Raw genomic sequence first — 55641 nt, 5'->3', positions numbered from 1 at the left:
CACCGTGACGACGTCCAGCTCGCCCTCGGCGTACTGGGCGCGCAGGCGCTTCTTGTCGAACTTGCCGACGCTGGTCTTGGGCACCTCGGCGATGAAGGTCCAGCGCTCGGGCAGCTGCCACTTGGCGAACTTGTCGGCCAGGTAGTCGCGCAGCTCGGCTGCCTCGGCGGCAGCGCCCTCGGCGAGCACGATGGCGACCAGCGGGCGCTCGTCCCACTTCTCGTCGGGCACACCGATGACCGCGGCCTCGGCGACGGCCGCGTGGCCCATCACCGCGTTCTCGAGATCCACCGAGGAGATCCACTCACCACCGGACTTGATCACGTCCTTGGAGCGGTCGACCAGGGTGAGGTAGCCGTTGGCGCTGATCTTGCCGACATCACCGGTACGCAGCCAGCCGTCGTCGAACTTGTCCGGGTCGATCTCCGCGCCGGTGGGCGAGTAGTAGGAGCCGGTGATCCACGCGCCGCGGACCTCGAGCTCGCCGAGCGACTCACCGTCGTTCGGGACGACCTTGCCGTCGTCGCCGACCAGCCGGGCCTCGACGTTGGCCGGGAAACGACCCTGCGTGTAGCGGTACTCCCAGGCATCGTCGTCGCTGACGCCCGCGGGCGCGTGCGCGACGCTGCCCAGCGGGGAGGTCTCGGTCATGCCCCACGCGTGCAGGATGCGCACGCCGTGCTTCTCCTCGAATGCGCGCATCATCGCGGGCGGCACCGCGGAGCCACCGACGACCGCGGTACGCAGGTGCGAGATGTCCTGCGGCGCGGCGGCCAGCGCGGCCAGCACGCCGCCCCAGATGGTGGGCACCGCGGCGGCGAAGGTCGGCTTCTCGGCCGCCATCATCTCCAGCAGCGGGCCGGGCTGCAGGAAGCGGTCCGGCATCAGGACGTTGGCGCCCGACATCAGCGCCGCGTACGGCAGGCCCCACGCGTTGGCGTGGAACAGCGGCACGATCGCCAGCACGTAGTCCGAGCCCTGGAAACCCATGCCGTTGGGCGAGTTCACCTGCATCGCGTGCAGCCAGTTGGAGCGGTGCGAGTAGACGACGCCCTTCGGGTCGCCGGTGGTGCCGGAGGTGTAACACATCGCGGCGGCCGAACGCTCGTCGACGACCGGGAAGTCGAAGTCGGCGGACTGGGCGTCGAGCAGCTCGCGGTAGGAGTGCACGGTGACGCCTTCGGGCGCGGTGAGCGCGGCCGGATCGCCGTTGACGACGATCACGTGCTGCACGGTCTTCAGGTTCGGTAGGTACTGCGCGAACAGCGGCACCAGCGTGCCGTCGACGAGCACGACCTTGTCCTCGGCGTGGTTGGCGACGAAGACCAACTGCTCGGGGAACAGCCGGATGTTGAGCGCGTGCAGCACCGAGCCCATCGCGGGCACCGCGATGTAAGCGACCATGTGCTCGTTGTTGTTCCACATGAAGGTGCCGACGCGGTCGCCCTCTTCGATGCCGAGACCCCGCAGCGCGTTGGCCAGCCGGGCCGAATCGGCGCCGAGCTCACGGTAGGTCATGGTGCGAACACCGTCACCGGTCCATGTGGACACAGTCGAATCGCCCTGGAAAGTTGCGGCATAGTTGAGCAGTTTGGCCAGCGAGAGCTGGTCGTCCTGCATGGTGCTCAGCATCGGTGCTCCTTCAAGTCCCTGCCGTGGCATGAGCCACGTCACAACGGATGCTACCGAAAGGTTTGGGGCTCGCAATCGTTTCCTCCGACAACATTCCTGCAGGTCGGCTCGTCATCACACACCGGGCGGCCGCGCGTGCGGCGGCTGACCATCGGGCCCTCTATGGTGCGATGGCACCCCGGGACCGGCATGTTCGGCGTTGTGGACCGCGTCGACGACCAGGCTGCGGACATGGTCGTTGTCGAGGCTGTAGTAGATGGTGGTCCCCTCGCGACGAGTACGCACGAGCCTGGCCATCCGCAGTTTCGCCAGATGCTGGGACACCGAGGGGCCCGGCTTGCCCACCCGGCTCGCCAATTCGTTCACCGAGAGTTCTTGATCGGCCAGCGCCCAGAGGACTTGAACCCTCGTCGGATCGGCCAGCATTCGGAACACCTCGACCACCAACCCCACCTGATCCTCGGCCAGAGGCGAGCGGGCATCTGCATTCATGCGCAGATAATAGATCGCCGATGCCGGTTCCCCCCGTAGCCGCCGCTCCGGACGTTGGTCAGGCCGACATGCCGAGTGCCGAGGCGAGCGCCGGACCGGGGGCCGGAATCCGCTCAGCGCAACGCGATCTCGGCGAGCGCGGTCCAGTCGGCCAGCACCTTTTTGCGACGAACGCGGTCACGGCCGACCATCTCGTCGAGAGTGGCGCCACGGACCAGGTTTATGGTGAGCCAGAAGGTGCTCTCCAAGCGCTCACCGGTGATGGCGGGATCGATCAGCCCGGCACAGCGGTCGAGCAGCTCGACGGTGAGTTCGTGCTGCACCCGCAACATTTCACGGCGTAGCGCCGCGTCGTTGGCGATTCCCACATACAGCTCCACCGCGGCACGACCGAGCTTGCCCGCGAAGGTAGCGGTGACCAACTCGACCAGTACAGCGCCCGCCGACCTACCGTCCGGCACCGCTTTCGCCTTACGCAGCATGGCTTCTCGCTGACGATCGGTGAGATGGCCGATCGCCTGAGCTAGAAGTTCACCGCGCGTGTGGAACTGATGCAGCTGCGCGCCACGCGTCACCCCCGCCCTGGCCGTGATATCGGCGATGGAGGCACCCGCATAGCCGACCTCGGCCAGGCTCTCGATGGCGGCATCAAGCAGCAGCGTCCGGGTCCGCAGACTCTTCTCCTGATGCTTGTTCGGTGGGAGCGCAGGCATCACTCCAGTATAGGGCTACAAAATTACATGTCACATTGCATGCAATTCAGTGCTCGGCGTACTGTCATGACATGGCTGTAGACCGGATGTTGCCCACCGCCGAGGCACGTGAGCTGATCGAACTGACCCGCGACATCGCCGACAAGGTGCTCGAGCCGCGTGTCACCGAGAGCGAGAAGACCGGAGTCTTCCCGGACGGCGTGTTCCCGGCGCTCGGCGCGGCCGGGCTGCTCAGCCTGCCGTATCCGGAGGAATTCGGCGGCGGCGCGCAGCCGTACGAGGTGTACCTCCAGGTGCTGGAGGAAATCGCGAGCCGCTGGGCCGCCGTCGCCGTGGCGGTGAGCGTGCACGGCCTGTCCTGCCACCCGCTGTTCACCTACGGCACCGACGAGCAGAAGCAGCAGTGGCTCGACGGCATGCTCTCGGGCGAAACCATCGGCGCCTACAGCCTTTCCGAGGCGCACGCCGGTTCCGACGCGGCCGCCCTGCGGTGCCGGGCCACCCCCGTCGACGGCGGCTACAACCTCAACGGCACCAAGGCCTGGATCACCAACGGCGGCCGCGCCGACTTCTACACCCTGTTCGCCCGCACCGGCGAGGGGTCGCGCGGCATCTCCTGCTTCCTCGTCCCCGCGGGCACCGAGGGCCTGAGCTTCGGCAAGCCCGAGGAGAAGATGGGCCTGCGCGCCATCCCCACCACCACCGCCGCCTACGACGACGTGTTCCTGCCCGCCGAACGTCGCATCGGCGAAGAGGGACAGGGACTTTCGATCGCGTTCAGCGCGCTCGACGCGGGCCGCCTCGGCATCGCCGCCGTCGCCACCGGTGTCGCCCAGCGCGCGCTCGACGAGGCCGTCGCCTACGCCAAGGAACGAGAAGCCTTCGGCCGCAAGATCATCGATCACCAGGGCCTCGGGTTCGTCCTCGCCGACATGGCCGCCGCCGTAGACACCGCCCGCGCCACCTACCTCGACGCCGCCCGCCGCCGCGATGCGGGCCTGCCGTATTCGCGCCAGGCTTCGGTCGCCAAACTGGCCGCCACCGACGCGGCCATGAAGGTGACCACCGACGCGGTCCAGGTCTTCGGCGGCTACGGCTACACCCAGGACTTCCCCGTCGAGCGCTACATGCGCGAAGCGAAGGTCATGCAGATCTTCGAGGGAACCAACCAGATCCAGCGCCTGGTCATCGCCCGCCACCTCGCCGGTAGCTAATAGGCAACGCGCTGATCAATAGGGGTCAGCGCGTTCGGGCAACCGATCAGTAAACTGGACGGCATCTCGACACCTCGACGAAATGAGGCGCGCGATGCTGTGGTGGCTGATCGTGATCGTGATCGTGTGCGTCGGTGCTCTGCTGTACCTGCGTGCCGAACAGAACAAGCGCAACGCGCGCGAGCTCGAAGAAGCACAGGCCGACGCGCGGGTGACCATCGAGCGGCTCGGCGGACAGGTCTACCAGCTGACTCCGCGCAACGAAGCCGCACGACAGGCCCTGGCCGACGCGTCCGAACGGTACAACGCCGCAGGCGGTCAGATCGACCGCGCCGGCTCCCCCGCCCAAGCCCGGCTGGCCAAGCAGTCCGCGCTGGAGGGCCTCTATTACATTCGCGCCGCCCGCACCGCGATGGACATGGACCCCGGCCCTGCGATCCCGGCCATCGAGGGCCAGGACATCGCCGGCCAGGTCGACGAGCAGCGCACCATCGCCCACAACGGCCGCTCGATCACCGCCTCCCCCGCCCCCTCCGCGGGCACACCGAACTACTTCCCCGGCGGCCGCGTGGCAGGTCGCCCCGTCCCCGCCGGGTGGTATTCCGAACCCTGGTGGAAGCCCGCGCTGATCGCCGGCGCCTGGGGCGCGGGCTCGGCACTGTTGTTCACCACGCTGTTCGCCGGAATGGGCGGGGTCGGCTACAACGCGCAAGCCTTCGAGGACGGCACCGGCGAAGCGACCGTCGATCCCGGCACCGACCAGGGCGGATTCGACCCCGGCGACACCGGCGGCGACTTCGGCACCAGCGGGGGTTATGACACCGGCGGTGGTTTCGACAGCGGCGGCGGCGGCGATTTCGGCGGCTTCTGACCCCGCCCAACGGGCCTCTGCCACCGACCCCGGCCCCACGCTATACTCAGCTCGGCCAGCCCAGCCTGGCCACGCCTTCGTAGCTCAGGGGATAGAGCAACCCTCTCCTAAAGGGTAGGTCGCAGGTTCGAATCCTGCCGAGGGCACAAACCTGCGACACTAATTTCGCAGGTCAACGGCCGTTTCCTCGCGATTCCGACAAAGTTCGCACACGAAAGTCCAGGTCAGGCGCGTTCGTCCCTCTGGAGTGGCAGGGCACAGCGAACATGGGAATGCACGCATCGGTACACGGGATATCGGCGACCGGGCCTCTCACCGGCACCGGTTAGTCCCGGCACCATGTCCTTCGCGGCGCGCAGCGGCCGGTTCCACGGACTTGGCCATCTGGCCGCCACCGGTTCCGACTCCCCGCCCCGTCACAGGCGTCATCGACGCTGCACCTGCGGAACGAGTACAGCAACCGTCCCGGTGATGGGGAAAGCGATGAGCTGTGGTCGCAAGATGGAGCACCCGTCGCCGATCGAATCCGACTCGACGGACTTCGAGCCGGATTGCCGACCAGACTTCCCGGCGCACCTACCCGTAAAGATGCCGAAAAGACCCGCATGCACCGCAAACCGGAACGATCCGCCGAGACAGCCCGCACCGAATCCACCGCCGCGCGGCCGACGAATGGACTCACGGAGGATTCTGGGCGCGCTGCCGGTCACAGCCCCGATACATGCCACGATCGATGTCGATCCGACCAGGCTTGGGAGTCAATGACAGCCGGGTCACGATCGAATGGTGACATCCACAGCTCCATTTTCGCTGAACCATTTCTTGAGCTCGAGACCCGCGAGAACCATAGCCGATTTCACTCCGACATCCACTGGACCAATTATGGACCCCGAAGCGCCTGCCACCGAACATCCGCCCATTCGTGCGTCCGAAAAGTCTGTCGAAGAAAACTCGCAGCCTCGCAGATCGGCGGATCCGAGATCGGCATCCGCAAAGCTTGCGCTCCGCAAGTCAGCACCAACCAGATTTGCACGCCGGAAGTCCGAATCCTCGAAGACCGCGCTCTGAAGACGGGCATCACAGAAAATACCACCAGATGCCGAACAGCCACGACCTTCGACCTTGCGGAGATCGCTACGACTGAAATCAGCATTACGCAAATCGGCCGAAATCATCCACGCTGTATACAGATCCACATCGGATACACATGCCGACGTCAGATCGGCCCCATTCAAGGACGCGCCCTCCAAGAACAAACCCGATACATCAGAGCGGGAAAGGTTCAGACCGTCCCCATTGAAGAGATTGGATGCCGACATCGACACCGACACCGGTGGCAATTGATCCAGGTAGAGCCCCAGAGCCACTTGAGCCGCAGGGTCAGAAGGCCAACGCTTGACATCGCTCCTGGCCCGGCCATAAATCAACTGCCCCATACTACTTTTCCTTCCCACTCGGGATGTTCAGAAACTAGTTGTTCCAATCGCGCACGCCGCGCTGGCGACATTCCGTCGGGATCAATTAGGACATTCTCATCGTCAGCGAGGTCTTTATTGATCATCTTGACAAATTTCTCATCAGATTGAGGGTTGCTGATCTCCTGACCAGCATTTGGCCGGTACGATGGCTGACTGTCAGGAGAGCTCTTCACGTCCCAGCGCTTACCCGTCGCATCTACGAACTCGCCCATATCTTCATTATTCGGCCCCGGTTGAGCACGCGTTATAGGCCCTGGAATCTTGCCATCACGTTCCGCTTGCAATCCTACCTCAGCTTCTCTCTGCGATGCCGGATTGGACTTTCCGTTTTTTGCGGGGTCCTTCGACAACTCATCGTAACGGGCTTTGTACTCAGGCGTCCCGGGCGTGTTCGATTTGTTCTCTGGACTCTTCCCGATTACCTCGGTGTTCGTGGCAGTGATCACTATCGGCAACTCGACAATGGTCAGAAGGTCGCCGTTTGTCAGGTTGGCAGTGGTGAAAGTGAGGGAGCTGAGGGTGGTGAGGAATACGTTGGCGGGCCCTGCTATGGCCCACGCCGCGTCGTTCAGGAAGTCGATATCTATCTCGACTTTGTTGTCGTTGGGCGACTGCGACTGCTGCTTGCTCGGCGCCTTTTCCTTCGCTGGCTGCTCTTTGACATTTACCATCGAACGCCCGATCGATATGGCGGTAACCACAACTACCGCTGCGAACTGCGTATTGATGTCCGCGCGCATTTTGGTCAAGGCCACGTTGTGGGCTTCGACTGCGTTGGCGATGTCATGGGCGGCGGTACGGATTTCGCGGAGTTTTTCAGCGAGCTTGCGAAGGTTTGCTACATGGTTCGGGATGTCGTCCGGGACTTTGGGTCCGAAGCCTTGTTCCAGCCCTGAGGCGACGGTTAGTAGCCGTGCCACGCCGTATTCGAGAGGGTCTGAATTGGCGAAGGTCTTCCACATGGTCGCGGAGCGTGCAAGTTTGTCGGTATCCCCGTCGGGGACTTGGCCGCCGGCGACAAGCGTGGTGACCTTGTCCTGCAGTTCGTTCCAGTCTGTCTGAAGTCCGTTGGAATAGGCTCCTGACGACGCGATACCGACTACCGCGCCCGCGCCGTAGGGTAGCTCGGACGGGATGCCGGTGGGCAACGATGGTGGGTCGCCTTTGTTGGTACCGCGGTTGGCTGTGTATTCCGCGGACTTCCAGTTGTAGCTGGACGCTGTCAGCATATCCCCGTAGCGTTGCAGGGCACGCGCGAGGTTGGTCGCGACCATCGTCAACGCGGCGGCACGGTCGTCGTAGGCTTTCGACCACGATTTGACTGCTTGGTAACCGCCGGCCATCGCGTTTGTTTCTAAGAGTACAGATTGCGGCGTTTCGTAGACCGTTTGGAATTTCTCCGACAAGTCGTAGCACGCCGTGGCCGCGCTGTCATAGGACTGCGGCGAGACTGCGCCCATAGAAGTCAGCCACCGCTCATTCTCAAGTTGGCTTCCGCTGCCGCACTGTAGGCGTCGCGGGCTGTGACGGCGGCACTGTACATCTGGGCGAGCCCTTCAATTGCCGTGGCAGCCCCGGTAGCCCATTCTCGATAGGCCTCCTCCTGGGCGTCGGCAGCGGCCCCCTGCCAGTTTTGCTGGATGGATGCGATCCGGTTGTTGATGCCATCGAGGCTTTCGGTGAGGAAGCCGATGAATCCATTGGCGCGGCTGATGAGTTGGTCCAACTCATCGATATCGAAGGTGAAGTCGCGGGAGTCGTCGGCCATCACATGTTCAATTGTGGTAGGTCGAGTGAACTCAAAGTACCGGAGTTCGAGATATCCTGACCGACAACGGCTTTGCTTGCGATGCCCAGAAGTTCGCCCATCGTCGTTAGGGCGTTCAGTACGTCTGCAGCACCCTTCTTGGTTTCAGTCCAGCCGTCCTCGAACGCCTCGGCCGCCGCACCGCTCCAATTGTCCAGGACAGTGGATACCTCGCGGTCGAGCGTGCCGAGCCCGTTGATCAAAGATTCCGCGATCTGCTGGATATAGACACCGGCATCGGTCACCTCACCCGGCACGATCGCGAAAACTGTTCCAGAAGTATCGTTTTCACCCGCCACGCCTCCCCCGTTCTCAGGCCATCGGAGTCAGCCTAGACACGACAGCGTGGGGCTGCAACAGACGAGGTCTCTGCCCAAAGGAATCGAGCCCAGCCAGCATGACCGGGCCTTCCGGGCGATTCGCCCACTGACCGAGCACAAGGCGTTCACGCTACTGCCCGACGATTTGTAGGATTGCCGGTCGCGACGGGTTCGGATCCGACGCCGGTGCGGAAGTTGCCGAGGTGGGCGGGCACTTGGGCAGGTCGCCCGGTGGATCGCCGAAGCCATCAACCGGGCCCGAGTGACTCAGACGTCCTGAACTCGCCCGAAGGTGGTCACAGTGTCGCCGGAGTCGCTGACCACGATGACATAGGGCTGGATGCTGGCGGGACCGACGACCCCGGTCACCGTGCCGAGATTGTGGACGATGCTGATCTTGCCGGTCGCGCCGCTGATCTTGCCCGAGGCCGCCTTGACCTGCTTGACACCGGGTCCGAAATCGACTTCCATCTCATGTTGTCGGGCACGTCAATACTTTCGGTGCCGCTCTGCATGTTCGGCCTGGTCAAGGGCGAGCAAGAGCCGTTCACGTCCACCAGGATCGAGCATTGGTTTCAGTACTCGGTGCACGAAACCTTCGGCAAACGAAACCGGATCGTCGAGTATCCGATAGGACGCCCGGGCGACCTCGTGGTGGACAAGCTGTACCACGATCTCGAACAGCTCCCGCCGTAGGTAAATCGAGACCGCCGTGGCGCGAGGTAGTTGACCACCGTATCTGTCACCACTCGTGACGCCCAAGCTGGTCGGACGCGGCGGGTTGAACGACCCAACTGTCACGAAACGCGACACCGGCCGAACGCTCCCCTTTCCAGCGCTGCACGTCTACCACGGACGGGTACGACGGACGAGCGGATCCCCAACTCGTCCAACTGCCACCTACCCTACGCCCCCACATATGCAGGCCGCCGCGCCACGTCCCTCCCTCACCCAAGGGCGAAATCTGCTTCTATCACCAGCTGACCGGTGCAAACCCCCAGGTCACACGCGTTCCCATCTTCGATGTGCCCCGCCGAGGGCACCAGAACTTCTCAGTCAGGCATTGCCGAGTAGGTCACCACGAGTGGGGCGTGATCGGAGAGGCGCTCGGCGGGTGATGGTTCCTTGTCGACGACGACAGATGTGGCGAGGCGGGCGAGACCGGGTGTCGCGAGTTGGTGGTCCACGCGCCAACCCACATCCTTGGCGAACGATCGACCCGCCCAACTCCACCAGGTGAGTGGACCCGGGCGATCGCCGTGCACCTGTCGCACCACGTCGACGAGCCGGCGCGTGCCGAGAATCGAACTGAACCACTCGCGGTCGGCAGGCAGGAATCCGTCCATCGTGCGGGCGGCACGCCAGTTGGTCACATCGTGCCGGGTGTGCGCGATGTTCAGATCCCCGGTGAGGACGAACTCGCGTCCCGCGCTCAGCGCCGCGAGCCGGTTGCGGTGCACTTCGCGGGCGAACGCCGCGAGGAACCTCTGCTTCCGTTCGTACCTGACCCCACCGTCGGGCTGTTCGCGCATAGATCCCGGGCGCTGGAGATGCGAGGGCAGACCACCCTTGGGCAGATACAGACAGGCCACCGTCACCGGCCGGTCGGCCAGGTCGACCTCGATATAGCGTCCCTGTGCGGCGAACTCACCGAGTCCGCGGGCCCTGGGTGGGTGGGTCACCCACGTCCGCACGGCAGCGGCGCAAACCCTCGTCAGTACGGCCACACCGTTACGACCGGCCACCGAACCCACGTCCACCGCCGCCGAATAGCCCGGGAAGGTGCCCACATCAGATGCGGGACAACGCAACTCCTGCAACGCGACCACGTCGACCGACCGCGCCCGCAACCACTGGTCGAATCCACGGCGACGTGCCGCGCGGATTCCGTTCACGTTGAATGTGGCGACAGTGAGAGAATCAGCGACCGACGAACCCATGGCAACACTGTGCCGGAGTCCCCCGTCACCCGCTCGGGCAGCTCCGGTACGCGACCTCGGTGGGGCCGGGGAGATCGGCGAACTGGTTTCCCTCGCGCAAGCCGATGGAGGGGACCGCGCGTTCTCGCCTCCCCCAACGGCACTCGGTTTATCGACGCCGAAGCACTGGCAGCTCAGACCGAATATCTCGGTGCGCACGCCGCCACGGACACGAGATGTGAAGGCCAGGCAGGAAGCCGAGGCCGAAGCTGAGCGAGCACGGACTGGACCCCGCCGATCAAGCTCTGATGTCGTCACGTCCGTTTCATCTCGGATGTACGCCGCCCAGGATACGTCCAAAAGTTGGAGCAGCAGGCGACCTGCCACACCAGGGCGATAGACTCAGATCAGATAATGACCAACTATGACCAGGCGTTTTCCGGTTGCCTGTGTTTTGTGTGTCCTGCCGAGGGCACCACAGCGCACTGTGGCTCCCCGCCCGGTGACCTGATGCTCGGCGAAGTTCGAGTAGCCGACTACTCTACGACGCGATTACGTCGGAGCCTACTGTTGATTCGGTACTGAACGCGTTCTCGGGACATTCCACGCTGGTGCTGCGCCACCCGGCGTGGCCGGGCGTTTTGTGGCGCAATCCGGATCGAGTGTTTGGGCATGAACGACGATTTCTGGGACGATCTTCTCGCGCATATCCGGCAGCGGGTTCTGGTGCCGGTTGTGGGGCCCGACGTGACCAGGGTCGATCTCGGCGACGCTGATCAGACATTCACCACACTCATCGGCCAGCGCCTGGCCGAACGCTGGAACCTCTCCGTGCCGGCCGGACCGACCACCATGGATGCGGCGGTGGCGGCGTTCCTGCGCGAGCGCGGCCAAGACGAGATAGAGCGGTTGTATCGCGTCATCAACGACATCATCGTGGAGGTCGATCCAGAGCCCGGCGACGCACTTCGAAACCTCGCCGCGATCGATGACCTGCGCTTGTTCGTGAGCACGACGCCCGACCGAGTACTCGCGAAGGCAGTGAACGAGGTCCGTTTCCAGGGAAGGCAAGGCGCGCGGGAGATTTCGTTCTCTCCCAATCAATCCACCAGTGAACAGTCGCGAAATGCCCAACCGGCCACGCCCGCCGATACCGTCGTTCTGAATTTGTACGGTCAAGCGGCCTCCACCCCTCAGTATGCGATCCATGAGGAGGACCGGCTGGAGTGGCTGCACGCATTACTCAGCGAAAAGGCGAGCCTTCCCGACTGGGTCGGTTACCAACTGAAGGAACATCCCCTACTCTTCATCGGCTGCGAGATCCCCGACTGGCTCGGACGGTTCCTCCTGCGGATGTCCAGCAATACCCGGCTGTCGCTGGAACGCATTCCTTTCTTTCTCGCCGGCTGCTCGGCGTCACGAGAACCTTCCCTCTCGAGTTTTTTCGCGACGTACTGCCGCAAAACGCTGGTCCAGCAACTGGACATCGACCCGGCGACCTTTGTCGCGGAACTACGCGCGCGCTGGGTGCAGCAGACCACTCCGAGGCGCCATGACGCGGTTGGCGACGCCCTTCGCCCGCTTCCGGACGCTCCGACGATCTTCATCAGCTATATGCGGGAGGACGCCGACGCGGCCAAGCGAGTCTGTGACGCCATCACGAGTCTCGGCGGTGACGTGTGGCTCGACGAGCGGCGGCTCAGCCCAGGAGATGCGTGGGAACACGAGATTCTGTGCAGCATCCGCCGAACCGTCCGTCTGTTCGTCCCGATCATCTCCGCGAACACCGAGCACGCGGAGGAAGGCTACGTTTTCAAAGAATGGTACGAGGCGGCAGATCGCGCACGCTCCATCCCGAGCCGCCGTTTCATCGTGCCCGTGGTTATCGACGACAACTACGATCTCAACCCGAGCCGTTACCGGCAGATGCCGGACAGCTTCGGGCGCTTGCACTTCGGCAGGGCACCCGGCGGTGAGCCGGATGCGGGGCTCATCGCCGTGCTGAAGGACGAAATCCGCGCGATGCGGCGGACAGCGGCATGACTGCCGTCACGCGAGCGGGGCAACTCGACAGCGAGAACCCGTGGCCGGGCCTGGAGTCCTTCGAGGAAAACGGGCAGGCGTTCTTCTTCGGGCGCGACCGTGAAGCGGAGTCCTTGCTGAACCACGTCCGCGATGCCCCGGTCACGATCTTGTACGGGCGGTCCGGTCTCGGAAAGACCTCGCTGCTGCGAGCCGGCCTCTTTCCCGCACTGCGCAACGAGCACTTCCTGCCGATCTACATACGCTTGGATCTCACACCGAACGCGGCGGCACTGTCTCGCCAGCTACACCGATCGGTGCGCGACTCGATCCGGGCCGAAGCGCCCGATGCGATATTGCCCGGCGACGATGAATCGCTCTGGGAGTATCTGCATCGCAAAGACTTCGAGCTCTGGAGTGCACAGAACTATCCGCTCACGCCGGTGATCGTTCTCGACCAGTTCGAGGAACTCTTCACCCTCGGTGAGCGCGTTCCAGATCTCGTCCGGGAATTCATGCACGACCTCGGCGACCTCGCGGAGAACCGGATTTCCGACGATGTGGCTGCCCGGATCGACAACGATGAGGCCGAGGCAGGCCGGTTCCGGTTGCGGTCACAAGACTTCAAGTTGCTGATCACGTTGCGGGAGGACTTTCTGCCCAACCTCGAGGAATGGTGCCCGCTCATTCCCGCGCTGGGACGGTCACGGATGCGGCTGCTTCCCTTCCGCGCCGATGCGGCGTTCGAGGCGGTCCACAACCCGGCCGAGCATCTGATCACCGAGGCTCTCGCGCATCGAGTGGTGAGCATCATCGCCGGCGAGGACCTTCACCTCGGCCGGGATACCTCATGGGTCGACATCGATGACAACCTCGCGGCCTCGGACGTGGAGCCCGCGCTGCTGAGCCTGTTCTGCCGCGAGCTCAACGAAGAGCGCAAGCGTCGTGGGCGCGCGCACTTCGACGAGCAGCTGGTCGAGGATGCCAAGCGCGACATCCTGTCGAACTACTACGCGTCGTGCGTGCGTGATCTGTCACCGCGAGTCGCGGAGTTCATCGAGTCGGAACTGATCACCGAGAAGGGTTTCCGCGACAGCTACGCCCGTGAGGACGCGGTGCCGTCACGGCTGACCGACGACGAACTCGCTCGGCTGATCGGCTCGCGCCTGGTGCGGCTCGAGGAATACCACGGCGCGCAGCGGATCGAACTGACCCACGATGTGCTCACGGGCGTCGTACGCGACCACCGCGACCGGCGACGCGCGGAGGAAGTGCGCGCGGCGCAGGCGGCCCATGCGGAAAGGGAGAAGCGAGCCCTGCTCGACGCTGCCACCCGGCGTGAGGCCGAACTCGACGACGAGCGGCGGGCGGGACGGCGACTCAGGCGGCTGTCAACTGTCCTGGCAATGGTGTGCGTCGTATCCGTCGTGCTGGCTGTCCTGGCCGCGATCAATTGGCGATCGGCCGACATCGCCCGCGATGATGCCGCTGCTCGAAGCAGAGAGGCACTCGCCGGGCGACTGACCTCGCAGGCGCAGTCGATGCTGGCCGGCGGCCAGCCCGGCAGCGAGTTGGCGGCACTCGACAAACTGCTCGCAGCACAGCAAATCTCGACCGATCCCGACCTCGGCGCGCTGGTGACGACATTGCGGAACGAGGCGCGATTGCACAAGGTCATCGACCTGTCTGCGCAGGGCGGCGTGCTCAGTGCCGATGGCCGGTGGATTGCCACACCTACACCGTCCGGAATCAAGCTGGTGGATACAGAGGCGGGGAAGCCGCGCGGAGAGCCGTTCGTTGCCGACGGCACACTCGAGGCCGCAAGCCCGGACGGGCGGTATCTCGCATTGAACGACCGAGACGACATCGTTCGGATCTGGGACTCGGCCGAGGGCAAGCCGATCGGGCCGCCTCTGACGGGCGGAGAGGACTGGCTGCCGACCGCTGTCGTCAGTCCGGATGGTGGTCGGGTCGCCGCGAGCTATGGAGATCACGCGCGTTTGTGGGACGCCCGGACCGGACAGCAGATAGGTCCATCGCTGAGCGGGCCCGGGGCGAAGGTGTGGGCGCTGGCGTTCAGCCCGGACGGGAAGCGTCTGGCGTCCGCGGGTACCGAGCGGACTGTAAAGCTCTGGGACGCCCATAGCGGCGCGGCACTCGGCGAAACGGTACCTGTCGGCGACCCGCGCATCGCCGAGGGCGAAGCGATATGGAGCCTGAGCTTCAGTCCCGACGGACACTTCATCGCCGCCGGCGGACACACCGTTGGCCTCGGTACATTGTTGAGCGCAGGCACACCGTTGCGGATCTGGAACGCCGATACCGGCGCCGCAGTCGGGAACCCGGTAACCGGCAATTTCGGCGCCATCGATTCAGTGGCGTTCAGCCCGGACGGGGGCCGGGTCGTTACGGGTGGCAGCGACAAAACCGTAAGAATGTGGGACCCGAACACCGGTCAGCCGGTCGGCAATCCGCTCGAACTCAAAGCAGCCGTCCGCTCCGTCGCCTTCACCCCTGACGGCAATCGGATCGTTGCTGTAGCCGACAACACCGCCCAGGTATTCCACACCGATCCCGATGCCGCGCTGGCCACCGAGTTAGGCGGCAGCAGAGCGGTTGAGCTTGCGGCGCTGGGGAGCGGCTACGGAATGGATAACCACGCGGATCAGCCGCGAATCGTGATCCTTCGTGACAGCGCGCTACGGCGGCTGGACGCCGACACCGGTGAGCAGGTTGGGGACGCGATCGTTTCCGAGGCCCTCCGGGGAGGCGCCCAGCTCTCCTTCAGCCCGGATGAACGCTGGCTCGCGGTTGTGGGCCGGGACAACGATATCCGAGTCCTGGATGTAGCGAATGGGCTGCAGCGTGGAGCGCCGATGAAAGGGCACCAGGACACGATAGAAACGGTCGACTTCAGCCCGGATGGGAAGACACTCGCGACTGGAAGTAGTGACAATACGGTCCGGCTCTGGGACTGGGCCGAGGGGCGGCAGATCGGTGATCCGTTGACAGGGCACAAGAATCGCGTGCACGAAATCGCGTTCAGCGAGGACGGCCGTCGCTTGTATTCCCTCAGCAGCGATTCCGTCCGCATCTGGGATACCGCTACGAGGCAATCGGTCGGCAAGGTAATGAAGGGCTCCTTCACGAGCATGACGCTCAGTCATGACGACCGGCGCATCGCGGTCGCAGACAACAAGACGATCCGCCAATGGGACGCCGAAAGCGGCGACCCCGTCGGCATGCCTTTCGAAGGCCACGACAAGCGCGTTGATTCTGTCGGCTACAGCCCCGACGGCAAGTACCTCGTCTCCACCTCGAGAGACCGCACGCTGCGGTTCTGGGACACCGACACCGGACGTCAGATCGGCGAACCGATCGCCACCATCCCGGCCGGCTCGACCCCCATTCTTGAATTCAGCAAGGACGGACGTCGTGTTTTCGTTGTTTCCCAACGGGTCTCCTTGGACGGCAAGCCTCCTTTCGTGGGCGGTGGGATATGGCAGCTTCCGGCGCCTGCCGCGTGGTGGGACGCGCTCTGCGACAAACTCACCTCGAATCCCAGCGACGAGCAATGGAAGAACTGGGTTTCGGACGACCTACCGACCGCCGAGCTGTGCTGGGGCAAACCCCAAGCATGATCCTGATTCCACGCTAAAGTCACCCCGAAGGGCAGAATTGAAACACGTTCTAATGGGGGCTTCATCATGTCGAAATGGCGAATCAGGTCGTTGCTGTGCGCGGCAGCAGTGACGGTGGGTGTGGGCGCCGGGCCCGCGCAGGCGGAACTACCGGTGGAATACAGCACGTGGAGTGGCATTCGTGCCGAGCTGGCTCATCCCGGCGGCTCGCTGCCCGGCAGCAATGACTGGGACTGCAAACCCACTGCGGCACACCCGAATCCAGTGGTGATGGTGCACGGCGGAGCCGGCGCCGGCGCCCAAACCAATTGGGGCACCATCGTTCCGCTGCTGGTGAACGAAGGCTACTGCGTCTTCGCGCTGACCTACGGCGCTCTCGACCTGCCATGGCCGGTTTCGGCGCTCGGCGGGATGACCGGCACCCCGGAGCAGAACGCGCGCACCATCGGCGGTTTCATCGAGCGGGTACAGGCGGCGACCGGCGCCGAGAAGGTCGATATCGTCGGCCATTCCCTGGGCACGCTGCTGCCGAACTATTACGCGAAACGATTCGGGGGTGCGTCCCTGATCGAGAACTACGTCTCCTTGGCTCCGGTATGGAGTGGCACCTTCGGCGATCAGTTGGCCACCGCCCGCGAATACGCCGCCCAGCTCGGTGTCGGCCCAGCCCTCGAAGCCGCGTTGGCCGCCCAGCCCTCCGGGAAGGAAGCCCAGACAGGTTCGCCACTGATGGTCGACCTGCATTCCGACGGCATGTATGTCCCCGGCATCAGCTACACCAATATCGTCACCATCCACGACCAGGTCGTCCTGCCCTATACGTCCGGCCTGCTGCCCGGTGACGGGGTGACGAATATCGTTCTGCAAGAAGGCTGTTCGCAAGACAGGGCCGATCACCTCGGCATCGTCGCCGATCCCCGCGCAGCCGCCTACCTGCTCAACGCCCTCGATCCACAACACCCTCGCCCGGTGCCCTGCCCGGCCGGATAATCGGCCCGAAGGCCGCCGGTCTATTTCTCGCAGAGCGCGTGGTCCACCAGCTCGCCGACCGTCCGCAGTTGCGCGAATCCCTTGCTCTGCGTGACATCCTCACCGACAGCGAGCGTGGCCGACAGTGAGACCACGGCGCTTCGGCCACCGTCATCGGTCACTCCGGCGTTGGTGAGAAATCCCGTCTGACCGCCGTTGTGCATCCAATACGTGCCGCCACACGACAGGGGCACCGCGAACAGGCCGAGGCCGTAGCTCGCGCCGGGCCAGACCAGCCCGGTGACGCCCTCGACCGGCACCGTGGTCCGCATCTGGGCCAGCTCTTCGGGTCGCAGCAGTTTTCCGCCGAGCAGACTTCGGTAGAAGGTGCCGACATCGGCGGTGGTGGAGACGTAGCCGGCGGAGGCGTCGGCGTCCACCAGTTCGGTGACATCGATCAGCGGACCGTCGACCTCGAATTGCTGATACCCGTTCGCGTGCGGGTCGGGCAGCGTCGGTGCGTCGCCGGGCCAGCGGGTGTCACGCAGTCCGAGTGGTTCGAGGATCCGTGCGGAGATCTCGTCGTACCAGGGCCGGTTTGCCACCTGCTCGATGATCAGGCCGAGCAGGACATAGCCGACGTTGGAGTACGACCACCCCGCACCCGGCGCGAAATCGGGTGCGTGCCGCATGGCGGCCGCCACCGTGTCGCGCGGATCGCGCACCTGATAGCGGAGCCGGTAATAGTCCTCGGCAGTGGCCATTTCGGGCGGGCTCTCGTGAATACCGCTGGTGTGCTGGAGAAGATGCCGAACTGTGATTTCCGCACCGTCATTTCCGTTGCCGCGCAACATATCCGGCAGCCAGTGCTGAACGGTGTCGTCGAGCGAGAGACGACGTTCACCGACCAGCATCAGGACCACGGTGGCGACCATCGTCTTGGTCAAGCTTCCGATCCGGAAGTATCCCTCGGGCGAAACCGCTTCTAGGGCAGAAGTATTCGAGTGACCCGCTACCGCGGCCTGATCGGTCCCGACGCCCACGACCCTGGCCTGCACTCCCGTAGTTCCCAGCGCCGCGATCGCCTCGACGTCGCGTCGCAAAGTGTCCGCGCGGGGTTCGGCGTCGCACCCGCAGACCGTCGAGACCAGCGCGAGCACCGCGGCCAGGATCGTGTATCGCATCGTTCCCCTTCGCATCACCGGGAACCTATCGATGCCGAACACCCCTCGACATCCCACTGCGGTACGGCAACGCACTCACCCCGCGGTATCGACTCGGCGTTCGCGCCCGGCCGAGTCACGGCGCGAGCGTGTCGGCGAGATCGGCGAGGTCCGGTCCGCATCGTCGCTATCCGCACGTCGCTGACACACTCGGGTGACGGCGGATTCGGTGCATGACCGAGTCACCCCCCCCGGTTATCCACACCGTGTACGGGGAACATCGTTAGCGAGGTTAACGGACAAGCTCGACGTCTCGATCTACCCACGTCCCGAATCGAAATCTGCACGAAAGGAAACTCCACGGTGAGAACGAAGCGAGCGATAGCGGTTGTGGCAGTGGCAGTTCCGGCGATGTTCATGGTCCCGGCCATCAGTTCCGCACAGCTGCCGATCTGTTCGGCCGAGATGTTGACCGCGACCACCCAGCACGACTCGGCGCCCTCGACCCAGCAGAACACCCTGCGGATCGTGCTCACCAACACGTCCCAGCAGAGCTGCCTGGTCCAGGGCTACCCGGGCGTCGACCTGGCCGGGCCCGACCATCCGGCCTACGGGCCGAACTACTCGCTGCCACGCCAGGAAACCGGTTTCGCCCCCGTGACGGTCGCCCCCGGCGCGGCCGTGAGCAGCGAACTCACTTATCTCTCGGACGGACCCGAAGGCTGGACACCCACCACGATCGTCCTGACCCCGCCCGACACCACCACCCAGTTGCAGGTGCCGTGGCCGCAGGTCGGCAGCGTCGTCCGTCAAGACGCCGCCACCCACGCGGGTACCTTCATCGGCCCACTGCGGCCGGCCTGATCATGCGAATGTTGAACCACGCGCAGAAGGGAAATCCCATGAATCTTCCGATTCGCCGATTCGGCATCGCTGTGATGCTCGGCGCCGTGCCCGCCATGCTGACCGCCGCACCGAATGCGACCGCGGCAGTGACCGGAGTGAGTGTGGAGCAGCCTGCCGAGGGCCTGCGCACCGGCTGCGCTTACACGGTCACCGTCGGTGTCGACGCACCGGTTTCCGAGGCCGGCGAGGTGACCATCGGCATCAGCGGTGGTTCGGTGCCAGGGAACGGCAAGCAGCTCGGGGTCGCCGTCTACCATCCGGAGAACGGCACCGCGACGTTCGACTGGACACCCGAGTACACCGGTCGTCAAAACCTTGTCGCCCAGCAGTTCAAGCCCGGGCAGTACACCTCCACGGACTACATCACGGTCGAGGTCGTAGGGCGCGGTCTGAATACCGGAAGCTCCTGCCTGCCGCTCCCGTAGAACTCACCGACCAGGCCGACTTCACCTGAATCCGGCAACCCGCGCGATTAGGATCGCGATGGTGGGATTGGTGTTCGAGACCCGATTATCGGACTCGCCCTGGGTGGAGTCGGTGTGGACCTGCCGCAGTGAGCAGGTCGCGGAGATGACATCCGTGGCGACCGAGACCTGGGGATTGGTGTTCTGGGAGCAGCAGGGTGTGCCGTTCGCGGCGGTCACCGGGCCGGAAGTCGCCACCAGCACCGCACCCGTTCCCGAGGGGGCCGACTTCGTCGGAATCCAGTTCGCCGTCGGCACCTCGCTGCGCGCGGTGACCGCGACAACCCTGGTCGACAGTGGGATCGTCCTGCCCGATGTGACCGCACGCGGGTTCTGGCTGGACGGCGACCGATGGGAGACACCGCGCGTCGACGACGCGGAAGCGCTGGTCGAGCGGCTGGTCGGCCAGGGCGTCGTGGTCCGTGATGCCCTGGTCGCCGACACGCTGCGTGGTCTGACACCCGCGATCACCGAGCGCACGCTCGAGCGTCGCTTCCGGGCGGCGACGGGCCTCACCCAGGGCGCGGTCCGTCAGATCGAGCGGGCCCGCACCGCGGCGGTGCTGCTGAGCGCGGGCGAGACGCCGGGCGATGTCATCGACAAGCTCGGCTATTACGACGAGCCCCACCTCGCCCGCGCGCTGCGCCGCTTCGTCGGCCGGACGGCGGGGCAGCTGCGCGAGGGTGCCAGTGGTGCGATCGCGCTGGACCTCACTCAGCGCACCACGTCGTAGACCATCTTGGCGACGCCGTTGGAGTATGTCGCCGAGTCGCGCAGGCGCAGCTGCTGTTTGGGTCGGTCGGCCCGGCCGAACAGGCTCTTGCCCGCGCCGAGCAGCACCGGGAACACGAGCAGATTGTATCGATCGATCAGGTCGGCGTCCGACAGTCGCTGTGCCAGTTCGGCACTGCCGTGGATGTAGATCGGGCCGCCGTCGGTCTGCTTCAGCTTTTCGATGTCCTCGGTCGAGCGCAGAATGGTGATCTCGCCCCAGCCCTCGATCAGCGCGTCGTCGGTGAGCGAGGAGGAGACAACATATTTGGGCAGCTCCTTGTAGGCGGCGTGATCCTCGGAATCGCGCCAGATCGGGGCGAACGCCTCGTAGCTGCGGCGGCCGAACATCAGCGCGGTGGTGTCGGCGAGTTCCTCACCCTTGAGCGAATATGCCTCCGGCACGAACTCGGTCTCCATCACCCACCCGCCACTGCGATGCCCCTCGACCTTCCCACCGGGCGAGTCCACCACGCCGTCGAGCGACATGAATCCCGTGTAAACCAGTTCGCGTGCCATCACAATCCTCCTGAATACGAGCGTCGGAAACTGCCTGCGGCCAGCCTAGGGAACGCTCCCCCACCCTGTCTTGGACGAAACCGACACGGACCTGTGAACTCGACACCGCCGAACTCTCCGATGTCCTGCGACGGACCCGAGCGGGGTTCCACCGCGCCGTCGCCGCGATGGCTTCGGCGGGCAACGACATCGTCATGGACCACGTCCTGAGCGAGCCGTGGCGGCTGCGCGACTGTCTGACGGTCATGCACGGCATCGACGTCGTCTTCGTCGGCGTGCACTGTTCACTCGACGAACTACAACGCCGAGAACAGCAACGGGGCGATCGCCGCGTCGGCACCGCGACCGGCCAGATCCACTCGGTTCACGCCCACCGGGCCTACGACCTGGAACTCGACACCAGCACCGGCACTGTCGAGAACTGCTCGGCCCAGATCACCGCGTTCCTCGACCGTGCCCCTACACACCGAGCATTCGATCGCCTTCGCGCCGAACTGACGAGGTGAGATGCGTTGCGACCCGATGCTGACTGCACCCAGCCATCGACCTCCGCGCGCCGTGCGTGGACAGCGTTGCGGTGGGGGGTAATACGGGTCGAAGTCGAACGGCGGCTTTCGGCCGGTGGGCACCAGCAACGCGGGCGGTGCCCGATCAGCGTTGGCGCCAGCTCAAGGGGCCGGGGAGGTCGACGCTGTTCTTGCGGGTGCGGGAGTTCCAGGACCAGGGGCCGATCTTGATCCCCCAGGACGACAGGCCCGCTTGGGTGAAGTTGAACTTCAGCGGTCCGAAGGATTTGCGCTGACGAAACTTGATGGGCATGAGCAGCCTCCCTGATCGCCACCAGGATAACCGATCCGGTTACGCCCCACCGGTTTCCGCAGGTCGCTAGGACGAACCGGAACGTCGGCGACGACGAGCGATGGCGAACATGGTGAGGGCGACGATGATCGCGAGGGCGATGGCGAGGGTCAGCAGGATCAGGGGGGCGCTGGGGTGGGTTCGGCCCGCGCCGCTGCGGCGGATCAGCAGCGCGGCGATCAGGGGACCGATCATCGTCAGCGCCGCCGCTGTCGACAGCAATCCGCCGGTGATCAATTCGACGGGTCCGAGCCTGGCGCTGGACAGCGAACGCACAGGCCGGAGATGTACTGACATGACCTCCCCTTTCGTTGGTATCTGAAAGGTACCGCGCCGGAGGGGATAAACCGCGACCATGCGACCGGGCCGTCGCGACCATGTCACCAGCAAACCAAGAGCGACTGACGAGTCGGGCTATTCGGCCGCGCGTCGCTCGGATCGGGTGTGTGCCCGGTCGTGGGCCTCGCGCAACAACTCGCGAACCCTCGCTTCGGTGGCAGTCGACGGATTCACCACCGCGAGCCAGTTCGCGGCCGCGTAGAGGGGGTGGGCGACGACGGTGTCCTCGATGCTCGCGTCGGTCGGGGCGGCCGCTGCGGCGAAGGTCGTCTTGCTCACGGCGATATTGACGCGGAAGCTGCCGGGGCGGTTCAGGTCGGATGTCTCGTCGCCGGGGTAGTCCTTGGTCACGATGGTGGCGAAGGGCTGACCGGCGGGAACGACGCCGTCGGGGGCGTAGTAGAAGAAGGTGTCGCCCCAGCTGATCTCGGGAGCCTCACTCCCCTCGGTCGGCCGCAGCACCAGCACTCCGCCGAGGCCGGTCACGTAGTCGGTTACTTCCTCGATCGTCATGCTTCGAGCGTCTCATTCGCGAGCAAGCGGTTCCAACCCCGGTGTGAACTGCCCGGTCAGCTGGCGCCGACCAGTTCCCGCGTACACAACGCGACGACCGCCTGGCTTGCCGCCGAATCCGGGTGCACGGTGTACACCACCAGCAGCTGATCCAGATCGCCCGGCAAAGCCAATGTCTCGTAACCGAATTCGATCCGGCCGACCAACGGATGCTGGATCAGCCTGTCGCCGTGCGTATTGCCTGCCGGGGTGTGGATCGACCAGATGCGGTGGAACACCGGGTTGGCGGCGGTGAGTTCGTCGATGAGCGAGGTCAGCCTGCGATCGCGCGGGCAGCGGTCCACCTGGCGACGGAGATAGGCGGCGGTCTCCGCGGCAACCGGTTCCCAGTCGGGATAGAACACGCCCGCCGCGGGGTTCAGCACCGTGAAGCGAGCCAGGTTGCGTTCGGGGTCGGTGACCGCGTCGAAGCCGAAGATCTTGTCGCCCATGTCGTTCCAGGCCAGCACTTCCATGTGGCGCCCGAGCACGAACGCGGGCGTCGTGATCGAGTGGAGCAACTGCCGGGTGCCGGGGCGAACGGTCGGGGCGTAGTTGTAGTCGGGGTCGGCGGGACGGACCAGCGTGTAGAAGTGGTCGCGCTCGGCGGCGTCGAGACGCAGGGCGCGGGCAACGGAGTCGAGCACCGAATCGGGGTAATCCTCATCGCGCCCCCGCTCCAACCGGGTGTAGTAATCCACACTCATGCCGGCCAGCTGTGCCACTTCCTCGCGACGCAATCCGACCATCCTGCGGCGACCGTATTCGCTCAGTCCGACGGCGGCGGGTTGGATGCGGGCGCGCCGGGTGCGAAGGAACTCGCCGAGAGCGGGTGACGACATGGCAGCCAGCGTAGAAGGTAGCGGCGGGTACGCGTGCATCGCATCATGCGAAGGGAATTGTTCGGTTGGTTAACGAGGTGCGTCGGGGCGGCGAAATACCGGGTACAACAAGTCGAGGGAGGACGTCCATGTTGATCCGATCCGCACTCACCGTTCTGTCCGGGGCCGCGCTGGCCGCCGGTTTCCTGGCCGCGGGACCGGCCGCCGCACAGTCGGGGCTCGGTGATTACACGCCGGTAGACCCCGTCGACTACCAGGTTCCCGAACCCGAATACGCGGGCACCGTCTTCTTCACCACGCCCGACGGACGGCACTGCGCCATCTACTGGAACAACGGCCCGGCCGGGTGTGACGCGGTCCCGATCGACGCGCCCGCGGGCACCGACCAGCTCCGGGTCGGGATCCTCGAAGCGGCGCACTTCGTCGACGCCGACAGCCCGATCTTCACCCACCTGGCGGCGAGGGTGCTCCCCGAAGGTCACCGGATCACGCGGGAGAACACCACCTGCGGCGTCGGGTATCAGGGGACGGTGAGCTGCGAGGTCGGCGAGCACGGCTTCACCCTGTCGGCCACCTACAGCGTGCTGCGCTGACGCGTCTTCAACAGCTCGATCACCGCGGTGATGCTCTGCGCGCCGTGCCCCGCGGTGACCGCGCGGTCCAGTAGCTCGTGCATCGGGGCGTGCCAGGACAGGTCGACGCCCGTTTCGGCGCCGAGCCGCACATCGTCGGCGACGGCGGTGTGGAACAGCTCGACCGAGGAGCCGAGGCGGGTGTAGTCCCTGTCGTCGATCTCGCCCGCCAGCACCGGGAGCAGCGACTCGATCATCTGCAACCACTTCACCGAATAGGGCACCATCGTCGACGCGGCCAGTCCGCGCGAGGCCAATACCGCCGCGCCTTCGAGGAAGCCGAGCAGCGCGGGGAGCAGGGTCGCGCCGACGGCGGATTCGTAGAGCGCGGCCAGATCCGGTTCGGCACCGAGGAATTCGAGATCGCCACCCAGTATCCGCAGGGTAGCGGCGTGCTTGTCGAACACGTCGCGATCGCCACCGAAATACAGCAGCGTCTGCGGATCACCTACGGCCGCAGGTACATTCTTGATCGCACCGCCGAGAAAGCCTGCACCTGAGCAATGCGCGAAGCGCGCGAATTCCCTTGCCCGACCGGGTGTTCCGCTGTTCAGGGTGATGAGGTCGCGGCCCGCCAGCGCGTCGACGCCGAGCAGGCTCTCGCGGGTAGCGGCGAAGGTGGTGAGGCAGGAGATGATCACCGGGCTCGCGGCGACGGCATCGGCGATGTCGGCGTGCGCGGTCGCGCCCGCGTCCACCAGGGACGTCGTTCGTTCGTGGCTGCGGTTCCAGACCTGGGTGCGGTAGCCCGCGGCGAGGAAGGCGGTGGCCAGCGCGCTGCCCATCGACCCGGCGCCCAGCACCGTCACCGATTTCTTGATCATGTCCACTCCTGTCCGCGAGGTCGATCGGACAACCCGCCTGGACCGAGTGTCGATTCGGGTCCGCAGGCGGACAAGTACGCACTTACGCCATCCGTTGCGCACCGGCAGGTAAGCGACCAGGTCACGGGTTACCAGGCAGGACGGCGTTGTGCCAGGTGTCACCGGCCCGGATTTATGAACGTTGCCAATGTGGAGACGAGGATGCCTGTCACTCGCGCGGCGCAGTCGTAGAGTCTGAGTATGTCGGAGCCCGAGATGACCGAATTGGTGCAGCGCAGTATCGAGGAAGCGCTGCTCGGTGGGCCGCGTCGATATACGCGCACGCAGGTGGCCGAGCAGTCGGGGGTGCCGGAGTCGGAGTCGCGGCGGCTCTGGACGGCGCTGGGTTTTCCGGCCAATGAGGACGACGAGGTCGACTTCACGCAGACCGATATCACCGCGGTCACCAACTTTCGGAGTATGAAAGTTGTTGCCTCGTCCGATATTCGGCAACAGGCCGCGGCCGCGCGGACGATCGGCCAGGGCATGGCGCGGCTGGCGGAGTGGCAGGCCGACCTGGTGCTGGCCGAGATCAAGGCGCGCGTCGCCGCGGCCGATCCCGCGATCCCGCTGACGGAACGGATCAGTGCCGCAACGGAATCCACCATGGCGAGCATCGACCAGTTGCAGTCGTACGTGTGGCGCAGGCACCTGGCGGCCGCGGTCGCCAGGTCGAGCGAGGCGCAGGGCGAAGGTTCGATGCGGACGCTGGCGGTGGGATTCGCCGACATGGTCGGCTTCACCCGGCTCACCAGGCACCTGCACCCCGACGAATTGTCCACGCTCCTCGAAGCTTTCGAATCGACCACCACCTCGGCGATCACCGACAACGGCGGCTGGGTGATCAAGAACGTCGGCGACGAGGTGATGTTCGCCGCCGAGACCGCGGCCGCCGCCGCCCGCATCGCGCTGGCCATCCAGGAGTCGACCATGCTCGTCGGTGGCACGCCGGAACTGCGCGTGGCGTTCGCCTACGGCGAGGTGCTGCAACGCTTCGGCGACCTCTACGGCTCGGTGGTCAATATCGCCGCCCGCCTGACCGGCGTCGCCCGGCCGGGCAACATCCTCATCGACGACGCCGCGGCCTCGGCCCTCGACGACCACCCCGAATTCGCCATCCGCCACCTGCGCAGCGTCCGTGTTCGCGGTTTCAACCGCCTACGCCCCCACCGCCTGCGGCAGGCATGATCGCGACGTGCACAGCTTCGAGGTGCACAGCTCCCGCGCGGCGGCCCGCTGACCAGCCGTCGAGCGGCGCCGGCACACCGTTGCCTAGGGTGTTGTAGTGGACTTGGATTGGCACAGCGTGCGCGAGGAGTACACCGTGTTCGCCGATGACGCGGTGCTCGCGTTGAACAAACCGTCGGGGATCTCGGTGACCGGGGAGCGACACGACACCGATCTGGTGGAGTTGGCACAGGCGGCGGGAACGCAGTTGTATCCGGTGCACCGGATCGACAAGGTGACTTCGGGACTGGTCCTACTGGCTACCGATCTGGCCGCGCACGGACCGCTGACCAGGCAGTTCAACAATCAGACCGCGCGTAAGGCGTATCTGGCGATCGTGTCGGGCGCCGACCTGCCCGATGGCGGTGAGATCGATCTTCCGTTGAGCGTGGGGCGCAAGAACCGGGTGCGGATCGCGGCGCCACGGGAGGCGATCCAGCGCGAGGGTGACCGGTGGTTCGTCGACGAGGCGGATCTGCTGCCCGCGAAGAACTATCCGTCGCGCACCTTGTTCAGCACGGTCGCCCGGCACGGCGAGCACGCACTGCTCGCCCTGCGGCCGGTGACCGGGCGCCGCCATCAGATCCGCGTGCAGCTGGCCTGGATCGGCCACCCGATCCTGGGCGACCCGCTGTTCGACCGCACCGCCGCGCTACCCCGCACCCACCTGCACTCCTGGCGACTCGGCCTCGACGCCGACTGGCTCACCCCACCGCTGCTCGATCTGGAAGCCACCCCCGGCCCCGATTTCTGGGAGCCGTTCACGTCCGACCCGGACGAGAGCGCCCGGCTTCTCCACACCGCCGCACAACTGATTTCCGGCTGACACCCTCACGCCCGGCTCGGCAGCCACTCGGGCGCACGGCCGAGAACGCGCAAGATGCGGTCCAGAGTTGCCGTCGTGTCCGCGACCTCGAGCGCGGGGCCGAACGCGGCGCCGGGGCGATGGCGAGCCGTGCCGGTGGGGACCGCTTCGGCGATCCGCAGAGCGGTCGGGGCCAGGTCGGGGTCCAGGTCGATCGCTCGGCCTACCGACCGGGCGACATCCCAGGCATGGACGACGCTGTCGATGAGATGGAAGCCGAGGGCGGTCGCGACCGGGAACTCGCCCGGTGGGATTTCGGGGAGATGCAGGGTGCGGGCCTGGCAGGCGGCGAAGGCCGCGACGACGTCGTGGGCGGACCGGATGTAGTCGCCGATCGGATCGATCGCGGGGCGCACCGCCCAGACCGCCGGGTCGTTCGCACCGCGAGCGGCGGCGGCGAAACCACGGTTCTGGGTGCCCATGTGGTCCAGCAGAGCGCGCAGATCCCAACCGGCACAGGGTGTTTCGGTCGACAGTGCGGAATCGGACGCCGCCTCGACCGCGTCGATACTCAGCCGCACCGCACGCTCGTGCCGGACCAGGAGAAGTCGATCTTCCTCAGAGATAGTACGCATATGCTGACCGTACGCTCATGCTTATGATCTGCCAAGGGTCATCGACCGACCCGTCCGGCGGTAGATTTCGACCATGCCGAAAGCGACCCGGCCGGATCTCGCGGCCATGCTCGTCCCGCTCGGCCGTGCGCTGACGGAGGCGGAGCGACCCGTCCTCGACCGGCACGGGCTCACCATGTGGGCCTACGTGGTACTGCTCGGACTCGACGAAGGGCCCGTCCACACCCAGGCCGCGCTCGCCAAGACGATCCGGGCGGACAAGACCCGGATCATCCCGGTCCTCGACGACCTCCAGCAGCGCGGCCTGATCCTGCGCGACCCCGATCCGGCCGACCGGCGCGTCAACCTGATCCGGCTCACCGCCGACGGCGCGAAGCTGCGCGACCGCGCCCAGCACGACATCCAGGAACAGGAAAAGCGACTACTGGCCGACCTACCCGCCGCCGATCGCCACACTTTCCTGCGCGTACTACAGCTGCTCGCCGACCGCACCCGAACCGCGAAATCACCCGGGTGAGCGGTGACACAGACCACCTCGTGGGTTTCGGTCCGTGGCACGGCTCATGAAGACGAATAAACGCAGGTCATCTAGCCTGGAGAGGTGCCGATGAGTCATACCGGCGCACTCTGACGCAACGGAGCGATCCCAGAGAAGAAAGCGACTGCCGATGATCCTGGCGGCTCAGCTCAGCGATACCCACTTCGACCTCAGCGCGCGCAACACCGAACGGGTGGAGGCGGTGATGGGCTACCTGGCGGACCTGCCACGCAGGCCCGACGTCATCCTGGTGACCGGCGACATCACCGACTCCGGCACGCCGGAGCAGTACGCGCAAGCACGCCTTGCCCTGCAAGCGGACATCCCCGTGTACCTGCTGCCCGGCAACCACGACGACCGCGCGAACTTCCGCACCGCACTGCTGGGCGAGCCCGCCTCGACCACTCCCGTCAACAGCGTCCACCGCGTCGGGCCGCTCACCGTCGTCATGCTCGACTCGAGCATCCCCGGTGAACCCGCGGGCCTGCTGGGCGAGGACACCTTCGACTGGCTGCGCGCGACGCTCGCCGAGGCGCCGGACGGGCCGATCCTGGTGGCCCTGCACCATCCGCCCAAGCACGTGTTCAGTCCCGTGGTCGATGTCATCGCGCTCGCCGATCCCGGCCGGCTGGCCGCGGTGGTGGCGGGCGATCCACGCATCGTCGGCATTCTCACCGGCCACGCCCACGCCCCCATCGCGACGATCTTCGCGGGCAAACCCATGATCACCTGTCCCAGTACGGCTTCCGTCCTCGGCGGCGAATGGGAAGTGACGCCACCTCACCGCGTCATGGACTACGCACCCGACCCGGCTATCGCGCTGCATGTCATCGACGAGAACTTCGGCCTGACAACTCATTTCCGGACAGTCGCGATGGGCGGCTGGCTGTCCGAGCCCCCACCCGACTGACCGCCCGGCAAGCCCGCGGCCACCCGCAGCAACTCCATCGTCCGGGTGACGACCGGGTTGCACGACTCGGAGTCCTTGATGTGCGCGCAGATCGTGCGGCGCGGCGTCGGGTTGGTCAGCTCCAGCGCGCGCGAACCGGGCGGCAGGTCCGTGGCGCCGAGACGGGGAACGACGGTGATGCCGACACCGCGCGCCACGAATCGCAGGGCGGACGGGTAGTCGGTGGTCTCCACCACGAACCGAGGCGTGAAACCCGCTGCGGCGCAGGCGTTCAGCATCGCCTGCCTGCACGGTCCGTGGCTGGTGTCGTTGTCGATCCAGCGGTATCGCTCGAGTTCGGCGACGTCGACGGTGGTACGTGTCGCCAGTTCGTGGTCGGCGGGGACCACGGCGACGTAGGGCTCGGTCATCAGGTCGCGGTGGGTGTAGCCGGTGATCTGCGCCGGTTTGCCCAAGCGCACCGTGAGGGCGATATCGGGACGGTTGCCCGACACCGGGGCCAGTTCGTCGACGATGCGCAGGCGAACCCTGGTGTCAGGGAATTCGTGGGTGAGGGTGGCGACCACGTCGGGCATCCAGTTGGTGCCCGCCGAGCTGAACGAGTTGATCGTGATCCGGGTGGCCTTGCCCGCGCGCAGGTCCGACACCGTCGACCCGAGCGCGGTCAACTCGTCGAGCACCTTGGCGGCCTCCCCCGCGATCACCCGGCCCGCCGGGGTCGGCACCACGCCGCGACCGACTCGTTCCAGCAGCTGCAAGCCGGTCTCGCGCTGGAGTGCGGTCAGGTGCTGGGAGATCGCCGACGGCGAGTAACCGAGCGTCGAGGCCGCCGCGGCCACCGAGCCGGTCGCGACCACGGATCGGAAGATCATCAAGCGGTGCGTGTCGATCATGCGAATTCCTCGATTCAGTTCTACTGAATATTAGATGGCGAATACCCGCTTGTGCTTACCTCTTCACGGGTCCACCGTAGAGGAATGAAGTCACGCCTGCCCGCTCTCGCCCTGGTCGCCGTGATGCTCGCCTGGGCATCGTCGTTCGTGATCATCCGCGGCATCGCGCCCTACGTATCGCCCGCGGCGATGGCATCCGGGCGGCTGCTCGTCGGCGCCGTCGTGCTGGTGCTGGTGCTGGCGTTTCGCGGCGGCCGGATGCCGCGCGGCACGGCGCTGTGGCTCACGATGGCCTACGGCGCGCTGTGGTTCGGGCTCTACACCGTGCTGGTGAACGCCGCCGAACAGCATCTCGACGCGGGCACCACCGCCCTGCTGGTGAACATCGCGCCGATCGTGGTCGCCGTATTGGCCGGGTCGTTCCTGAACGAAGGCTTCCCGCCGCTGCTGGTCGTCGGCATCGCGGTCAGCTTCACCGGCGCCGCGATCATCGCGTTCACCGGACCAGGACAGCGCGACCGCATCGGCGTACTGCTCGCGGTGGCGGCCGCCCTGCTCTACGGCATCAGCGTGGTGGCGCAGAAGCTGGTGCTGCGGTCCACCGACCCGCTGACCGCGACCGCCCTCGGCGCGGTCGCCGGAGCCGTCGTCCTGCTGCCGTGGGCACCGGCAATGACACAGGAACTGGCACAAGCCCCGCTCTCCGCCACCATCGGCGTCGTATACCTGGGCGTCGTCTCGACCGCCCTCGCCTTCCTGCTGTGGGCCTACGCCCTGGCCCACACCCCCGCGGGAGTCACCGCGTCGTCGAGTTACGCCGTTCCCGCCCTCGCCATCGTCATGTCCTGGATCTTCCTCGCCGAGGTCCCCACCGCCACCGCACTCCTCGGCGGCGTCCTGTGCCTGACCGGCGTCGCGATCGCGCGCTTGCGGCCGAGCATGTTCCGGCGACGCCCACAGGTCGCCGCCGTGCGCCAGGACGACGCCGCCCCCGTGCTTCGATAGCCGACACGCCTGCCGACAACCCCACACAACCTCCACATCAGCCCCACACCCGCACACCCGACCCCCTGGCAGACTGGACACGTGAGAGACAAGCCCGCGGGTCTGCCCAGCGGTCCCCTGCGCCCGATCGAACTGGCGAGTGGCGCGGTGATGGCCGGGCTCACCGTCGGCCTCATCACCGTCGGCTCACTCGTCCCCATGGCGGCCGCGTTGCAGCTCGTCGCAGCAGTGCCGTTGGGCCTGCTCGCCCAGCGGTATCGGTTACGAGCACTGGCCACGGCCACAATCGCAGCCACGCTGGTCACCTTCGTGGCGGCCGGCGTGATGCCCGCGCTCGGCGTCATGGGCGCGGCCACCCTGGCGGGAATCATCGGGACCGTGAAGCGCCGGGGCGGCGGATTCCCCACGGTGTTCGCGCTCGGAATCGTCGCCGGTGTGGGCTGGGGGCTGTTCTCCGTCGGCAGTCTGCTGCTCTTCTCACGAACCAGAGACCTGTTCTTCGACGCGATCCGCAATACCGCGAAGGGCATCGAGAATCTGGCGGGCCGGTTGCCCGCGCTGGAGCCGCTCGGCCGGATGGCCGCCGAAGCCGTCGACGTGGTGCTGCGCTGGTGGTGGATCTACGTCGGCGGCACGGTGGCGCTCGGCGTGCTGGTGAGCACGGTGATCTCCTGGTTCGTGCTCGGGGCGGTACTCGATCGCCTGGCGTGGTTGCCGGGCAGCGATCGACTCGACGCGCCGCTCGACGATCGGCCGGTCGGGCCGCTGCCGGTATCCCTGCACGGCGTCGGCTACCGATACGAGGGCACGAATGTCGACGCACTGGCCGACATCGACCTCACCATCCGCCCGGGCGAGTTCGTCGCCGTCGTCGGCCACAACGGCTCCGGCAAGTCGACCCTGACCCGGGTCCTGGCGGGCAGGCCGCCGACCACGGGTGCGGTGGACCGTCCGGGTTCGGCAGGCTTGGGCGCACTCGGCGGGACAGCACTGGTCCTGCAGCGACCCGAGAGCCAGACTCTCGGCGTCTCGGTCGCCGACGATGTGGTGTGGGGGCTCTCGGCGGAGTCGGCCGCCGAGGTCGACGTCGACGCGCTCCTCGCCGAGGTCGGCCTCGCCGACATGGGCGCCCGCGAAACCGCCACCCTCTCCGGCGGCCAGCAACAGCGTCTCGCCGTGGCCGCCGCGCTCGCGCGCCGCCCGGCGCTGCTCATCGCCGACGAAGCCACCTCGATGATCGACCCCGACGGCCGTCGCGAGCTCGTCGCCCTCCTGGCCGAGCTCCCGCGCCGGCACGGCACCGCCGTGGTCCTGGTGACCCACCACGAAGCCGACGCGACCGCCGCCGACCGGGTGATCCACCTCGCCGACGGCCGGATGGTCGACCACCTCGCGAGCTGGCCCCATCCGGCCCGCGACCAGCGCCGCAGGCCGATGGGCGCCTCCGTCCTCGAACTCGCCGACGTGCGCCACACCTACAACCGCGGCACGCCGTGGGAAGCACCGGCCCTGCACGGTGTCGACCTGTCGGTCCGCAAGGGCGAGGCGCTGCTGATCGTCGGCGGCAACGGATCGGGCAAATCAACGCTCGCCTGGATCATCGCGGGACTGATCGCGCCGAGCTCGGGACGCTGCGAACTGCGCGGCACCGCGGTCGACAAACAGGTCGGCGGGGTGGCGCTGGCCTTCCAGCATTCCCGCTTGCAACTACAGAAGCAGACAGTCGGCGCGGAGATCGCCGACTGGGGCGGGCGGGCCACCGGGTCCGGTGCAGTCGGGCAAGCGCTGGACGCGGTGGGGCTCGACCGCCGCCTCGCCGCCCGTTCGGTGGAGGAACTCAGCGGCGGACAGGCCAAGCGGGTGGTGCTCGCCGCGATGGTGGCGAGCCGGCCGCAGGTTGTCGTCCTCGACGAACCGCTGGCGGGCCTGGATCCACAGGGGCGCGCCGAGATCGTGGAACTGCTCGCCCGGCTGCGGGATTCGGGGCTGACGTTGATCATCATCTCGCACGATGTCGCCGAGATGGCGATGGTCTGCGACCGCACGGTGCACCTGGACGACGGTGTGGTGGTCTCGGCCGACGGTCACGCGATCCCGAGAACCGAACGCGCACTGGAGAAGCCGGCCTTCGTGGCCGGCCTGCCCCTCGGCCGCCGCGGCGACGAGGGCGCGACGGCACACACCAGCGCACCGAAAGGCACGACCCCATGAGCACAGTGCTGCTGCGTGAAGTCCCGGTCGACAGTGTCGTGCACCGCCTGTGGGCAGGCACGAAGATGATCGCCGCGTTCCTGATCAGCCTGCTGCTGATGTTCCTGCCGACCTGGCCGGTGCTCGGCGTGATCACGGCCTTCCTGGTACTGATCTGGATACTCGCGCGGCTGCCACTCGGCGCGATCCCCCGGCTGCCGTGGTGGTTCTGGGGACTCGTCGTGCTCGGCGGCCTGATCAACGCGCCGATCGGAATGAAAGCGGTGCTCGGCTACACGCAGATCTTCGTCTTCGGAATGGTCCTGGTGGCCGCCTCGTTCCTGATCGCCTTCACCACGCCGATGGGCGAGATCGCCCCCGCCCTCGCGAAACTCGGCGCGCCGCTGCGCAAGTTGCGACTACCGGTCGACGAATGGGCCGTGGTCGTGGCGCTCACCCTGCGCGGATTGCCACTGCTGTTCGACGAGATCCGGGTGCTGCGCGCCGCACGCCGACTGCGCCCCAAGGACAACCTGATGCACCGCGCCGCCGACAACCCGCTCATCGACATCCTCACCGCGTGCATGGCGGTGTCGTCGCGGCGCGCAGGCGAACTCGGCGAGGCGATCACCGCCCGTGGCGGCACCGGCATGCTGACCGCGCATCCGAGCGCGCCGCACCGCCGCGACGCCATCGCACTCGGCGTGGTCGTCGTGGTCTGCGCGGGCGCCGTAGCGCTGAGCACCATCATCGGCTGAGCGCAATACCCCGAATTCACTGTCCCGAAACCCTGGTGCAAGCTATGGTTCCTCACAGAAATCGAGCTAGGCAGCTTCACGCGCCGGTCACGAAACTTTCTCGGGGGGAAGTCATCATCACGGCGCCTGTTCGAGCAACTCACACCTGATGAGATCCAGATGGGAAATGTTCACATGATCATCCGCAAAATCGCCGCGGCCGCTGTTCCGGTGCTCGCCGCCGCACTGGTGGGATCCGGAGTCGCCGGAGCCGACCCGGTGACGCCGAATGTCGATTACCGCACCGAGGTCGTCGGCAACACCCTCATCACCACCCTCACCCACGGCACCTTCGCCGTCACCGGCGGCACGGTCGAGATCCGCGACGAAGCAGGCGCCACCCTGGTGTCGATGCCACTCTCGGTCCGCGACGGCAAGTTCGAGTACCCGCTGCCGCACGCGGTTCGCGACGACGGCCACGTACTCGAGCTGACCGCGGTGAAGGACGTCGCCGCGGCCAAGCCCAACCTCACGCCGGTCGCCTCACCCGCCGAAAACTATGCGGCACAGGCGAACTTCGCGTCCACCTTCGGCCTGGCCACCGCCGTCGGCAGCTTCGTCGGCATGGGTCTCGGCGCGGTGATCGGCCTGATCGTCGGCGGTGTCCTCATCCCCGGTGTCGGCGCGATTCCGGGCTTCGTCACCGGCGCCAGCGTCGGCGGCATCATCGGCACGATCATCGTCGGTGGACCCGCGCTGGTCATCGCGGGCATGGATCTGATCAACACCCTCCAGGCGCCGGCAGGTACCACGCAGTGGGCCCAGCAGACCAAATAGTCTGCGCCACAGTTCGATTCCTCCCTCGCACCGGCGCCTACACTGGCGTCGGTGCGACAAGGAAACGGACTCGACATTCCCGATAGCCTCGGCGATCTGTGCGCGCCCGACCGGATGGCGCTGATCGTCTACGACATGCAGGTCGGGGTTCTCGGCCAGCTGCCCGACGGCCAGGAGATCACCGAACGCGTCGTGCGGGTGGTCGAAGCCGCCCGGCGCGGCGGCTATCCGGTGATCTTCCTCCGGCACTTCTTCCCGCCACGGCGACTGACCGGGGTGTACGGGATGCGGCTGCTGATGAGCTGGCAGAACGCCGAATCCGTCGACGACGTGGCCTTCATTCTGCAACGCGACACGCCCTCGTTCGAGCTGGTGCCCGAGCTGGTGCCGCGCGAAGACGAGTTGGTCTTCGACAAGATGTCGATGTCGGCCTTCGAGGGCACACCCCTCGCTACTCTCCTGCGCGATCTGCGGATCGGCTCCTACGCCATCGCCGGCGTCGCACTCGAGATCGGCATCGCGCCCACCGTCACCCACTCCACCGATCTGGGTTTCGTGCCCGTGGTGATCGGTGACGCCTGCGGCGGTCGCGACAAGGAAGCGATGGCGCGCGCCTACGACGACTTCGCGTTCCAGGGCAATGCCCTGGTCACCGATGTCGACACGATCTCCGCCCTGATGACCGGAAACTGACAACCTGGCGAACTCCCAGCACCGGGTTTTCGGCCGCCTCGGATCCGAGGGGCGAGACGGAACGCCGAAGGCGCAGTATCGCCCCTCGGATTCGAGGCCCGCAGGGCCGAAAACCCCGCGGCGCCAGCCGCTGAGAGACTCAGTATCGCCCCTCGGATTCGAGGCCCACAGGGCCGAAAACCCCCGCGGCGCCAGCCGCTGAAGATTCAGCGGATGGCGTTCTTGGCTGCGTCCTGTGCGGAGTCGACCTGGCCGCTGAACTTGCCGCCGGTCTTCTCGTCGACCACGTCACCCGCCTTGTCGATCACGCCGTCGACCTTGTCCGCATGCTGGGCAGCCAGGTCCATCGCCTTGCCCGCCAGGTTCTTGAAATCCACCGCGCACTCCTTGTTGATTCGATACCGGGTCCAACGCGATTACCGTAGCAACATCACAGCTTTCACGGTGGGCATCATCATGGCGAGCTCGTCACACCGTCCCATACGGGATGCCAGAGCCGTCCGGTATCGGTCCACGCCTGGAAGCGGACGGTGCCGGTGAGCTTCGGGGTAACCCATTGCGCGTCGTGGCGTTCGTCGGCGGTCATCTCGTTGGTGAACGGGGACGTCTCGCGCCGCAGTCCGTCGAGCTCGGCCGCGATCCGACGCGACTGTTCGTCTCCGAATCCGGTACCCACCCGCCCGACGTAGATGAGGCCGTCTTCGTGCGGCATGCCGAGCAGCAGCGACTTGAACGGCCGTTTGTCGCTGCGCCGCCACCCGCCGACCACCACTTCGCGCGAGCGCCAGTTGCGCTGCTTGAGCCAGGTCTGGCTGCGTTTGCCCGGCTGATACACCGATTCCAGCCGCTTGGCCACCACCCCTTCCTGCCCCTGCGCGCGGCTGGCGTTCATCGCCTCGGCGCCCGAACCCTCCAGCAGCGCGGTGACATTCATCGACGGCGACAATCTGCCCAGCGCCTCGAGCACCGCCCGGCGGTCGGTGTACTTCTTCCGCAGCAGCGAGGTGCCGTCGAGGTAGAGCACGTCGAAGGCGATGAACACCGCCCGGGCCGAATCTGCTTGCAGCGCAGAGATATCCGAGAGCCCGGCGTCGTCGAGAACCACCGCTTCGCCGTCCAGGACCACCTGATGCCCGGCCAGCTCCTCGCCGAGGGCGGCCAGGCGCGGATAGCGGGCGGTCACCGTGTTGCCGGCGCGGCTGCGGACGGTGACGGTGCCGTCGTGGATCTCGACGATCACCCGGAAACCGTCCCACTTGGTTTCGAAGCCCCAGTCCACGGGGGTCAGCGATTCGATTTCGCCCGCGGTGGCCAGCATGGGCGACAGTCCGCGCGGGAAACCGGTGTCCACCAAGGGCTCTCGACGGGTCTGGTCGCGCATGTAGTGCATCAGCCACTGGTCGCCCTTGGTCTGGATGAGGGCGTAGCGGCCGGACACCCGCTCTCCGTCGAGCTCGACGATCACCTCGTCGGAGCGCCATTTCTCGGTGACGTAGGTGCCCGAATCCCAGATCGTCATCTCCCCCGCACCATATTCGCCCTGGGGAATGGTGCCGTGGAAGTGCAGGTATTCGAGGGGATGATCCTCGGTGCGCACCGCCAGCCGATTGTGTTTCGGCTCGGTCGGCGGACCTTTGGGCACCGCCCAGGAGGCGAGGACGCCGTCGTGCTCGAGCCGCACGTCCCAGTGCAGGCGGCGGGCGTGATGTTCCTGGATGACGAAGCGATTGCCGGGTCCGGGCTCGGGGGTCGCCTCTGGGACGGGCTCGGGCGTCCGCTGCGCGTCGCGCATGCTGCGGTATTTGGTGAGGGAATCGCGGCGGGCAGTAGGCCGGCCGGCCTCGGGGTCGGCGGGAAGCGGCGGATCGAGTTCGGCCAGCAGGTCGCCGTCGGCCTTCCAGCGGGCAAGCACCTCGTCGAAACGTAACTGACGCAGCGTGTCCGAGTCCTCGATCTCGGCCCAGGTGCGCGGGGCGGCGGCATTCGGCTCGGCGCGACCGCGCAGCGAATAGGGGGCGATGGTGGTCTTGGCGGCGTTGTTCTGACTCCAGTCCAGGAACACCTTGCCCTTGCGGGCCGCCTTCGCCATGGTCGCCGTCACCAGATCCGGGTGCAGCGCTTCAAGATTGGTGGCCACCTGCTTGGCGACAGTGGACGCGCCACCCGAACTCAGCGGCCGATCCAGCGGCACATAGACGTGAATCCCCTTGCTACCACTGGTGACCGGGAATGCCCGCATGCCGATGTCAGCGACCATGTCGCGCACCGCGAGCGCCACTAGCGCGCAGTCCGCCAGACCCGCGCCGGAGCCGGGGTCGAGATCGAACACGATCCTGGTGGCCGGGCCGCGCTCGTCCGCGTCGAAACGCCATTGCGGCACATGGATTTCCAGTGCCGCCTGCTGCGCGAGCCAGGCCATCCCGGCCTCGGAATCGATCAGCGGGTACACCACCCGGCGGCTGGAATGCTCGATCGCGGACCGGTGGATCCACGCGGGCGCGTGCTCGGGCAGGTTCTTCTCGAAGAAATCGGCATGGTCGACCCCGTTCGGCCATCTTTTCCTGGTGACCGGACGGCCGGCGAGATGGGGTAGTGCCGCCTCGGTGATCGCCGAATAGTAGGCGATCACTTCGCCTTTCGTCGTGCCGGTCTCCGGGTACAGCACCTTGTCGAGGTTGCTGAGCTCAACCTCGATGTCCGGTTCACCCGGCGCGCCCCGAAATTCCCGGCGGACCATCGACGCGATCGGACGGCGGGGACCTTCTACCGGTCCCCGCGCACCGAATCAGGCCTTGGGTCCCGGATCTGTCGGAGCGGGGCCGCCGGGGGCAGTGCCGGGGCCTGCCTGCGGGGGCACGACCTTCTTGGCCGCGTCCTTGCCCTTCTCGATCTTGTCGCTGTACTTGCCCTTGGTCTTGTCATCGATGAAGGTGCCGGCCTTGTCGACCGCCTCATTGATCTTGTCCGCGTTCTGTTCGACCGCAACCTTGCCCTTACCGAGCAAGCCCTTCAAGGTATCCACGAGACTCATCTGCCGATGTTCCTTTCGCGAGGAGGGTCATTCCACATCTTCCCACCACGAATCCCGTGGTGGGAGGTCATTCGGAACCACCCTCTGGCCCGGCTTGGGCACTACCACCGGAGTACCCGCATCCGCGGCCGCCGACACCAGGCGCCGGACGGGTTCGGACCAGCCGTGGAAGGCCAGGTTGAACGTTGCCCAGTGGATCGGGACCAGCAGGCCGTAACCTGCGTCGCCGAGGCACAGGTCGGCGTGGGCACGCACCGCCTCTTCGGGATTCATGTGCACATCGGTCCAGCGCTCGTCGTACGCGCCGATGGGCAGCAGCGTGAGATCGAAGGGGCCGAGCACCGCACCGGCCTGGGAAAACGCCTTGGTGTAGCCGGTGTCGCCGCCGAAGTAGACCCGCTTGGTCGGGCCGGACAGCGCCCACGACGCCCACAGCGTGGTGTTGCGGACGAGCCCGCGGCCGGAGAAGTGCCTGGCCTCGGCGCAGGTGATGGTGAGGCCACGGTCGTCGGCATCGCGACCGAGCGAGACCGAGCCACCCCAGTCGAGCTCGATGATCCGGTATTCGGGCACGCCCCACTGCCGCAGGTGCGCGCCGATGCCGGTGGGTACGACGAACGGCGCGAGCTGGGTGCGGACGAGTTCGTCGACGGTGGCCTTGTCGAGGTGGTCGTAGTGATCGTGGGAGATGATCACGGCGTCGACCTGCGGCACCTGCGCCAGCTCGCCGGGGACAGGATGCAGGCGGGCGGGGCCGACCACCGGGGACGGGGAAACCCGTTCACTCCACACCGGGTCGGCCAGCACTCGGTAACCGTCGAGTTCCACCAGGGCGCTGGCGTGCCCGTACCAGGTCACCGCGAGCTCGGCGGCCTGCTCGGGAACCGCGGGGGTGACCAGCGGGACGGGATTGGCAGGGCGGCCGATACGTCCCTTGGTGAGTCCCGACCAGATCAGCGACGGCGCGGCACCGGCGGCGAGCATCGAGCTCGGCTCGGTGTTGTGGAAACGGCCGTCGCGATAGGAGGACTTGCCGATCGCGGTCGGCGCGATCGCCGAGGGGCCCGCACCGATCGAAGTGGGCAGGCCCCACACCGCGCGGGCCATCCAGGCGAGACCGAAGGTACTCGCCAGCGAACCTGCCAGACGTGTGATCCGCATCAGCGCCCCACGAACTTCGCCGGGCGCTTCTCCTGCCGGGCCAGGCGGCCCTCTTTCGCGTCGTCGCTGCTCCACGCGGCTGCCAGCGCGGCTTCCTGCTGCGCGCTCGCCGGATCGCCGGTGCCGTCGTCGTTGAGCATCAGTTTCATGGCCTGCAGCGACAGCGGCGCCAGCGCGGCGATGGACTTGGCCCAGTCCTTGGCGTCGGCGAGCGTGCCGAGCTTGTTGGCGAAGCCGTAGGCGTAAGCGTCTGCGGCGGAGACGGATTCGGCGCCGAGCAGGATCGTTCGGGCCGGGCCGCCACCGATCAGGGCCGCCAGCCGCGACACCGTCCAGCGATCGACCGAGATGCCGAGCTTGGCCGCGGGCACCGCGATGTAGGCGTCGGGCTCGATCACCCGCAGATCCGAGGCCAGCGCCAGCTGCACGCCCGCACCGAGCGCACCACCGTTGATCGCCGAGATCACCGGAACCGGCACGGATTCGATCGTGTGCAGCATGTCGAGCAGGCCGCTCAGGAACGACTCGGAGTACACCCCCGACAGATCGGCGCCCGCGCTGAAGATCGGCCCGCGGCCGGTGAGCACGATGGCACGCGCACCCTGCGCCACCGCGTCGAGCATCGCGGCGCGCAGTTGCCCGACCAGGTCCTCGTTGAGCGCGTTGCGCCGTTCCTCGCGCTGCAATTCGATGGTGATCACGTCACCATCGCGGGTCACGCCGAGCATGCATCCTCCCCAGAATCTCCCAGATTTCGTGGATGTTCACACTCTGCCACAGCCCGCCGACAACGCCCGGCAAGGCGATAGCATCGACGGCTGTGGCGAGGACGGATTTCGGCATCCTGGTGATCGGCGCGGGTCAGGCAGGGCTTTCCGCCGGTTATCACCTGCGCAAGCTCGGGCTGGTGCCCGAACGCGATTTCCGCATCGTCGACCACGCACCCGGCCCCGGTGGCGCCTGGCAGTTCCGGTGGCCGTCGCTGACTCTGACCACCGTGAACCGGGTGCACGACCTGCCGGGGATGTCCTTCGCCGAGACACTGCCGGCGGGATCGGAGTCGGCGCGAGCCGCCAGCGCGGTGCCGCACTACTACGAACTCTACGAAAAGCGCTTCGACCTGCAGGTTCAACGGCAGGTGACGGTAAAAGTCGTCTGCGATCGGACCGCCGACGGGCAGAGCTGCGCGGGCCGAGGCGAGGTATTGCAGGTCGAAACCGAGGGCGCGGGCACTCTTCGCACGCGAGGTCTGATCAACGGCACCGGCACCTGGGAGCACCCGTTCATCCCCCGATATCCGGGCGCCGACACCTTCGCGGGCCGCCAGTTGCACACCCGCGACTACCGCACGGCCGACGGGTTCGCGGGCAAACATGTCGTCGTCGTCGGCGGGGGCATCTCGGCGGTGCAGTTACTCGACGAAATCTCGCTCGTGACCTCCACCACATGGGTCACCAGGTCGGAGCCGCGCTGGCGCGAAACGCCGTTCGCCGAGCAGGACGGACGCGACGCGGTGGCACTGGTGGAGGACCGCGTCCGGGCGGGTCTGCCGCCGGGGTCGGTCGTCTCGGTGACGGGACTACCGCTCGACGACCGTTTGCGCGCCGCCCGCGAGCGGGGTGCGCTGCGACGGCTGCCGATGTTCGAGCGGATCGAGCCCACCGGCGTGCGCTGGGCCGACGGCAGTTTCCAGGCCGCCGATGTGATTCTGTGGGCAACCGGTTTCCGCAGCTCACTGGATCATCTTGCGCCCTTGCGGCTGCGCGGACCCGGCGGCGGGATCACCATGACCGGGCGGTTGGCGACGCAGGTGGCCGTCGACCCGCGCATCCATCTGATCGGCTACGGGCCCTCGGCCAGCACGATCGGCGCCAATCGGGCGGGCCGGGCGGCAGCCCGTGAGCTGACCGGTTTCCTCGGGCTCAGTCCAGACCGGCACTGAACGTCGACGGATCGGCGCCGACCCGCTTGCCCGAGTCGAGGCGGCTGATCGACTCCATCGCCTCGGCGTCGAGTTCGAAGGTGAACACATCGAAATTCTCGGAGATCCGCGACGGCGTGACCGACTTCGGGATGACGATATTGCCCAGCTGCAGGTGCCACCGGATGATCACCTGCGCCGGGGTGCGGTCGAGCTGCTCGGCGATGTCGACGATGGTGGGGTTGCCGAGCAGCGTGCCCTGCCCCAGCGGGCTCCACGCTTCGGTGGCGATCGCGTGATTGGCGTCGTATTGCCGCAGGTCACGCTGGGACAGCGTGGGATGCAGTTCGATCTGGTTCACCGTCGGGATCTCGCCCGCGTCGGCGATCAGGGTCTCCAGATCGATCACCCGGAAGTTGGAGACACCGATCGAGCCGATCCGGCCCTGCGACTTCAGCGCCTGGAACGCGCGGAACGTGTCGACGTAGCGGCCAGCCGACGGAACCGGCCAGTGGATCAGATACAGGTCCAGATAATCCAGGCCGAGGCGCCCCATGCTGGTATCGAAGGCGCGCAGGGTGCTGTCGTAGCCCTGGTCGGCGTTCCACAGCTTGGTGGTGATGAAGAGTTCGTCGCGGGGGATCCCCGATTCACGGATGGCGCGGCCTACGCCTTCCTCGTTGCCGTAGACCGCGGCCGTGTCGATACTGCGGTAGCCGACCTTCAACGCCTCGGCCACCACCCCGGTGACGTCTTCCGCGGGCACCTGGAACACACCGAAGCCGAGCTGTGGGATCACGTTCCCGTCATTGAGCACGATGGTGGGGACAGGGCTGCTCTCGCTGCGGAAGGTCACCCTCTCGAAGGTAGAAGTGGTTGGGTGCGGCGTCAACGACGGCGCGTCGCGTGTTTCCCCGTACCGAGAAGCGGGGCGCTGGTCAGGGGATTGCCCGCGATTCAGTACACAGCTCCGGCCAGTCCGATTCGCCGGTATCGGCGCTGCCTCAGCGTTCGCAGTTCGGCGGGCTCGTAGGTGCGCAGCGCCGCCAGTTCGGCGGCGATCGCCAGGACCGTGCGACGGGCGAAGGCCACCGGTTCGTCGGCGGCATCGGGGTACTCCTCGACGATCCGGTCCACCACACCGTCTTCGAGCAGATCAGCCGATCTGATGCCTTGCGCGGCAGCCATTTCCGGTGCGTGCGCGATATCGCGGAAGACGATGGCGCTCGCCCCTTCCGGCGGCAGCGGAGCCAGCCAGCCGTGCCTGGCGGCGAGCACCCGGTCGGCGGGCAACAGCGCGAGCGCGCCACCGCCGGTGCCCTGGCCGAGCAGCACGGAGACGGTCGGGGTGTCGAGGGTGACGAGATCGGCCAAACAGCGGGCGATTTCGGGGGCGAGCCCGCGTTCCTCGGCCTCCTTGGACAGGGCGGCGCCGACGGTGTCGATGACCAGCACCAGCGGCAACCGCAGTTCCCGCGCCAGGACCATCGCGCGCCGCGCCTCGCGCAGGGCGGCCGGGCCCATGGTGTGCTCGCCCTCCTGACCGGATCGGTCGTGCCCGAACACGACACACGGTTGACCGGCGAACCGGGTGAGGGCGAGCAGGACAGTGCGATCGGATTCACCACGGCCGGTTCCGCTGAGCGGAACCCGTTGTGTCGTATGGCGAAGCAGGTCCCGAATGCCCGGCCGGCCGGGCCGCCGCGAACTGAGCACCGAATCCCAGGCGCCGGCAGCCGGATTCGACGGGGTCGACGGACTACGCACCGGCGCAGCCCAACCCGGCTCGGTGGTCATCGGAACGACAGCGCCTGCGGCGACGCTCATCGCCCGGTGCGCGATCCGCCGGAACACCTCCACCGTCACCACACCGTCGATCACACCGTTGCGATAGAGGTTCTCCGCCGTCTGCACGCCGGGCGGAAACGGCCTGCCGTACAAGGCTTCGTACACGCGAGGACCCAGAAACCCGATGAGCGCGCCGGGCGCGGCGAAGGTGATGTGCCCCAGCGACCCCCACGATGCGAACACCCCACCCATCGTCGGATCACGCAGATACACCAGATACGGATGCCCCGCCGACTTGTGCACGGCCACCGCACCCGCGATCTTCACCATCTGCACGAAAGCGACTGTCCCCTCCTGCATCCGCGTGCCGCCGGAGGTCGGCGAGGCGATCAGCGGCAGCCCGAATTCGGTGGCGCGCTCGACGGCACACACGATCCGCTCGGCCGCTGCCACCCCGATCGATCCGGCCAGAAACGCGAACTCACAGGCGATCACGGCCACTCGCCGCCCGCGCAACAACCCCTCCCCCGTCAGCACCGCCTCATCGGTCCCCGCCCGATCGGCCGCCGCGATGAGGTCCTGGCGATACCGCGGTGACACGGCGGGCTCGATCGGCGCCCGGTCCCAGCTCACGAAAGAGCCCGCGTCGAGCAACTGGCCGAGTAAGTCATCCGCCGACATCCGCACGCTCCGAGCGTAGCCGGACAGGTTCGGCCACAGTCACGAGATCGCAGCAGAGCATTGGGACATCTTGACAATATGTTGTGTTTTTACAACACTTCATTAGGTGAGCCCAGTCAGACGAGGGGAAACCCTGCCGATCTTCAATCGCATCGCGGTGTTGCGCGCGGAGCATCGGATGAGCCGGGCGGCGCTTGCCGAGGCCGTCAACGTGAATGTCCAGACGATCGGCGCGCTCGAGCGTGGCGATCACTATCCGAGTCTCGATCTGGCGATGCGCATCTGCGATGTGTTCGCGCTACCGATCGAAGTCGTGTTCTCCCGCAAGGAATTCGGGCCGTTGTCGGCCGAGCTCTACCCACGCACGAAAGGCGAGACGCCATGACCACCACGCTCATCGACCGCTACCAGAACTATCGGGTCCGGCGCTGGCTCGTGCAGGAACAACGGACAGCGGGGATGCTGAAGAGCTGGCGGTCGCTGCGTCGACGGCGGATTCTCGTGGTGATCGTGACGATCGCGCTGCTCGGGATCGCGGTCGCCGGAGTGATGCGCGCGCTCGACCTGTTCGGGGCGCCAGGAGTCGCGCTCGTGTCGGCACTGGTGTTCCTGCCGAGCTGGACGATGTTGCGGATCGCTTCGGGCGGCCAGGATCACGCACCCGACCAGATGCTCGACGAACTGGAGATCTCCGAGCGCAACAAGGCCCGCTCGGCGGGACTCGCGCTCACCCAGTCGCTGACCATGGCGCCGTTGGCGTACCTGATCTTCGGCAGCGCGTTCTCACCGGAGGCCGACGCCTATCGCATCGCCTACGCGGGCGGATTGATGATGCTGGCCACGATCATGGCCGGCGGCTGTGCACCGGCGATGATCCTCGGCTGGACCCGGCCAGACCCCGAACCGGAGTCCTGAAACCCTGGTCCTGAACGAAGAGCGGGGCTGCGGCCTTCATCGCAGCAGCCCCGTCCATCAGTGCAGAGACTCGAGCTCAGTAACCCTGCATGACCTTGCGCAGCGCGTACTCGGTCAAGGCGACCAGGGCCTGCTTGGCCGGTTCCCGGCGACGGGCGTCGATCGACATGATCGGCACGTCGGCGGGAACCGCCAGGGCCTGGCGGATGTCCTCGAGCGGGTACTTCGGCGCGTCGTCGAACTCGTTGAGCGCCACCAGGAACGGCAGTCCGCGGGCCTCGAAGTAGTCGACAGCGGCGAAGCTGTCTTCGAGCCTGCGGGTGTCGACCAGCACCACGGCGCCGATGGCGCCGCGGATCAGGTCGTCCCACATGAACCAGAACCGGTACTGGCCCGGCGTACCGAACAGGTACAGGACCAGGTCGTCGGCGAGGCTGATACGGCCGAAGTCCATCGCCACCGTGGTGGTGGACTTCTGCGGAATACCGGTCAGGTTGTCGATTCCGGTACTGGCGTTGGTGACCAACGCCTCGGTGCGCAGCGGAACGATCTCCGACACCGCGCCGACCATCGTGGTCTTACCCACACCGAAGCCGCCGGCGACCACAATCTTCGCCGAAGTCGGCTTGGCCGTGCGGGTATCGACCTGCGCCGTCGAATCAAATACGCCGGAGTCCACTGAGAACCCTTTCGATCAGCTCGCGACGTTCATCGTCGCTGGAATCGTCTTTCAAAGTTGCCGAAACCCGGACGTGGCCGGCCTCGATCAGATCGGCTACGAGTACCCGGGCCACCCCGATCGGGATGTACAGCTGGGCAGCTATCTCGGCAACGGACGGCGATTGCCTGCACAACTCCACGATGGACGTTTCGAGGTTGTTCAGTTCGTACTGCCGCTCCATGGCGACCGGATGCGATGCGACGAGTGCCTCCAGCGCCAACTCGACCGCCGGCCTGGTGCGGCCGGCAGTCAAGGAGTACGGGCGGACGAGGCTGGGCTCGGCGCTCCCCATGCGGTGATCGTCTATGTCCATCCCACCATCAGGAACCCATCGTGACGCGCGGGGTGGCCTGGACCGTCTGGCCAACGCGCTCGACCAGAAGTGCCATTTCGTAGCCGACCTGACCGATGTCACACGAGGTGTTGGTCAGGACCGCTAGGTAGGAGCCGTCGCCGACTGCCATGAGCAGCAGGTATCCGTGCTCCATCTCCACGACGGACTGGAGTACCGTACCGCCTTCGAACAGATTCGACACGCCGACGGAAAGGCTCGCCAGTCCGGCGGTCACCGCGGAGAGCTGTTCTGCGCGGTCGACCGGGAGCTGAGCGCTCGCGGCCATCAACAGTCCGTCAGCCGAGACCAGGACGGCATGGGCTACGCCAGGAACCTCGTTGGCGAAGTTCGAAACCAGCCAATCCAGCTGACGGTTCGTACCACCTAGATCGGGGTTCATCGGTCTCCTTTATCTCCGGTTAGGTTCATTGCCTTCATTGCGCGGCCATCCCGGACACCCTGCTGGTGACGACTCAGGCTGTTCCGGATCGTGGCGGGATCGCGTTGCTGCGGGGTGCGATCAGCGGTGCCGCTCACACCACCCGGCACAAGCCTTCCGCCCGGACTGCGCTGAGGCAAGCCGGCGGCGGTACGCACCTCGGACTGAGCTTCGCTGGCCGCGCGTGCAGCCTGCCAACCCTCGTCACCCGGTGATTCGAAGGCGGCAGCCATCTGGTTCCGGTCGGAATTCTCGTCCGTGAGCCACGCCGACATCATCTCGGCGAAGATCGGTGTTCCGCCCATCACGGAATCACCTTCCGGTGCCGGCTGCAACCTGGTCTGGAAGAACGACGCAGCCTTGACCGGATTGGACCGGAAGCTGTGCCGACCCGGATCACGCCCTGCCGACGCAGCGTTATCCGGCCCCGCAGGGTCCCGATCCCGTTGCGGCAGAGCCACTCCTGGCCCGGCGTTCGCCTGCGGTACAACACTAGCCCCGGGATCGCGCTGCGGCAGCCCATTCGGCGCAGCCGCGCGTTGGGGGAGGCCGTTGGGCGCGTCCCGCTGCGGTTGACCCGCGGCCGGAGCGCGCTGGGGCAGACCGTTGTCGGCCGAATCCTGCTGCGGCGCAGGGGTTGCGCGCTGGGGCAGACCATTGGCCGGACGGGCGGGCTGGGCACGCTGTGGAAGTCCGTTGGCCGGATCACGCTGCGGCAGACCACCGGTCTGCTCACGCTGCGGCAGACCATTGGACGGATCACGCTGCGGGAGGCCACCGGTCTGCTCACGCTGCGGGAGGCCGTTGGACGGGTCGCGCTGCGGCAGACCGCCCGTCTGGTCCCGCTGCGGTAGGCCGGTCGACGGATCACGTTGCGGCAGACCACCGGTCTGCTCACGCTGCGGGAGACCACCGGTCTGATCGAGCCTGGGCAAACCACCGGACTGATCCCGATGCGGCAGGCGCGGCGCGGGATCGCGCTGCGGCAGGCCACCGGAGGCGTTGCCCCGCTGCGGGAGTCCGGTCGACGGGTCACGCTGCACGGGCTCGGAATCACGCTGCGGCGCAGCGCTGCCCTGACCACGCTGCGGCAACCCGGTCGACTGCGCCGGATCACGCTGGGCGTTCGCGGCATCGCGCTGCGGCAGACCCGTTGCCGGGTCACGCTGCGGCAGGCCACCGGTCTGCTCCCGCTGCGGGAGGACGGTCGACGGATCGCGCTGCGGCAGACCCGTTGCCGGGTCACGCTGCGGCAGACCGCCGGTCTGCTCCCGCTGCGGTAGCCGCGGCGACGGATCGCGCTGCGGCAGCCCGACCGAAGGATCACGCTGCGGGGCGCCATTGGCGCCCGGCGAACGCTGCGGCAACCCACCGGGGGTGCTCCCCCGCTGCGTCTGTGCCGAATCGCGCTGCGGCGGTGCCATGTCGCGCTGGGGCGGTGCCGCGTCACGCGGCGACTGCGCGGAATCCCGCGACGGCGCGCCGTTCGCACCCGGCTGACGCTGCGGCAGCCCACCACCGGCCTGCGGCGGCCCACCAGGCTTCTGCTCACCCGGGCCCTGCTGGCCCGGCCCGGCGGGCGGGCGCTGCGGCCCACCCGGCGCCAGGTTGCGCTTGGGTAGGTTCGCCGCGGCGAGCTTGCCGCGCTGCGGCACGTTCCCCTGGCCCGGCGCGGGCGGACGCAGCGACGGCGACGACTGCTCGTTCGCGTCCTGGGCCACGCCCGAAGCCATCGAGTTGCCCGGCTGACGTTGCGGCAACCCACCACCGGCACCCGCCGGCGGCCCGCTGGTTCCGGGATCCACGGTGACCATCACGTTGCCACCCGGGGTGCGGGTGATCGCGCGGGTCTGCATGGTGCTGCTCGGCTGCTGCTGCTGCGGGTTCGGTCGCTGCTGCTGCGGTGCGGGCGCGTTCTGCTGCTGCACCTGCTGCGGCGGCACCACCGGGCCACCGGCACCGGCGACGATGAGGCCGACCGGCACATGCACGGTGACGGTGACGCCCGGATCGCGCGCGGTATCGAAGGTCGGACGCAGGCGCACGGTGAGACCGTGGCGCTCGGCCAGCCGGCCGACCACGAACAGACCCATGTGGCGGGCGGTGTCGGGACCGGGCTCCGCGGTCTGCTCGAGCCGGTGGTTGATCTCCGACATCTCGGCAGGCGGCATACCGATGCCGCGGTCGGCGACCTCGATCAGCAGACCCTGGTCGTGTGCCTGGGCGAAGGTGAACTTGACGTCGGTCTCCGGCGGGGAGGCCCGCAGCGCGTTGTCGAGCAGCTCGGCGAACAGGTGCGCCATATCGGAGGCGGCCGGTTCGACCAGCGAGCCACGCGGTGTGGCGCCGAGCTTGACCCGCTCGTAGTCCTCGACCTCGGAGATCGCGGCACGCAGCACGTCGGCGATCTCGACCGGGGCCGACTTGGTGCGACGCTGCTTGGTACCCGCGAGAATCAGCAGGTTGTCACCGTTACGGCGCATGCGCGCGGCGAGGTGGTCGAGCCGGAAGAGGTTCTCGAGCAGGCGCGGGTCCTTCTCGTCGTACTCCATCGCCTCGATGAGGGTGAGCTGATGGTCGACGAGCGACTTGGACCGGCGGGCCAGCGTCTCGAACATGTCGTTGACCTGCGAACGCATCTGCGCCTGGTCGCTGGCCAGACGCAGCGCCTGACCGTGGATATCGTCGACGGCGCGGGCGAGCTGGCCGATCTCCTCGTCGGAGCGCACCGGCATCGGCTCGAGCGGCACGTCCTCGGGCGCGGCACCGTTGCGCAGCTGGGCGACCTCGTGCGGCAGATCGGACTCGGCGACGCGCAGCGCGGCCAGCCGGAGGCGGTGCAGCGGCACGATCATCGAGCGGGCGACGAACACGGCGAGCAGCAGCGCGGCCAGGATCGTCGCGATGACGACAGCGGTATAGGTCCAGGCACCGGTGGCGGCCGCATCGGTGAGCTCGTCCATCGAGACCTCGATGGCCTTGGTGGCCTCGTTCACGACGCCTTCGTAGGCCTGCAAACTCGAGTAGAGCGAGGTACGCAAGTCGCCAACAGGCAGCTTGCCCGCGGACACCTCGGGACTGCTGATCAGGTTCGCCCGGATATCGGCCTGAGCCTTGAGGTCGGCGATCACCCGATCGCCGTCGGGGAAGCGGTTGGACAGCACGTCGAGCAGATGGCTCTCGGTCGCGACACCGGTGAGGAAGGTCTGTGCCCCCGTGTCCTGCCCACGCAGCATCCCGGCCAGACCGGCGAGCTCGTCGACGAGCACCGAACGCGTGTTGAGCGAGTCGACCAGACGCAGCTTGGCCGTGTCCATCACCGGATCGCTCACCTGAGCGATGGTGGACTCCACGATGCTGACGCTGTCCTGGGTCATCTGCTCGACCCCGGAAAGTACCGGCTCGGCGGACGTCGACAGCGCCTTACCCTGCGCGCGCACGTTCTTGGCCTGCTTGACCATCCGCTCCAGCGCGCCGTGCGCGGCAGGCAGATCGGTCAGCCGACCGAGCGAGGTCTCGGCCGCGGCGACGGCGGCGTCGAGATCGGCGAGGTCCTTGTCGGTGACCAGGGTGACCCCCGGACCGGCCGGCACCAACTGACTGCCGGCCACCTTCGCCGTGCCTGCACTCAGCGCGGTGACCGTCGGAATCGTGTCTACCTGCTCGTTGATACTGGAGAGCCGGTTGGCCTCCGAGAACTCGGAGGTAATTCTCGACACGCCGAGCCCGACCGCGACCGCGAGTGGCACGGCAAGCACGGCCGTAACCTTCCAACGCAGGTCCCAGTTGCCGAGCGCCCAGCGTTTGCTGCCGGACCTAGCGGCGTCACGCATCTCCCACTCACTTTCCAAACTGGCCTCGTACCGTACGCCTGAGGCGAACCTCCACAGGCGCGATGGTGGCTCGCCAGTGGCTGCTGGCCGAGAACTACGGCTGGCCGAGAAATTGCGTCTACGACTGCCCGAATAAGTGACATCGGATTCTAACGGATCAATAACTTCTTGGCTGACTCCCGGTAGAGGTCCGCTCGATGACCAGCCCGTTGTAGGCAAAACCAAAGGTCGCGGCACCCCCTCGGGTGTCGCGTGAAGTCTGCCACAATCATCTGGATCTATCGAGCGGGCATCGAAGCGAGGCTAGGGAGTCACGGGGTTGGACACCGAACACGAGTACCGGCCGGTCTATCAGACCAGCCTGGTCGACCCAGCCGACTTCTGGTCCGCCGCAGCTCAGGGCATCGAGTGGGATGTCGAACCGCAGCAGATCGTCGATGCCGCCGATAAGCGGTCGGCCCGGTGGTTCCCCGATGCCCGCCTGAATACCTGCGTGAACGCCCTCGACCGCCACGTCAGAGCGGGCACTGTCGACCAGGGTGGACACGCCGATCAACCCGCCCTCATATATGCCTCCGCTATGACGGACACCACCACGATTTACACCTACGCCGAATTGCTCGACGCGGTGGCCGAGTTCGCGGGAGCCATGCGCGATCTCGGTGTGGTGGCCGGTGATCGGGTGGTGATCTATCTGCCGATGATTCCCGAAGCGGTGATCGCGATGCTGGCCTGTGCCCGCATCGGCGCGGTGCACTCGGTGGTGTTCGGCGGGTTCGCCGCACCCGAGCTGGCCGCCCGCATCGACGATGCCGAGCCGGTCCTGATCATCACGGCCTCGGGCGGCCTGGAACCCAACCGCCGCATCGACTACCCGCCGATCGTGATGGCCGCGCTCGATCTCGCCGAGACCGCGTCGGTACGCACGGTGATCGTGAAGCAGCGGCCCCAGTTCACGACGATCGAGTTCCCGGCCGCCCTGCCCGCCACCGACGTGCTGCCGTCTTCGGAGCAGACCGTCGCCGCGCGCTGGGTCGATTGGGACGACTGCGTCGACGGTGCGGCGCCCGCCGATCCGGTCTCGGTGGCCGCCACCGATCCGCTCTACATCCTCTACACCTCCGGCACCACCGGTAAGCCGAAGGGCGTGGTGCGCGACAACGGCGGACACGCGGTGGCGCTGGCTTGGTCGATGCGCAATATCTACGACGTCGGCCCTGGTCAGGTGTTCTGGGCCGCCTCCGATGTGGGCTGGGTCGTCGGCCACTCCTACATCGTCTACGCACCCCTGCTGGTCGGCGCGACGACGGTGCTCTACGAGGGCAAACCGGTCGGCACCCCCGACGCGGGCGCGTTCTGGCGGATCGTCGACGAGCACGACGTGCGGGTGCTGTTCACTGCGCCGACCGCGTTGCGCGCGATCCGCCGCGCCGACCCCGACGCCACCGCGGCCCACCGCCACGACCTGTCCCGGCTGCGCGCGCTGTTCTGCGCGGGCGAGCGCCTGGATCCGGCCACCTTCGACTGGGCGACGAACACCCTGCTGGCCGATCATCCCGACACCCCGGTGGTCGATCACTGGTGGCAGACCGAGACCGGCTGGCCGATCTGCGCCGACCCGCTCGGCGTGCAGGAACTGCCGGTCAAGCCCGGTTCGGCGAGTGTGCCGGTGCCCGGCTACCGGCTGCGCGTGCTCGACGCGAACGGCAACGCGGTTCCGGCCGGGACCGAGGGCAACATCGTCATCGGGCTGCCGCTGCCCCCCGGCTGCCTGACCGGGTTGTGGCGCGACCGGGATCGCTTCATCCGCTCGTACCTGTCGGCCTTCCCCGGCCATTACCTCACCGGCGACTCCGGCTACTTCGACGAGGACGGCTATCTCTACGTCCTCGGGCGCAGCGACGACGTGATCAACATCGCCGGGCATCGCCTGTCGGCGGGCAGCATCGAGGCCGCCATCGCCGGGCACGAGGCCGTCGCCGAATGCGCGGTGATCGGCATGCCCGACGAGCTCAAGGGCAGCCTCCCGCTGGCCTATGTGGTGCTCAAGCAGGGCGTCGAGATCGACCAGCAGCAGTTGCGCGCCGAACTCGACGACCGGGTGCGTGCCCAGATCGGGGCGATCGCCACCCTGCACGACTCGATCATCGTCACCGGATTGCCCAAGACCCGTTCCGGCAAGATCCTGCGCAAGACGATCCGCCAGCTCACCGCCGGTGAACACGTCGAAACCCCCGCCACCATCGAGGACCCCCACGTCCTCACCGCCCTGGCGGACCGCATCCTCGCCAACCCACCACTGGGCAGCATCACGCCGACCGCCACCCCCGAACAGGACAACGATCCAGTCTCGCCGACCCCGTAGACATCCGAGGTCTTCGCAGCCCCGCAGGGGCGTCTCGGCCGCCTCGATCCGGACTGACCAGAGGGTGCGACGAAGGAGTGCCCGCCGGGAGGGAAGATCGAGGGCACCAGGCCGAGACCCCGCGGCGCCCGCGCCGCCAGAAATATAAGCTCACCACGTGACTTCCTCTACCGTTCTCGTCGTCGATGACGACGAGGACGTTCTCGCCTCGGTCGAACGCGGCCTGCGACTGTCCGGTTTCCGGGTGCTGGTCGCGCGCGACGGTGGTGCCGCGCTGCGCGCCGTCGCCGAGCAGGCGCCCGACGCGGTGGTCCTCGACATGAACATGCCGGTCCTCGACGGTGCCGGGGTGGTCACGGCCTTGCGGGCGATGGGCAATGACGTGCCCATCTGCGTGCTCAGCGCCCGTGCTTCGGTGGACGACCGGATCGCGGGTCTCGAGTCGGGCGCCGACGACTACCTGGTGAAACCGTTCGAGCTGGCCGAATTGGTGGCCAGGATCAAGGCCCTGCTGCGCCGCCGCACCGACACACCCGAGCCCGTGGCGCCCGGCGCGCTGACGGTCGGGCCGTTGCTGGTCGATGTCGCGGGGTATCGCGCACTACTGCACGGGCGCGAAATCGAGCTCACCAAAAGGGAATTCGAATTGCTGTCGACGCTCGCCCGGAATGCCGGTGTGGTGTTGACGCGAGAACGGCTGCTGGAATTGGTGTGGGGTTACGATTTCATAGCCGATACGAATGTGGTGGACGTGTTCGTCGGATACCTGCGCAGGAAACTCGAAATAGATGACACGCCAAGGATTTTGCACACGATTCGCGGGGTGGGTTTCGTACTCCGGGAATCGAAATGATCTCCGAACAACCGCTGAAACGTCGTCGCAGACAATCGTTTTCGCTCCGGACAAGAGTCGCGGGGGCGGCTGCGGCAGGTGCCGTCATCATCGTCACGATCGCCGCTTTCGTGGGTTTTCAAGCAATCGAGCGCAATAATGTCACCCAAACCGATCAGCAACTGGAAATCGCTTCGCGCATCGTGCTGATCGAGCCGGTGCTGGCAACCGGGTTCGTCAACCTGACCGGATTGCAGAACACCATGGCGCTCACGGTGCGCGACGACGGCCAGGTGACCGCGTCGAGCTCGACCCAGCTGCCGGATCTGCCCCCCGGCTCGCAGACCGTCGAGCTGAACGACCAGCCCTATCGGGTGCTCACCACCACCGAGAACCAGCCCGCGGGTCGCACTGTCTCGCTGGCCATTCCGACCACCGAGGCCACCAAGGCCACCGACGACCAGCAACGCTGGGTCCTCGCGGGCGCGGCGATCGCGGTGGCGGCCGCGGCGGCGCTGGGCTGGCTGCTCGCCGGGCGTGCGGTCGGCCCGATCGTGAAGCTGACCAAGCAGGTGTCGGCCCGCAGCACGGGCGGTGGGCCGGACGAGCACGATCGCCCGGTCGACGGTTCCGGTGTCGACGAAGCGGTGAAGCTGGCCGACGCGGTGAACACCATGCTGGCCCGCGTCGACCAGGCCCAGGCCGAGACCGCCGCCGCGCTGGAAACCGCCCGCGACTTCGCCGCCGTCTCCGCCCACGAACTGCGCACCCCGCTCACCGCGATCCGCACCGACCTCGAGGTCCTGCGCACCCTCGACCTCACCGACGACCAGCGTCGCGAGATCCTCGACGACCTCGCCCGCAACGAGACCAGGGTGGAAACCACCCTGTCCGCGCTGGAACGGCTCGCCCGCGGCGATCTCACCGCCGAGACCGATCACGTCCCCACCGATGTCGCCGACCTGTGCGACCAGGCCGCCCACGACGCCATGCGCCACAACCCCGGCCTGGCGGTGCGCATCGACACCGACGCCGAACTGGTGACCCGGGGCCTGCCCGCAGGCCTGCGGCTGGCCGTCGACAACGCGCTCACCAATTCGGTGAAGCACGGCGGCGCCACCGCCGCTGTCGTGTCGGCGCATCGCACCGCGCACGGCCGGATCGTCATCGCCGTCGACGACAACGGCACCGGCGTCGCGCCCGGCGAACGCGAGGCGGTCTTCGCGCGGTTCGCCCGCGGCGCCAACGCCACCAAGGGCGGTTCGGGCCTCGGCCTCGCGCTGGTGGCCCAGCAGGCCCAGTTGCACGGCGGGCTGACGTACTTCGAGGACAGTCCACTCGGCGGCGCCCGTCTCGTCATCGACCTGCCCGCGCGACCGGCCCAGTAGAAACACGAAAGCCCCGCACCCACGATGACCGTGGATGCGGGGCCGAGCTCGCTACTTACTTGTCGCTCTTGAAAGCGTCCTTCACTCTGCCCGCCGCGCGCTCGGCAGCTTCCTTCACGTTGGCCGCTGCCTTCTTCGCTTCCGCCTCGATCTTCTCGCCCTCGGCCTTGGCCTTGGCTTTGACATCGTCGGTGTCGGACATCGAACCTCCACTCTCGTGAGTTCCGCGCCTGATCGGCGCGGGGTGAAGACACTCGCGAGAATACCGCACAGTTAACAACCAGCGACTGAAGCTGGAATCAGGGGAGAACCTGCGGGATCGACTCCGGGATGACCAGGCCGATCACCGCGCCGAGCACCGCGCCGGTGATCGCGAAGGAGACGCCCGAGGTGAACGCGCACAGGAAGTAGCCGATGATGAACGCGGCCAGGCCCGGGATGCACAGGATCGCCGCGGTCAGGAAGCCGATGGTGGCACCGGCGGCCGCACCGTTCTGGACGGGGTCGTGGTTTCCGGCCTCGGGGTTGGTGGCGATGCTCTTCAGTTCGTCGGTGGTGGCGGCGGACAGCTGCGGGGCGATCTGCAGCGTGCGGCCGTCCTCGGAGACGACCGAAGCCAGCGCGATGTTGTTGCCACCGACGGTGGTCATCGTCAGCGGCAGCTCGCTGACCTTGTCTCCGGTGGCGGAGATGACCGCGACGTTGGTGGAGTCGGGCGAGAGCACGAAGCGGCCGTTGTCGACGGTCGCGGAGACGGTGCGCAGGTCCGGCGAGA

The 55641-nt window shown here is 66.9% G+C and carries 57 protein-coding genes and 1 tRNA gene (2 of these 58 cut by a window edge); 27 read left to right on the top strand and 31 right to left on the bottom strand.

Annotation, left to right across the window (positions count from 1 at the left end):
• The 3 genes from ACWGCN_RS06520 to ACWGCN_RS06510 form a co-directional block, all read right to left on the bottom strand.
• Window positions 1–1632 carry the 5' portion of a long-chain fatty acid--CoA ligase gene (locus ACWGCN_RS06520; RefSeq protein ID WP_378990437.1) on the bottom strand. The gene continues 3 nt to the left of window position 1, outside the view, so the window shows 1632 of its 1635 coding nt (coding positions 1–1632); its start codon is at window positions 1630–1632; its stop codon lies off the left edge, out of view.
• A gap of 114 nt (window positions 1633–1746) precedes the next feature.
• The gene (locus ACWGCN_RS06515) at window positions 1747–2124 is read right to left on the bottom strand and encodes an ArsR/SmtB family transcription factor (RefSeq protein ID WP_378632118.1); all 378 of its coding nucleotides are present in this window, start codon (window positions 2122–2124) and stop codon (window positions 1747–1749) included.
• A 113-nt stretch (window positions 2125–2237) separates the two neighbouring features.
• A complete protein-coding gene (locus ACWGCN_RS06510; protein ID WP_387446447.1) occupies window positions 2238–2837 on the bottom strand; it encodes a TetR/AcrR family transcriptional regulator in 600 nt (199 codons plus the stop codon).
• A gap of 71 nt (window positions 2838–2908) precedes the next feature.
• Between ACWGCN_RS06510 and ACWGCN_RS06505 the strand changes: the two genes are divergently transcribed.
• The 3 genes from ACWGCN_RS06505 to ACWGCN_RS06495 all read left to right on the top strand — a co-directional run bounded on the left by ACWGCN_RS06505 (window position 2909) and on the right by ACWGCN_RS06495 (window position 5068).
• Window positions 2909–4051 (top strand): acyl-CoA dehydrogenase family protein, encoded by a 1143-nt coding sequence (locus ACWGCN_RS06505; RefSeq protein ID WP_452459258.1) that lies wholly within the window; start codon window positions 2909–2911, stop codon window positions 4049–4051.
• Window positions 4052–4145: 94 nt separating this feature from the next.
• Window positions 4146–4922 carry a DUF1542 domain-containing protein gene (locus tag ACWGCN_RS06500; RefSeq protein WP_452459259.1) on the top strand — a complete coding sequence of 259 codons (777 nt, stop codon included), beginning with the start codon at window positions 4146–4148 and terminating at the stop codon, window positions 4920–4922.
• A 73-nt stretch (window positions 4923–4995) separates the two neighbouring features.
• Window positions 4996–5068 (top strand) — tRNA-Arg (locus ACWGCN_RS06495).
• A 627-nt stretch (window positions 5069–5695) separates the two neighbouring features.
• Here the strand turns inward: ACWGCN_RS06495 and ACWGCN_RS06490 are convergent.
• The 5 genes from ACWGCN_RS06490 to ACWGCN_RS06470 all read right to left on the bottom strand — a co-directional run bounded on the left by ACWGCN_RS06490 (window position 5696) and on the right by ACWGCN_RS06470 (window position 8998).
• Window positions 5696–6358: a pentapeptide repeat-containing protein gene (locus ACWGCN_RS06490; RefSeq protein ID WP_452459260.1), complete on the bottom strand. Its 663-nt coding sequence runs from the start codon at window positions 6356–6358 to the stop codon at window positions 5696–5698.
• Complete coding sequence (locus tag ACWGCN_RS06485; RefSeq protein ID WP_452459261.1) at window positions 6346–7860, bottom strand: polymorphic toxin type 37 domain-containing protein; 1515 nt, start codon at window positions 7858–7860, stop codon at window positions 6346–6348. The genes ACWGCN_RS06490 and ACWGCN_RS06485 overlap by 13 nt, the downstream gene beginning before the upstream one ends.
• Window positions 7861–7865: 5 nt before the next feature.
• Window positions 7866–8168: a WXG100 family type VII secretion target gene (locus tag ACWGCN_RS06480; RefSeq protein ID WP_452459280.1), complete on the bottom strand. Its 303-nt coding sequence runs from the start codon at window positions 8166–8168 to the stop codon at window positions 7866–7868.
• Window positions 8168–8506, bottom strand: coding sequence for a WXG100 family type VII secretion target (locus ACWGCN_RS06475; RefSeq protein WP_379295307.1), 339 nt, complete (start codon window positions 8504–8506; stop codon window positions 8168–8170). The genes ACWGCN_RS06480 and ACWGCN_RS06475 overlap by 1 nt, the downstream gene beginning before the upstream one ends.
• 288 nt (window positions 8507–8794) lie before the next feature.
• A complete protein-coding gene (locus tag ACWGCN_RS06470; RefSeq protein WP_452459262.1) occupies window positions 8795–8998 on the bottom strand; it encodes an MspA family porin in 204 nt (67 codons plus the stop codon).
• 3 nt (window positions 8999–9001) lie between these two features.
• Here ACWGCN_RS06470 and ACWGCN_RS06465 point away from each other — a divergent pair, with 3 nt between their 5' ends.
• Window positions 9002–9223, top strand: coding sequence for a hypothetical protein (locus ACWGCN_RS06465; RefSeq protein WP_452459263.1), 222 nt, complete (start codon window positions 9002–9004; stop codon window positions 9221–9223).
• A 356-nt stretch (window positions 9224–9579) separates the two neighbouring features.
• Here the strand turns inward: ACWGCN_RS06465 and ACWGCN_RS06460 are convergent, their stop codons facing one another.
• A complete protein-coding gene (locus ACWGCN_RS06460) occupies window positions 9580–10467 on the bottom strand; it encodes an exodeoxyribonuclease III (RefSeq protein ID WP_452459264.1) in 888 nt (295 codons plus the stop codon).
• 651 nt (window positions 10468–11118) lie between these two features.
• On the opposite strand from ACWGCN_RS06460, the gene ACWGCN_RS06455 reads away from it, so the two are divergent.
• The 3 genes from ACWGCN_RS06455 to ACWGCN_RS06445 all read left to right on the top strand — a co-directional run bounded on the left by ACWGCN_RS06455 (window position 11119) and on the right by ACWGCN_RS06445 (window position 17099).
• Entirely contained in the window at window positions 11119–12489 is a 1371-nt protein-coding gene (locus ACWGCN_RS06455) for a toll/interleukin-1 receptor domain-containing protein (protein WP_452459265.1), read from the top strand.
• Window positions 12486–16109 (top strand): nSTAND1 domain-containing NTPase, encoded by a 3624-nt coding sequence (locus tag ACWGCN_RS06450; protein ID WP_452459266.1) that lies wholly within the window; start codon window positions 12486–12488, stop codon window positions 16107–16109. The genes ACWGCN_RS06455 and ACWGCN_RS06450 overlap by 4 nt, the downstream gene beginning before the upstream one ends.
• Window positions 16110–16175: 66 nt before the next feature.
• Complete coding sequence (locus ACWGCN_RS06445; RefSeq protein ID WP_452459267.1) at window positions 16176–17099, top strand: esterase/lipase family protein; 924 nt, start codon at window positions 16176–16178, stop codon at window positions 17097–17099.
• 20 nt (window positions 17100–17119) lie between these two features.
• On the opposite strand, the gene ACWGCN_RS06440 is transcribed toward ACWGCN_RS06445, so the two are convergent.
• Window positions 17120–18262 carry a serine hydrolase domain-containing protein gene (locus tag ACWGCN_RS06440; RefSeq protein ID WP_452459268.1) on the bottom strand — a complete coding sequence of 381 codons (1143 nt, stop codon included), beginning with the start codon at window positions 18260–18262 and terminating at the stop codon, window positions 17120–17122.
• Window positions 18263–18604: 342 nt separating this feature from the next.
• Between ACWGCN_RS06440 and ACWGCN_RS06435 the strand changes: the two genes are divergently transcribed.
• From ACWGCN_RS06435 to ACWGCN_RS06425, 3 genes are all read left to right on the top strand, one after another.
• Window positions 18605–19105: a DUF4232 domain-containing protein gene (locus tag ACWGCN_RS06435; RefSeq protein WP_452459269.1), complete on the top strand. Its 501-nt coding sequence runs from the start codon at window positions 18605–18607 to the stop codon at window positions 19103–19105.
• A gap of 38 nt (window positions 19106–19143) precedes the next feature.
• On the top strand, window positions 19144–19572 hold the full coding sequence (locus ACWGCN_RS06430) for a hypothetical protein (protein ID WP_378990452.1): 429 nt from the start codon (window positions 19144–19146) through the stop codon (window positions 19570–19572).
• A gap of 61 nt (window positions 19573–19633) precedes the next feature.
• On the top strand, window positions 19634–20344 hold the full coding sequence (locus ACWGCN_RS06425) for a helix-turn-helix domain-containing protein (protein WP_452459270.1): 711 nt from the start codon (window positions 19634–19636) through the stop codon (window positions 20342–20344).
• On the opposite strand, the gene ACWGCN_RS06420 is transcribed toward ACWGCN_RS06425, so the two are convergent.
• Window positions 20326–20901 carry a dihydrofolate reductase family protein gene (locus ACWGCN_RS06420; RefSeq protein ID WP_378990454.1) on the bottom strand — a complete coding sequence of 192 codons (576 nt, stop codon included), beginning with the start codon at window positions 20899–20901 and terminating at the stop codon, window positions 20326–20328. The genes ACWGCN_RS06425 and ACWGCN_RS06420 overlap by 19 nt on opposite strands.
• Before the next feature lie 14 nt (window positions 20902–20915).
• Here ACWGCN_RS06420 and ACWGCN_RS06415 point away from each other — a divergent pair, with 14 nt between their 5' ends.
• Window positions 20916–21407: a chloramphenicol phosphotransferase CPT family protein gene (locus tag ACWGCN_RS06415; RefSeq protein WP_452528985.1), complete on the top strand. Its 492-nt coding sequence runs from the start codon at window positions 20916–20918 to the stop codon at window positions 21405–21407.
• 145 nt (window positions 21408–21552) lie between these two features.
• On the opposite strand, the gene ACWGCN_RS06410 is transcribed toward ACWGCN_RS06415, so the two are convergent.
• The 4 genes from ACWGCN_RS06410 to ACWGCN_RS06395 all read right to left on the bottom strand — a co-directional run bounded on the left by ACWGCN_RS06410 (window position 21553) and on the right by ACWGCN_RS06395 (window position 23492).
• Window positions 21553–21720 (bottom strand): DUF4236 domain-containing protein, encoded by a 168-nt coding sequence (locus ACWGCN_RS06410; RefSeq protein WP_082843603.1) that lies wholly within the window; start codon window positions 21718–21720, stop codon window positions 21553–21555.
• Between the two features lie 66 nt (window positions 21721–21786).
• Window positions 21787–22056 (bottom strand): hypothetical protein, encoded by a 270-nt coding sequence (locus ACWGCN_RS06405; RefSeq protein ID WP_452459271.1) that lies wholly within the window; start codon window positions 22054–22056, stop codon window positions 21787–21789.
• A 117-nt stretch (window positions 22057–22173) separates the two neighbouring features.
• The gene (locus ACWGCN_RS06400; protein WP_452459272.1) at window positions 22174–22611 is read right to left on the bottom strand and encodes a DUF6194 family protein; all 438 of its coding nucleotides are present in this window, start codon (window positions 22609–22611) and stop codon (window positions 22174–22176) included.
• A gap of 56 nt (window positions 22612–22667) precedes the next feature.
• Window positions 22668–23492, bottom strand: coding sequence for a helix-turn-helix transcriptional regulator (locus tag ACWGCN_RS06395; protein ID WP_452459273.1), 825 nt, complete (start codon window positions 23490–23492; stop codon window positions 22668–22670).
• Window positions 23493–23620: 128 nt separating this feature from the next.
• Between ACWGCN_RS06395 and ACWGCN_RS06390 the strand changes: the two genes are divergently transcribed.
• Window positions 23621–24085 carry a hypothetical protein gene (locus ACWGCN_RS06390; RefSeq protein WP_452459274.1) on the top strand — a complete coding sequence of 155 codons (465 nt, stop codon included), beginning with the start codon at window positions 23621–23623 and terminating at the stop codon, window positions 24083–24085.
• Here the strand turns inward: ACWGCN_RS06390 and ACWGCN_RS06385 are convergent.
• Window positions 24067–25050, bottom strand: coding sequence for an NAD(P)-dependent oxidoreductase (locus ACWGCN_RS06385; RefSeq protein WP_452528983.1), 984 nt, complete (start codon window positions 25048–25050; stop codon window positions 24067–24069). The genes ACWGCN_RS06390 and ACWGCN_RS06385 overlap by 19 nt on opposite strands.
• A gap of 138 nt (window positions 25051–25188) precedes the next feature.
• On the opposite strand from ACWGCN_RS06385, the gene ACWGCN_RS06380 reads away from it, so the two are divergent.
• Window positions 25189–26175: an adenylate/guanylate cyclase domain-containing protein gene (locus tag ACWGCN_RS06380; protein ID WP_379313137.1), complete on the top strand. Its 987-nt coding sequence runs from the start codon at window positions 25189–25191 to the stop codon at window positions 26173–26175.
• 97 nt (window positions 26176–26272) lie between these two features.
• Window positions 26273–27040 carry an RluA family pseudouridine synthase gene (locus ACWGCN_RS06375; RefSeq protein WP_452459276.1) on the top strand — a complete coding sequence of 256 codons (768 nt, stop codon included), beginning with the start codon at window positions 26273–26275 and terminating at the stop codon, window positions 27038–27040.
• A 5-nt stretch (window positions 27041–27045) separates the two neighbouring features.
• Here ACWGCN_RS06375 and ACWGCN_RS06370 read toward each other — a convergent pair whose 3' ends face one another.
• On the bottom strand, window positions 27046–27654 hold the full coding sequence (locus tag ACWGCN_RS06370; RefSeq protein ID WP_452449960.1) for a TIGR03086 family metal-binding protein: 609 nt from the start codon (window positions 27652–27654) through the stop codon (window positions 27046–27048).
• A 73-nt stretch (window positions 27655–27727) separates the two neighbouring features.
• Between ACWGCN_RS06370 and ACWGCN_RS06365 the strand changes: the two genes are divergently transcribed.
• Together ACWGCN_RS06365 and ACWGCN_RS06360 are read left to right on the top strand one after the other, a co-directional pair.
• Window positions 27728–28171 carry a MarR family winged helix-turn-helix transcriptional regulator gene (locus ACWGCN_RS06365; protein ID WP_387446422.1) on the top strand — a complete coding sequence of 148 codons (444 nt, stop codon included), beginning with the start codon at window positions 27728–27730 and terminating at the stop codon, window positions 28169–28171.
• 151 nt (window positions 28172–28322) lie between these two features.
• Window positions 28323–29102 (top strand): phosphodiesterase, encoded by a 780-nt coding sequence (locus ACWGCN_RS06360; protein ID WP_449968281.1) that lies wholly within the window; start codon window positions 28323–28325, stop codon window positions 29100–29102.
• Here ACWGCN_RS06360 and ACWGCN_RS06355 read toward each other — a convergent pair.
• On the bottom strand, window positions 29048–29995 hold the full coding sequence (locus tag ACWGCN_RS06355) for a LysR family transcriptional regulator (RefSeq protein WP_378990464.1): 948 nt from the start codon (window positions 29993–29995) through the stop codon (window positions 29048–29050). The two genes, ACWGCN_RS06360 and ACWGCN_RS06355, sit on opposite strands and share 55 nt — an antisense overlap.
• An 84-nt stretch (window positions 29996–30079) precedes the next feature.
• Between ACWGCN_RS06355 and ACWGCN_RS06350 the strand changes: the two genes are divergently transcribed.
• The 5 genes from ACWGCN_RS06350 to ACWGCN_RS06330 all read left to right on the top strand — a co-directional run bounded on the left by ACWGCN_RS06350 (window position 30080) and on the right by ACWGCN_RS06330 (window position 35457).
• Complete coding sequence (locus tag ACWGCN_RS06350) at window positions 30080–31000, top strand: DMT family transporter (RefSeq protein WP_452459277.1); 921 nt, start codon at window positions 30080–30082, stop codon at window positions 30998–31000.
• A gap of 81 nt (window positions 31001–31081) precedes the next feature.
• The gene (locus ACWGCN_RS06345) at window positions 31082–33211 is read left to right on the top strand and encodes an ABC transporter ATP-binding protein (RefSeq protein ID WP_452459278.1); all 2130 of its coding nucleotides are present in this window, start codon (window positions 31082–31084) and stop codon (window positions 33209–33211) included.
• Complete coding sequence (locus ACWGCN_RS06340) at window positions 33208–33948, top strand: energy-coupling factor transporter transmembrane component T family protein (protein ID WP_378990470.1); 741 nt, start codon at window positions 33208–33210, stop codon at window positions 33946–33948. The genes ACWGCN_RS06345 and ACWGCN_RS06340 overlap by 4 nt, the downstream gene beginning before the upstream one ends.
• Before the next feature lie 159 nt (window positions 33949–34107).
• Window positions 34108–34764: an ammonium transporter gene (locus ACWGCN_RS06335; protein WP_452528977.1), complete on the top strand. Its 657-nt coding sequence runs from the start codon at window positions 34108–34110 to the stop codon at window positions 34762–34764.
• A 51-nt stretch (window positions 34765–34815) separates the two neighbouring features.
• Window positions 34816–35457, top strand: coding sequence for a cysteine hydrolase family protein (locus ACWGCN_RS06330; RefSeq protein WP_379220223.1), 642 nt, complete (start codon window positions 34816–34818; stop codon window positions 35455–35457).
• Window positions 35458–35663: 206 nt separating this feature from the next.
• On the opposite strand, the gene ACWGCN_RS06325 is transcribed toward ACWGCN_RS06330, so the two are convergent.
• From ACWGCN_RS06325 to ACWGCN_RS06305, 5 genes are all read right to left on the bottom strand, one after another.
• Entirely contained in the window at window positions 35664–35834 is a 171-nt protein-coding gene (locus tag ACWGCN_RS06325; RefSeq protein ID WP_379318498.1) for an antitoxin, read from the bottom strand.
• 77 nt (window positions 35835–35911) lie between these two features.
• The gene (locus ACWGCN_RS06320; RefSeq protein ID WP_387446415.1) at window positions 35912–38194 is read right to left on the bottom strand and encodes an ATP-dependent DNA ligase; all 2283 of its coding nucleotides are present in this window, start codon (window positions 38192–38194) and stop codon (window positions 35912–35914) included.
• A 48-nt stretch (window positions 38195–38242) separates the two neighbouring features.
• The gene (locus ACWGCN_RS06315) at window positions 38243–38488 is read right to left on the bottom strand and encodes an antitoxin (RefSeq protein WP_301904870.1); all 246 of its coding nucleotides are present in this window, start codon (window positions 38486–38488) and stop codon (window positions 38243–38245) included.
• 27 nt (window positions 38489–38515) lie between these two features.
• Window positions 38516–39649, bottom strand: coding sequence for an MBL fold metallo-hydrolase (locus tag ACWGCN_RS06310; protein ID WP_379316791.1), 1134 nt, complete (start codon window positions 39647–39649; stop codon window positions 38516–38518).
• On the bottom strand, window positions 39649–40377 hold the full coding sequence (locus tag ACWGCN_RS06305; RefSeq protein WP_387446412.1) for an enoyl-CoA hydratase: 729 nt from the start codon (window positions 40375–40377) through the stop codon (window positions 39649–39651). The genes ACWGCN_RS06310 and ACWGCN_RS06305 overlap by 1 nt, the downstream gene beginning before the upstream one ends.
• Window positions 40378–40409: 32 nt before the next feature.
• Between ACWGCN_RS06305 and ACWGCN_RS06300 the strand changes: the two genes are divergently transcribed.
• Window positions 40410–41591 (top strand): NAD(P)-binding domain-containing protein, encoded by a 1182-nt coding sequence (locus ACWGCN_RS06300; protein ID WP_452459816.1) that lies wholly within the window; start codon window positions 40410–40412, stop codon window positions 41589–41591.
• Here ACWGCN_RS06300 and ACWGCN_RS06295 read toward each other — a convergent pair.
• Together ACWGCN_RS06295 and ACWGCN_RS06290 are read right to left on the bottom strand one after the other, a co-directional pair.
• Window positions 41572–42426, bottom strand: a complete 855-nt coding sequence (locus ACWGCN_RS06295; RefSeq protein WP_378990478.1) for an aldo/keto reductase — start codon at window positions 42424–42426, stop codon at window positions 41572–41574. The genes ACWGCN_RS06300 and ACWGCN_RS06295 overlap by 20 nt on opposite strands.
• 101 nt (window positions 42427–42527) lie before the next feature.
• Window positions 42528–44039, bottom strand: a complete 1512-nt coding sequence (locus ACWGCN_RS06290; protein ID WP_452459817.1) for a carboxyl transferase domain-containing protein — start codon at window positions 44037–44039, stop codon at window positions 42528–42530.
• Between the two features lie 106 nt (window positions 44040–44145).
• Between ACWGCN_RS06290 and ACWGCN_RS06285 the strand changes: the two genes are divergently transcribed.
• Window positions 44146–44424 (top strand): helix-turn-helix transcriptional regulator, encoded by a 279-nt coding sequence (locus ACWGCN_RS06285; RefSeq protein ID WP_364578900.1) that lies wholly within the window; start codon window positions 44146–44148, stop codon window positions 44422–44424.
• Window positions 44421–44954: a hypothetical protein gene (locus ACWGCN_RS06280; RefSeq protein WP_378990481.1), complete on the top strand. Its 534-nt coding sequence runs from the start codon at window positions 44421–44423 to the stop codon at window positions 44952–44954. The genes ACWGCN_RS06285 and ACWGCN_RS06280 overlap by 4 nt, the downstream gene beginning before the upstream one ends.
• A gap of 76 nt (window positions 44955–45030) precedes the next feature.
• Here ACWGCN_RS06280 and ACWGCN_RS06275 read toward each other — a convergent pair whose 3' ends face one another.
• The 4 genes from ACWGCN_RS06275 to ACWGCN_RS06260 are packed head-to-tail and all read right to left on the bottom strand — an operon-like array spanning window position 45031 to window position 50281.
• Entirely contained in the window at window positions 45031–45633 is a 603-nt protein-coding gene (locus tag ACWGCN_RS06275) for a GTP-binding protein (protein ID WP_174551063.1), read from the bottom strand.
• A complete protein-coding gene (locus ACWGCN_RS06270) occupies window positions 45614–45988 on the bottom strand; it encodes a DUF742 domain-containing protein (RefSeq protein ID WP_056818578.1) in 375 nt (124 codons plus the stop codon). Before ACWGCN_RS06270 ends, ACWGCN_RS06275 begins: the two co-directional genes overlap by 20 nt.
• 7 nt (window positions 45989–45995) lie before the next feature.
• Window positions 45996–46409, bottom strand: coding sequence for a roadblock/LC7 domain-containing protein (locus ACWGCN_RS06265; protein WP_011207200.1), 414 nt, complete (start codon window positions 46407–46409; stop codon window positions 45996–45998).
• Complete coding sequence (locus ACWGCN_RS06260; protein ID WP_452459818.1) at window positions 46406–50281, bottom strand: ATP-binding protein; 3876 nt, start codon at window positions 50279–50281, stop codon at window positions 46406–46408. Before ACWGCN_RS06260 ends, ACWGCN_RS06265 begins: the two co-directional genes overlap by 4 nt.
• A 319-nt stretch (window positions 50282–50600) precedes the next feature.
• Between ACWGCN_RS06260 and ACWGCN_RS06255 the strand changes: the two genes are divergently transcribed.
• The 3 genes from ACWGCN_RS06255 (at window position 50601) to ACWGCN_RS06245 (ending at window position 54866) form a co-directional block, all read left to right on the top strand.
• Window positions 50601–52646 (top strand): AMP-binding protein, encoded by a 2046-nt coding sequence (locus tag ACWGCN_RS06255; protein ID WP_378990484.1) that lies wholly within the window; start codon window positions 50601–50603, stop codon window positions 52644–52646.
• A 157-nt stretch (window positions 52647–52803) separates the two neighbouring features.
• Window positions 52804–53499, top strand: coding sequence for a response regulator transcription factor (locus tag ACWGCN_RS06250; protein WP_101464499.1), 696 nt, complete (start codon window positions 52804–52806; stop codon window positions 53497–53499).
• 110 nt (window positions 53500–53609) lie between these two features.
• Window positions 53610–54866 carry a sensor histidine kinase gene (locus ACWGCN_RS06245; RefSeq protein WP_452459819.1) on the top strand — a complete coding sequence of 419 codons (1257 nt, stop codon included), beginning with the start codon at window positions 53610–53612 and terminating at the stop codon, window positions 54864–54866.
• A gap of 55 nt (window positions 54867–54921) precedes the next feature.
• Here ACWGCN_RS06245 and ACWGCN_RS06240 read toward each other — a convergent pair whose 3' ends face one another.
• Complete coding sequence (locus ACWGCN_RS06240; RefSeq protein ID WP_378990486.1) at window positions 54922–55068, bottom strand: hypothetical protein; 147 nt, start codon at window positions 55066–55068, stop codon at window positions 54922–54924.
• A 97-nt stretch (window positions 55069–55165) separates the two neighbouring features.
• Window positions 55166–55641, bottom strand: the 3' portion of a protein-coding gene (locus ACWGCN_RS06235) for a hypothetical protein (RefSeq protein ID WP_379312424.1). Its footprint extends 187 nt past the window's final position; the window shows 476 of its 663 coding nt (coding positions 188–663); its start codon lies off the right edge, out of view; its stop codon occupies window positions 55166–55168.

This window comes from Nocardia sp. NPDC055050, from assembly GCF_053608345.1.
Note: the sequence above shows the minus strand (reverse complement) of the source record. Positions and strands in the feature narration are given on the sequence as shown.

Bases quoted from the DNA above. Each gene is read 5' to 3' on its own strand.
- ACWGCN_RS06450 (WP_452459266.1), top strand. From the start codon at position 12,486: ATGACTGCCGTCACGCGAGCGGGGCAACTCGACAGCGAGAACCCGTGG.
- ACWGCN_RS06505 (WP_452459258.1), top strand. From the start codon at position 2,909: ATGGCTGTAGACCGGATGTTGCCCACCGCCGAGGCACGTGAGCTGATC.
- ACWGCN_RS06320 (WP_387446415.1), bottom strand. From the start codon at position 38,194: ATGGTCCGCCGGGAATTTCGGGGCGCGCCGGGTGAACCGGACATCGAG.
- ACWGCN_RS06260 (WP_452459818.1), bottom strand. From the start codon at position 50,281: ATGCGTGACGCCGCTAGGTCCGGCAGCAAACGCTGGGCGCTCGGCAAC.
- ACWGCN_RS06340 (WP_378990470.1), top strand. From the start codon at position 33,208: ATGAGCACAGTGCTGCTGCGTGAAGTCCCGGTCGACAGTGTCGTGCAC.
- ACWGCN_RS06400 (WP_452459272.1), bottom strand. From the start codon at position 22,611: ATGACGATCGAGGAAGTAACCGACTACGTGACCGGCCTCGGCGGAGTG.
- ACWGCN_RS06315 (WP_301904870.1), bottom strand. From the start codon at position 38,488: ATGAGTCTCGTGGATACCTTGAAGGGCTTGCTCGGTAAGGGCAAGGTT.
- ACWGCN_RS06365 (WP_387446422.1), top strand. From the start codon at position 27,728: ATGCCGAAAGCGACCCGGCCGGATCTCGCGGCCATGCTCGTCCCGCTC.
- ACWGCN_RS06280 (WP_378990481.1), top strand. From the start codon at position 44,421: ATGACCACCACGCTCATCGACCGCTACCAGAACTATCGGGTCCGGCGC.
- ACWGCN_RS06305 (WP_387446412.1), bottom strand. From the start codon at position 40,377: ATGCTCGGCGTGACCCGCGATGGTGACGTGATCACCATCGAATTGCAG.
- ACWGCN_RS06370 (WP_452449960.1), bottom strand. From the start codon at position 27,654: ATGCGTACTATCTCTGAGGAAGATCGACTTCTCCTGGTCCGGCACGAG.
- ACWGCN_RS06405 (WP_452459271.1), bottom strand. From the start codon at position 22,056: ATGTCAGTACATCTCCGGCCTGTGCGTTCGCTGTCCAGCGCCAGGCTC.
- ACWGCN_RS06455 (WP_452459265.1), top strand. From the start codon at position 11,119: ATGAACGACGATTTCTGGGACGATCTTCTCGCGCATATCCGGCAGCGG.
- ACWGCN_RS06335 (WP_452528977.1), top strand. From the start codon at position 34,108: ATGGGAAATGTTCACATGATCATCCGCAAAATCGCCGCGGCCGCTGTT.
- ACWGCN_RS06485 (WP_452459261.1), bottom strand. From the start codon at position 7,860: ATGGGCGCAGTCTCGCCGCAGTCCTATGACAGCGCGGCCACGGCGTGC.
- ACWGCN_RS06480 (WP_452459280.1), bottom strand. From the start codon at position 8,168: ATGGCCGACGACTCCCGCGACTTCACCTTCGATATCGATGAGTTGGAC.
- ACWGCN_RS06430 (WP_378990452.1), top strand. From the start codon at position 19,144: ATGAATCTTCCGATTCGCCGATTCGGCATCGCTGTGATGCTCGGCGCC.
- ACWGCN_RS06360 (WP_449968281.1), top strand. From the start codon at position 28,323: ATGATCCTGGCGGCTCAGCTCAGCGATACCCACTTCGACCTCAGCGCG.
- ACWGCN_RS06380 (WP_379313137.1), top strand. From the start codon at position 25,189: ATGTCGGAGCCCGAGATGACCGAATTGGTGCAGCGCAGTATCGAGGAA.
- ACWGCN_RS06310 (WP_379316791.1), bottom strand. From the start codon at position 39,649: ATGCGGATCACACGTCTGGCAGGTTCGCTGGCGAGTACCTTCGGTCTC.
- ACWGCN_RS06290 (WP_452459817.1), bottom strand. From the start codon at position 44,039: ATGTCGGCGGATGACTTACTCGGCCAGTTGCTCGACGCGGGCTCTTTC.
- ACWGCN_RS06265 (WP_011207200.1), bottom strand. From the start codon at position 46,409: ATGAACCCCGATCTAGGTGGTACGAACCGTCAGCTGGATTGGCTGGTT.
- ACWGCN_RS06355 (WP_378990464.1), bottom strand. From the start codon at position 29,995: ATGATCGACACGCACCGCTTGATGATCTTCCGATCCGTGGTCGCGACC.
- ACWGCN_RS06465 (WP_452459263.1), top strand. From the start codon at position 9,002: ATGTTGTCGGGCACGTCAATACTTTCGGTGCCGCTCTGCATGTTCGGC.
- ACWGCN_RS06510 (WP_387446447.1), bottom strand. From the start codon at position 2,837: ATGCCTGCGCTCCCACCGAACAAGCATCAGGAGAAGAGTCTGCGGACC.
- ACWGCN_RS06440 (WP_452459268.1), bottom strand. From the start codon at position 18,262: ATGCGATACACGATCCTGGCCGCGGTGCTCGCGCTGGTCTCGACGGTC.
- ACWGCN_RS06350 (WP_452459277.1), top strand. From the start codon at position 30,080: ATGAAGTCACGCCTGCCCGCTCTCGCCCTGGTCGCCGTGATGCTCGCC.
- ACWGCN_RS06460 (WP_452459264.1), bottom strand. From the start codon at position 10,467: ATGGGTTCGTCGGTCGCTGATTCTCTCACTGTCGCCACATTCAACGTG.
- ACWGCN_RS06240 (WP_378990486.1), bottom strand. From the start codon at position 55,068: ATGTCCGACACCGACGATGTCAAAGCCAAGGCCAAGGCCGAGGGCGAG.
- ACWGCN_RS06410 (WP_082843603.1), bottom strand. From the start codon at position 21,720: ATGCCCATCAAGTTTCGTCAGCGCAAATCCTTCGGACCGCTGAAGTTC.
- ACWGCN_RS06470 (WP_452459262.1), bottom strand. From the start codon at position 8,998: ATGGAAGTCGATTTCGGACCCGGTGTCAAGCAGGTCAAGGCGGCCTCG.
- ACWGCN_RS06445 (WP_452459267.1), top strand. From the start codon at position 16,176: ATGTCGAAATGGCGAATCAGGTCGTTGCTGTGCGCGGCAGCAGTGACG.
- ACWGCN_RS06300 (WP_452459816.1), top strand. From the start codon at position 40,410: ATGTTCACACTCTGCCACAGCCCGCCGACAACGCCCGGCAAGGCGATA.
- ACWGCN_RS06490 (WP_452459260.1), bottom strand. From the start codon at position 6,358: ATGGGGCAGTTGATTTATGGCCGGGCCAGGAGCGATGTCAAGCGTTGG.
- ACWGCN_RS06270 (WP_056818578.1), bottom strand. From the start codon at position 45,988: ATGGACATAGACGATCACCGCATGGGGAGCGCCGAGCCCAGCCTCGTC.
- ACWGCN_RS06515 (WP_378632118.1), bottom strand. From the start codon at position 2,124: ATGAATGCAGATGCCCGCTCGCCTCTGGCCGAGGATCAGGTGGGGTTG.
- ACWGCN_RS06390 (WP_452459274.1), top strand. From the start codon at position 23,621: ATGTTGATCCGATCCGCACTCACCGTTCTGTCCGGGGCCGCGCTGGCC.
- ACWGCN_RS06500 (WP_452459259.1), top strand. From the start codon at position 4,146: ATGCTGTGGTGGCTGATCGTGATCGTGATCGTGTGCGTCGGTGCTCTG.
- ACWGCN_RS06420 (WP_378990454.1), bottom strand. From the start codon at position 20,901: ATGGCACGCGAACTGGTTTACACGGGATTCATGTCGCTCGACGGCGTG.
- ACWGCN_RS06395 (WP_452459273.1), bottom strand. From the start codon at position 23,492: ATGTCGTCACCCGCTCTCGGCGAGTTCCTTCGCACCCGGCGCGCCCGC.